Genomic DNA, 57671 nt, shown 5'->3' on the forward strand with positions numbered 1-57671 from the left:
GGCGAGGGCGGGGAATTCGTGGGTGGTCTTGTCCCACGCCACCCGGCGCGAGTCGCCCATCTCCATGACCTGGCGCAACGCGCGCAGGTTGGCGAAGAAATTGACGAAGTTGCTCCACATCATCCGCGGCGCCGACAGCAGTCCTTCGCCGATGCCGTAGTAGCGGGTGACGAACCAGCCGCGCTGGAACAGGCGGTTGATCAGCAGCAGCCCGTTGAGCCACAGCAGCGTGGTGAGCAGCCAGCTGTCGCTGAGGATCGACATGAAACGCCAGGACTCAGGGGCGATCACCGTCACCAGCCACATGGCCAGCAGCACCAGCAGCAACAGGTTGACCAGGAAGCTGAGCAGGTAGGCGAACAGCCCGCGGCGGTCTCGCCAGAGGAAGTAGTTGAGTGCCCCTGTACGGCTCCAGCCGAGGTTGCTGGTGCCCTGGAAGACGATGCCGACGATCCACCGCGATTTCTGCCGAATGGCATGCTGCCAGTCGCGAGGGAAATGCTCGCGCACGCAGATCACCTGGGAGAATTCACGGCTCATGCCCAGGCGCCATTGCTGTTCAAGCGCCAGTGCCGGGTCGCTGATGGAGTACCGGGCGAAGATGCACTTCATGCCTTTTTGTTTCAGGCGAAAGCCGATGTCGTAGTCTTCGGTCAGGCTCTGCACGTCGAAGGCGATGCCGTCGCCGTCCTCGAGCAGGGCGCTGATGGCGCGGCGGCTGAAGCAGGTGCCGACGCCGGCGCTGGGCACTTGGCCGGTCAGTGCCTCGCGGACGATCACGTCCTTGCCATGGTTTTCGGCGAATTCGTCGACATAGTGGCCGGCGGTGAAGCCCTTCCACTCCGGGGCATAGGGGTATACCGGTATCTGGATCATGTCCTTGGCCGGCAACAGGTAATTGAACAACCGCAGCTCCATGGGCGAGATCACGTCTTCCGCGTCATGCAAGATGAAGCCGGCGAACTCGATACGTGCGTCGTCCTGAAAGCGCAGGATGGCGTCGATGATGTTGTTCAGGCAGTCGGCCTTGCTGGTCGGGCCAGGGCGGGCGCAGATCACCTTGTGCACGTTGGGGTAGTGCAGGCAGACCGCATCCACATCAGCTTGGGTCTGAGGATCGTTGGGGTAGGTGCCGACGAAAATCTGGTAGTTCTCGTAGTCGATGGTCGAGGCTGCCAGGCGCGCCATTTCGCCGACTACGCCGACCTCGTTCCAGGCCGGCACCATGATCGCCAAGGGCTTTTCCGGTACGTCGAACAGGCGTTTTTCATCGGCTTTTTCGTATTTATCGTAAATGCGAAAGCGCCGAATCAGCTTGCGACCCCAGTAGCACAGGTCGATGAACAGGTCGTCGAGCCCCAGCAGGAACATCAGTGTGGCGAGGATGATGGCGAGGATCTTGAGGCCGAACAGGACATAGGTGAGAAAGTCGATGAAAGCCAGGCTCATGCGTCGTCTCGTTGGGTGTCGGTTTCTGCGAACCAGCGGCTCAGGCGCTCGGCGATGATCTCACTGGCGTGGCCGTCACCGAACGGCGTGAAGACACGCGCCATGCGGGCATAGGCCTCGGGGTCGTCGAGCAGTTGACTGGTTTCCTTGACGATCCGTTCGGTCAGGGTGCCGACCAGCTTCACCGTGCCACCTTCGAGTACCGACGGACGTTCGGTGACCTTGCGCAGCACCAGCACGGGCTTGCCCAGGGCCGGGGCTTCTTCCTGGATACCACCGGAGTCGGTGAGGATGAGGTGGGCGCGGTTCATCAGCCAGACAAAGTGCTGGTAGTCCTGGGGGGCGATCAGGTGGATGTTGTCGCGCCCGGAAAGCAGGCCGTAAACGGCTTTCTGTACTTGCGGATTGAGGTGTACGGGGTAGACGAACTGCACGTGCGGGTAACGCAGGGCCAACTCGGCCAGGGCCAGGCAGATCCGCTCGAAACCGGCACCGAAGTTTTCTCGGCGGTGGCCGGTGATCAGCACCAGGCGCTGGCCATCAGGCAGTGCATGCAGGGGCGAGTCGGCGGCCGGCTGCCACTGGCTGCGGGTCAGGTGTTCACGCATCCACAGCAACGCATCGATCACGGTATTGCCGGTCACTTCGACCTGTTCCACGGGCACGCCTTCGCGGAGCAGGTTGTCCCGGGATTTGGTCGTAGGCGCGAAATGCAAGTCGGCGATCACCCCGGTCAGGCGCCGGTTGGCCTCCTCGGGCCAAGGTTGCTGAAGATTGCCAGTACGCAGCCCGGCCTCGACGTGGCCAATGGGAATATGCCGGTGAAAGGCGGCCAGGCCGGCGATGAAACTGGTGGTGGTGTCGCCGTGGACCAGCACGATATCGGGCTGGACTTGGTCGTAGGCCTTGTCGATCTTGTCCAGCAGGTCGCGGGCCAGGCCATTGAGGGTCTGGTTCTGGGTCATGACCTTGAGGTCCTGGTCGACGCTAAGGCCAAACGCGGTGAGCACCTGTTCGAGCATCTCGCGGTGCTGCCCTGTGGAGCAGATATGCAGTTCGATATCAGGAAATTCACGCAGAACCCTGGCCAGCGGGGCCATCTTGATTGCCTCTGGGCGGGTTCCGAATACCATCATGACAGTGTTAGCCATCGGCCTCTCCTCGTTCGATCCTCTGGACGAAGTACGACGTGTCGCCGCTTGCAATTAATAGAGACAAGCAGCCACGCCCAGGGTTGTCCAATGCACGGCGGATTTCCGGCTTTTTCTTGTGAACTGCATCTAGTAACGTGATAGCCCTTTTCGACAGGAGCTGAACATGCAAGGCAAGGCACGCAAGGTTGTCCAGGCCATTCTCTACGAGGCCATCGCTGTGGCCTGCGTGGCACCGGCGCTGGAGTTGGCGTTCGGTGCCGGCATGGCCCAGTCCACCGTGCTGTCGGTCCTCATGTCGGGCATCGCCATGAGCTGGAACATGGCCTACAACTGGCTGTTCGAACGGTGGGAAGCCCGCCAGCACAAGCGGGAACGAACCTTGTTGCGGCGGTTGCTGCATGCCCTGGGCTTCGAAGGCGGGCTGGTGCTGATCCTGCTGCCGCTGGTGGCGTACTGGTTGGATGTCAGCCTCTGGGCGGCGTTGCTCACCAACCTGGCGTTGTTCGTGTTTTTCTTCGTCTACGCCTTCGTGTTCCAGTGGGGCTTTGACAAGGTGTTCGACGTGCCGCTTTCGGCGCAGCAAGCCAAGTGTTGACTTGGCGGCGCCTGGCGGGATAAGTTCCTACCCATGAACACATTCCCGCACGTGAACGCCATTATTATTACCGCCATTATCAGCTTGGCGGGCTAGCGCGTACGTGCACCAAACCCGCCCTGGAGGCGGGTTTCTTCTCTCTGACTCCTGGGCAACGTAAAAAAGCCAAGGAGTTGCCTTCGATGACCAGCCTCAACGTCAGTCCCTGTACACCGCTAAGCCCCCAGCAACTGCTGTTGGAGCAGGTGCGCCGCATTCTCGCCGCGCCGGTGTACGACCTGGCCATCGAGACGCCTCTGCAGGCGGCTCCGGCGCTGTCGGCCAGCCTCGGTAACCAAGTGCTGCTCAAGCGGGAGGACCTGCAGCCGACGTTCTCGTTCAAGATCCGCGGTGCCTACACCCGCCTGTCGCGGCTGACCACAGCCCAGCGCGCGCGCGGGGTCATCACGGCGTCGGCCGGCAATCACGCCCAGGGCGTTGCGCTGGCGGCCTCGCACCTGGGTATGAAGGCAACCATCGTCATGCCCACCACCACGCCCTCGCTCAAGGTCGAAGGCGTGCGGTCACGCGGTGGCCATGTGGTGCTGCATGGCGAAAGCTTTCCGCATGCCCTGGCCCATGCACTGACGTTGGCCGACAGTGAGGGCGCCACCTTCGTGCCCCCATTCGATGACCCGGATGTGATCGCAGGGCAGGGCACTGTCGCCATGGAGATCCTGCGCCAGCAACCGGGTGCGCTCGACGCCATCTTCGTGCCGGTCGGTGGCGGCGGGCTGGTAGCAGGCATCGCCGCCTATGTGAAGTACCTGCGCCCGCAGGTCAAGGTGATTGGTGTGGAGCCGGAAGATTCCAACTGCCTGCAAGCCGCGATGGCTGCCGGTGAGCGCGTGGTGCTGCCGCAGGTCGGCACCTTCGCCGACGGTGTGGCAGTGGCTCAGGTCGGCGCCCATTGTTTCGAGCTGTGCCGGCACTTTGTCGACGAAGTGCTGACCGTCAGCAGTGATGAGCTGTGCGCAGCGATCAAGGATATCTACGACGATACCCGTTCGATCACCGAACCCTCCGGCGCCCTGGCCGTGGCCGGGATCAAGAAGTACGTGAAGCGCGAAGGTGTGCAGGGGCAGACCCTGGTGGCCATCGACTCTGGTGCCAACGTCAATTTTGACCGGCTGCGTCACGTGGCTGAGCGCGCCGAGTTGGGGGAGCAGCGCGAGGCAATCATCGCCGTCACCATCCCCGAGCACCCCGGCAGCTTCCGGGCCTTCTGCCAGGCGCTGGGCAAGCGGCAGATCACCGAGTTCAACTACCGCTATTACCCGGGCAAGGAGGCACGGTTGTTCGTCGGTGTGCAGACCCACCCGTTGCATGACCCCCGCCAGCAATTGCTGGCCAACCTGCAGGCGCAGGGTTACAGCGTGCTCGACCTGACCGACAACGAACTGGCCAAGCTGCATGTGCGGCACACTGTGGGCGGGCATGCCGCGCCGGGGGCTGATGAGCGGGTGCTGCGCTTTGAATTCCCGGAGCGGCCAGGGGCGTTGCTGGGCTTCCTGGAACGACTGGGCAAGCGCTGGAACATCAGCCTTTTCCATTACCGTAACCATGGCGCGGCTGAGGCGCGGGTGTTCGCTGCGCTAGAAGTGCCGGGGGATGAACAGGCAGGGTTGCCGCAGGCGCTGGACGAGATGGGCTACCGGTATTGGGATGAAACCGATAATCCGGCGTACACGCTGTTTCTTGGGTGATTGCTACTGTGCTCGGGCGCGGCCCTGGGATAACGCCTGTCGGTTGGCGTTGTCGGGCCGCGGTTGTGCGAACCGGGTGTTCAGCGCTCGCGCATGAAGAAACCTGCCACGAACTTGCGGAAGGTTTCCAAGCTCTTGAAGTCGGCATAACGCTTGAAATTCTCTGCGTCCGGTTCCGGGCCGATCGGTTGCTCAAGCAGCGACACCGACAGCACCCGGTCCTGATCCGAGGTCAGCACCAGCTCATCCATTACCTGGCCGCCGATCACTGGCCTGCGCATCTGTACCTTCACGCCTTTGCTGGCCATCCAGTCGATCAACGAGACCAATGCCTTGAGCGGCTCCCGCTCTTCGTCGCGGTATACCGGGAACAGGTGAGCGCGGGACAGCACCGGCACGCTGGCCACGTGAATCAGTTCGTAGAAATGGCTGCCGGCGGTGGTGGGCGAGTACAAGGCCAAGACCAGCAATGGCCCGTTGGCCCGGTTGCCAGCCCAGTACAGATGGTGACCCTGGAAGTCGAAACCTTCCTCGCTGCGATTGTTGAACACCTTGCGCCCCTTGACCTGCTCGACACAGTCCAGCAGCAGGCCGTGGCGGCGGTGATTGCCGAACACCGTGGCCTCGCGCAGGCGGGCCTTGAGCATCATCATGTGCTTCATGTCCAGCCGCGTTTCCAGGTAGTTGCTGGCGGGCACGCGCTCGAGCAGCGGGTAACGGCTGGCGACACTGCGCAGCTCGGCAAATTGGCTGGTCAGGTCCTTTTTCAGGTGCGTGGCATAGAGGTTCAGGCCGCTGGTCTCGATCCATGTGAGCAGCAGCGACAGCAGGCGCTGCTGGTCGCGGCGCTCGCCACCGTCTCCCGTACCGCCTTGGGTGTCCAGGGCCTTGGGAAAGTCACCGATCAGGCGCAGGGGCGTGTCTGGTGCCAGCCATGCAGCGGGTGCGGCAGGCGGCTCTTCGCGCTCGCCGGCCTCGCGCTCGTCCTTGGTGAATGGGCAACCGGGGGCATGCTCGGCGGTGCCGGGGTTGTTCTTGAGAAACAGTGTGCCGGTGCTGCCATTGAGGGTGACATTGAGCACCGGCAGGGCATCCTTGCGGCAGTCGCACGCCAGCCACTGGTTGGCGCTGCGCACCTTCATCAGCAGCTGGTTGGCCTGCAACAGGCGGGGACCGGCGAGGGTGCCGCTGGCAAAACCGGCCAGCAGTTGCTCCTCGGCCGGGGTCAGGCTACGGACCTGTGCGGCGGTTTTGTCGATGATTCGCATGAAGCAGCTCCAAGCTACGAGCCTCAAGCTTCAGGCAAAGTCGCGCCGCTTTCAACCTGGCGTTCAGCCACCGGCAAACAGTTTTGCGGCGCGGGCGCGGATTTCCTCAACGCTGAGGTCTTCCTTGTGGGTAGCGACGAACCACAGGTTGCCGAACGGGTCCTTCAGGGTGCCACTGCGGTCACCATAGAACTGGTCCTTCACTTCGTGCAACGGGGTAGCGCCGGCGGCCAGCGCCTGGGCGTAGACCTGGTCGCAATCCTCGACATACAGGTGCAGCCCGATGGCCACACCGTTGAGTGACTGGCTGGCGGTCAGCCCACCTTCCATGTCGCAGGGGTCGGCCAGCATCAGCGATGAGTCGCCCATTTTCAGTTCAGCGTGGCCAACGCGGCCGTCTGGGCCGTCGAGGCGGAACATCTCGATGGCGCCAAAGGCTTTCTTGTAGAACTCGATCGCCTTGGCGGCGTCCTTGATACCCAGGTAGGGCGTGATGCTGTGCTGGCCTTCGGGGATAGGTTTGACAGCCATGTTCAAGTCTCCTCTGTGGGATGCAAAGGGGCACTTAGCGGCCCCTGTTGCATAGAGTCGTTCGTGGTGACGGAAAATCGACTGCAGGGCTAGATCGATTGTCTATAACCACGCCGCCATCAGAAGATGTAATCGGTGGTCAGGAAACTGGACTGCCGATTGCGGATGATCTCGCTGATGAGGGTCTTGTTGGCGTCCTGGAACTTGGTGGCCACCAACGTCCGTATCGAGAACACGCGCAGGGCGTCATGCACCGACAGGGTGCCTTCGGCGCTGTTCTTGCGGCCGTTGAACGGGTAGGTGTCGGGGCCGCGCTGGCACTGGGCATTGAGGTTGATACGGCCGACCTGGTTGGCGAAGATGTCGACCAGGTTGCCAATGGTTTGCGGGTCATTGCCGAACAGGCTCAACTGCTGGCCATAGTCGGAGTCGAGCACATAGTCGATCACCGTCTGCAGATCGCGGTAGGGCACAACCGGCACCACGGGGCCGAACTGTTCCTCGTGGTACACGCGCATTTCGCTGTTCACCGGGTAGAGCAGGGCGGGGCAGAAGAACGAGCCACGGCTGTGCCCGCCCCCTGGGTTGAGCACCCGCGCGCCCTTGGCCGTTGCGTCGGCGACCAGGCCGTGGAGGTAATCGACCTTGCCGGGCTCAGGCAGCGGGGTCAGGGCCACGCCCGGTTCCCACGGCATGCCAGGCTTGAGCGCGACCAGTTTGCGCTGGAACTTGTCGAGGAAGGCCTCGACCACGTCCTCGTGCACGAACAGGATCTTCAACGCGGTGCAGCGTTGGCCGTTGAAGGACAGCGCGCCGGTGACGGCTTCGTCCACCGCGTTGTCAAGGTCCACCTGGGGCAGCACGATGCCGGGGTTCTTGGCGTCCAACCCCAGCGCGGCGCGCAGGCGGTGCGGGCGCGGGTGAAGTTTTTTCAGGTCGCTGGCGGCTTTGTGCGTGCCGATGAAGGCGAACACATCGACCTTGCCGCTGGCCATCAGCGCGCTGACCGTTTCGCGGCCGCGGCCATAGATGACGTTGATCACGCCTGGCGGGAAGCTGTCGCGGAACGCTTCGAGCAGCGGCCGAATCAGCAGCACACCGAACTTGGCCGGTTTGAACACCACGGTGTTGCCCATGATCAAGGCGGGGATGAGGGTGGTGAAGGTTTCATTGAGCGGGTAGTTGTAGGGCCCCATGCACAGGGCCACGCCCAGCGGCGCTCGGCGGATCTGGCCAAGGGTGCCTTGCTCGAGCTCGAAGCGGCTGGAGCGGCGGTCCAGATCCTTGAGTGCATTGATGGTGTCGACGATGTAGTCGCAGGTGCGGTCGAATTCCTTTTCTGAATCCTTGAGGTTCTTGCCGATCTCCCACATCAGGAGCTTGACCACCGCTGTGCGCTGTTCGCGCATGCGTGCCAGGAACGCTTCGACATGTTGGATGCGCTCGGCCACGCGCATGTTCGGCCAGGCGCCGCGGCCTTTGTCGTAGGCCTGTACGGCGGCGTCCAGCGCGGTCAAGGCGGTGGCGGCGTCGAGCAGTGGCGCGCTGCCCAGGATGACCTGGCGCTCGCCTTCGCTTTCCTTCAGCCACACCGGGCTACGCACCGTGGCCAGCGGACCGTCCCAGCGCCTGAGCGCACCGTTGACCAGGTAGTCGCGTTGCTCCAGGGGCTCGCCCAGGTGCCAGGCTTCGGGGATGTCCCTGGCGGCAGGGAACAGCGAATCGAGCAGGTGGTCCATGGGTACTGCACCTCACAAGTCTAGGTGGGTGAATCGCTTCAGCTCGAGGATGCACCCGGCGAAAGAAAAATACCAGTCTGGCTCAATATTGCCCGCACTGCGCCGATACAGGAGCAATCGAGCGCATTCGCAGGCCTATGACCCCGACCCCTACTCCCCAACCCGATCAGCAGCCACCGCCCATGGGCACGCTGCGCCAGTCGTTCTACCAGCTGATGCCGGTCGGTTTTGCCGTGGTCGGCATTGGCTTGTCTGTGCTGCTGGGGCACCTGGACGTGCAGCGCCAGCACGACGATGTGCCGGCCAGTGCATTGGGCTCGCCGCTGTTCTGGTTGGCCCTGGCCTGTACCAGCCTGACCAGCCTGTTCCTTGCCCAGATCAACCGCAAGCAGCGCCAGTTGCACCACCGCAACCTCGAGTTGCGCCGCTCCAAGGCACAGCTTGAGCGGCTGGCGCATTACGACACCATTACCGGCCTGCCGAACCGTGTGCTGTTCCAGCAACAACTGGCCGAAGCCATTGTCCAGGCCGATGGCCTGGCGGTGCTGATGCTCGATATCGACGGTTTCAAGCAGGTCAACGACAGCCTTGGGCATGCCATGGGCGACCTGTTGTTGCAGCAGGCCACCGCGCGCTTCTTGCAGGAACTGGATACGCCGGACCGGTTGTGCCGCCTGGGTGGTGATGAATTCGTGTTCATGCTGCGCGGTACTCAAGGGCAGGTAAGCCACCAGGTGGGTCACCTGTTGCGTTGCCTGCAACGACCATTCGACCTGAACGGCAACGCCGCCCTGGTCACCGGCAGTATCGGCCTGGCCAGGTGCCCGCAGCACGGGGCCGATGTAGGCAGCCTGCTGCGCCATGCCGACACGGCCATGTATGCGGCCAAGGAAAGCGGGCGCAACGCCTGGCGGCCGTATCACGCCGACATGACAGCACGCCTGCAGCAGCGCCTGGAGCTTGAGCGCAACCTGCGCCGGGCCCTGCAGGCCAATGAGTTCGAGCTGTGGTACCAACCCAAGGTCGACCTGTTCAGCGGTGCGCTGGAAGGGGTCGAGGCATTGCTGCGTTGGCGCGACCCTGCCCACGGCCTGGTCTCGCCGGCCGAGTTCATCCCGCTGGCCGAGCGCACGGGGTTGATCATCCCGCTGGGTGAGCGCGTGCTGCAGCTGGCGTGCGCCCAAATGGCCGCCTGGCGTGACGCAGACTGTGTGCCCGGGCCAATGGCGATCAACGTCGCGGCGCTGCAAATCGAACGCAGCGACTATGTCACCAGCCTGGCCCTGGCGTTGGAACGCCATAACCTGCCGCCAAGTCTGCTGGAAGTGGAGATCACCGAAAGCCTGCTGATGGAAAGTCAGCAACAGGCCTGTGCGGTATTGGCCCAGTTGCAAGCGATGGGAGTGACCACTGCGGTGGACGACTTCGGGACCGGCTATTCGTCTCTGGCCTACCTGCGAGCGCTGCCGATCGATCATTTGAAGATTGACCGTGCTTTCATCAAGGACCTGCCCAACGACGACGATGCCGTCGCGGTGGCCCGGGCGATCATCGACCTGGGGCATGCGCTGGGGTTCAGGATTACTGCAGAAGGGATCGAAACCCAGGAACAGTACGACTTCTTGCGCAACGCAGGGTGCGACCAAGGGCAGGGCTACCTGCTCGCCCGGCCTATGCCTGCGGCAGATCTGGCGCGCTGGCTGGCCAGCCGCGGTGAGCGCGGCCGCCAGGGCACAACCTGAACCGTTTCAACGTTCTGGAAAAGCACTCGAAGCGCCGCAACCCGTGCGCCTTGAAGTTGGCGCCTGCCAAAAAGAGGTGCGCGAAGCGCCCCGGGCCTCCCTGTGCGGAGCAGACAATAGCCATTGCAATAATCAATCGTTGAATACAAGGCGCATTAAAAATTGACGCCATGAAATGGCGCGAAGTGCTAGCAAAATGCCGCTTGCCAATGCACGAACTGGCATCTTAAATTGTTACTTAATGTTGGCGCTAACTTGGCACATGTTGTCGATTTATCAGTGCGTTAAGTGAATGTCTTGAGCAATAACAAGAAACGCTTCCGATAAATCCAGTTGAATATTCAAAGGACGTCGTAGAAGACATGAAAGCGCACCTGACGGCAGTAGCCCGTAAACTCATTTCGCCCTCTCTGCGGTATGAGATCCGAAACGTTTCAAGCCAGGTACGCGACATGCTTGGGCGTGCCTGTGTCTGGCGTTGGGAGGTGGCCCGGTTCAGGCTCCGCCAAGAAAGCCCCTACGAGATTCTTTACATTGGCAGAAAGCAGCAGCGTGAAATGGCCAAGTTGCTTATCGGTGGCAAAGGCCAACGGGAGGCAGCCGAACGCGCTGAGGAAACGCCAACGGCTGGCGTATCGAAGCATGTGGTGGTGGTCAGCGAAGTGCCTACCAGCGGGGCGTTATCGGTGCCTCATTACCTGAGCGCTGTGGTGCCACTGGGGCGCTCGCTGGACGATATCACCGGTCGCTACGACAGCGAGCTGCGCCGCAGCATCCGCAAGAACCGACCGCTCTACCAGATGCGCCAGACCGTTGCCGATGACGAGATCGCCATGGCTGACAGGGACCTGCTAAGGCCCTACGCCACCGCGCGGCAGGGCATTCATGCGGCGCAGTTTGCGACAGAAGAGGTGTTCAGGCTGGCCAAGGGTGTTGGCCGGCTCGACCTGATCACGCTCAACGATGAGGTGGTGGCCTGCCATTTGGGCTGTGAAATCACCCGGGGTGGCAAGCGTTACTGGAGTACCTTGCGGTTCGGCTACTGCGAAGCGGTGTTTTCCGACGCCAAAAAGTTGCGTGAAGTGAACTCGATCACCACCTTCATGGCGCTGGAGTGGGCACTGCAACACGGTTACGACTATTACGACATCGGGCTGTGCCTGGCGCGCCCTGATGATGGCCTGCTCAAATGGAAGCGGCGCCGGGGCGGTGATGTGGACTCACTGGGTAATCACGCCTATCTGTTCGTGCGCCTACCCAGAAACGGGACCGCGCAATTTTTGTGGGACACGCCGCTATTTGCCATGGAAGGCAATAAATTGACGCTGCACCTGGGTTTGCCGGACGGCACCACCGATGAAGAGGTGGCCAGCCGTTATCACGAAATGGTGTTCGGCGGGCTGCACAAAATCTACTTGTATGGCGCCAAAAGTGCGGGAGATTCGTTCCTTGAAACGTTGCGCGCCCGCTACGCCAACTTCAAGTCGCCGCCGTTGATGGAGCGGGTGGCATCCAGCTGAAGTCAACCGCGGACGCGTCTGGTCCTCGACCCGTTATTACCTATGGGGGCTGCTCCATGCAAAGCGATACCTCGAAAGCGGATACATCACCGGTTCCTGGCGGTTATAACTGGACGCTTGCGGCCTACCGGCACATCGCAAGAAAGCGTCTAACGCGCAAAGACGATATCGATATAAAGAGCCTGGCGCATAGCGCATGGGATATCGCCCCAGGTGAAACCACGGTGTCGCCCCCGGCAATCTATCTTCCCAACCAACTGGAGCGGGTAACCGGTTGGGAGGCCAAGCGCTTCTTCCCGTACGTGCATCCAGCACGCACCATGGAAGGGGGTATAACCTTGCAACAAGGCCCTACTCGGGGTTATCTGCTCAAGCAGGTCTGGCTGATCGATGGCGCGCTGTACAAAGGTAATGCCAGCCACTGGCTGTCGCTCAAGCCCAGTACCTTTCCACGCGTCGTCATCGAGCACGAAATCGCACGAGGCGCTGCCTATTGCACGCAAAACGGCAATACCTGGTTCGGCACCTGGCTGATGGAGGACTGCCCGACCTACGCATTGGCGTGCGATGAGGGTGTGCCTGTGACGACCGCTCCGTCAAAACGGTACCCGCTGTTCACCCAGGGCCCAGCTTATGAGCAGTGGTTGGGGATGCAACCGTTGCGTTTGCGCAGCGCTTTCTTCCACGAGCTCGTGCTGTTCGACGATGTCAGTAACAACCACAGCAGGCATAGGCGCTACCGGGCCATGGGGGACAGGCTGCTGGCGCATGTGGACCCAGCACCGCACCCAGGGGTCTTCATTCTCCGGGGCAGCGACGGTGACCTACGCTTGCTGCGCAATGAACTGGAGATTGCCGAACACCTGCGCAAGCACCGCGGTTTCCGTGTCATAAACCCGATGAAGCTGGACGTACCTGCCATCGTGGCAGCCTGCGCAGGCGCGAGGGTGGTCATCGGCGTGGAAGGCAGTCAACTGGTCCACGGCGTGAACGTCTTGCAACCCGGGTGTGCGCTGCTCACACTGCAGCCCCCCAATCGCTTTGTCAGCTACTACAAGTACCTGACCGATCGAGACCATCAGTATTTTGGTTTTGTCGTGGGTAGCCCGCAGGGGGATGGTTTCACTGTGGATATTGCTGAAGTCGAACGCACCCTTGATCTTTTTCCGTCATAAGCACGTTCGGTAAGCGCAATGATTCGCACTATTTCTCGCTGGTGAAACACTCGGCCCCCGCTGACGGTTGCCATGGCAGCCGTTGCAGTGCGCGCCAAGTGGCAGTACAGCACAAGGCTTTTATCAGTGTTATCAGTGGTTTGACGTTTTTGTGAGCCATGCCAAAACGGCTGCATATTCTGTATGGCGGTATATTGACGAATACAGGGTTGGCCCATTGAGATTTATTATGGTGTCGGATCGTTGACGTAATGTCATTGTGCCCATAAGCTCCAATCAACAGCGAGACAGTCTTCTACACCAAACCAATAACAACTTGTCCTCTTTGCAGGAGGGGATCATGCGCTCGACACTGTTCATCAAATCCATTTTTCTGTTGGTGTTATTGAGTGGTGCAGCGCGGGCGGCTGACTCTTATATGAGTCAAACGAACATTGTTCCTCTGGCAACGGCGGCCTGGTTATTTGCGTTTGCGGTCATCGGTTTTGTCGCGGTGGCCAACCGAAAGAAAATCTGACTGCACCTGAATGTGTTGTTGGAAGTTCCTGAGTTTTAACGTGATGCCGGGAAGTTGACGCGAGTAAATGGGCTTCATGGTTTTTCCGCTGGCGGCAGCTTGTCAATTCTCCAGCCATTGCTATATTCCAGTAGCCATCGGCTTGGACGACATACGCCAGCCATGGCTGGCGGCGCGGCATCACGGTAAATAGCCCCCAGGATGCGGGGGCCAGCGCAGCGGGTTACAGGCTGCGATGTGGAGCGAGAGGTTTAGTGCGGTTCTCAATCAGTGCTCTTAACCCGGGCCGTCTGGCCGGAGGGATCCCTCATGGCGCGTTTGCTGCTTTCCATCCTCTGCGTACTGGTCGTGTGGTCCGGCGCCAGCGTAGCTGACGACAGAAACTCGACCTACCTGCTCAGCCCCGGCGACAAGGTGCTTATTTCCGTCTGGCAGGAAGACACATTACGCCAGGAAACCGTCGTACTCCCCGATGGCAGTATCACATTCCCGTTGGCTGGCCGCATTGATGTGGCAGGCCTCGATGTCACGGCGGTGGCAAAAAAGGTAACCGCCGGGCTGCAACCCTATCTCGCCGAACCTAACGTCAGCGTCGTGGTGACGGGTACGGCCGGCAATCTGGTGTATGTCCAGGGCAAAGTCATAAAGCCGGGCCCGGTGCCAATGGCAGGCCCTACGGCAGTACTTCAGGCGCTGAGCATGTCGGGCGGAATGGACAAATTCGCTGACGAAAGCGCCATCAAGGTGATCCGCGGGAGCGGCCCTTCGCAAAAGGTACTGCCGGTACGCTACAAGGATCTGGTTTCTGGGCGAGACATGTCCACCAACTTCCAACTCCAGGCTGGCGATACGCTGGTCGTCCCATGACTCTTCTAATAATTAAGAATAACTAGTGCCTACTTTTCGACCAAAGCGTGTTGCAACGGCGATCATGATGATGCCGTTGGCGGGGGTGGCTTACGCCGCCAATTGGCAGTCTTCAGTCGTGGTCCCCACGACTGTCGAGTACGACAGCAACCCATTGCTCCTTACGTCCAAGGAGAAAGGTGTGACGCGTACCATCATTGCGCCCGACTACAACCTGATCGGCCAGTTCGACCGCGACCAACTGCGCCTGGGCCTGGGCATGCACCTGTTGCGGTCATCCGACCGGTCGGTGGTCGACGACCGTGAGGACCCTAATCTGAGCCTGGGCTGGCAGCGCGAAACCGAGACGGGCGGCTTTGGCCTGCTGGCGCAGTACAACGAGAGCTCGACACTCTCGGGCGCTGTGCTGGATACCGGTGTGGTCACCACCGATGGCACGCAGAAGATGTCGTCGCTGACCGCCAACTGGAGCAGCGCCGTTACCGAGCGCAGTACCTTGGCCAACGAAGCCCGGTACAACCATGCCCGCTACGACATCAATACGCTGACCGGCTACGACGAATATTCCAACTACCTGTCATGGACTTACGCCTGGAACGAGCGCACCGACATCATCAGCGGTTTCGAGGCCCGGCGTTATGTACCCCAGGATACGACCACCGCGGTTGCCACCAACAGCTATGTCCCCAGCATCGGCATCAGGCACCAGTTCTCGGAACAACTGGAAGGGGCCATGCACGTAGGGGTCAACGAAACCTCTGGCTCTGGCGGTGGGCGGCGCGGTGAAGGCGGGCTGTCGCTGTTCTACCGCGGGGCGCGCAACGAGGCGAGCCTGAGCGCCGAGCGCAGCACCGTAGCCAACGCCGAAGGCGGCTTTGCCCAACTGGACATGGTGCGGGGCACCTGGAGCTACCTGCTCACCGAAACCCGCCGCATAGGTGCCGACGCGTCCTGGCAGGACAGTAAAGGGCAAACGCCCAACACCTTGCAGACCTACAGTGTCTGGGCCAGCCAGGAATTTTCGCGGGCCTGGGACCTGCGTTTCTCGTTGATGTACAAGGAGCGTCAGCAAAATGGCCTGCCAGATGCTGAAGCGACAATTGTTGGACTGACGCTGACGTACAGATACCCCGACATCTGACTCTTGCATGGGTGGCCACTATGAAGTCCGAGTACGAGCTTTCCCTCAAAGATTACATCGCCATCATCAAGGACCGTGCCTTGTTGCTGGGGGTGAGCATCGTAGTCATTCTGGCGGCGACCGTGGGTGTCGCAATCAGTGTGCCGCCCATCTATCAGTCTACCGGCACCATCCTGGTGGAGTCGCAGCAGATATCCCCGGATCTGGTGTCGGCGGGCAACAACAGCTTCGCCGACGAGCGCATCGAGGTCATTCGCCAGCGCGTCATGACCCGCGAGAACCTGCTGCGCATCATCGACAAGTACAGCCTGTTCGCCGACAAGGGCAGGCAGTTCAGCGAGACCGACAAGATCGACCAGATGCGCAATGCGATCGTGGTCGCCACGCTCAGCACCTTCATCAAGGGGCGGGGTGAGGCCACGGTGGCCTTTACCGTGTCGTATGAGGACAAGCGCCCGGAGGTTGCCAAGGAAGTCGCTGACGAACTGGTCACGCTGTTTCTCAATGAAAACATCAAGCAGCGCACCGAGCGGGCTACCGAGACCACCGAATTCCTGAGCCAGGAAGCGAACAAGCTGGGCGCCGAACTGGCCGACCTGGAAAACCAGCTCGCCGATTTCAAGCAGGCTCACGCCAATGCCTTGCCGGAGAACCAGCAGTTGCGCATGAGCATGCTGTCGCGCGCAGAGCTGGAGTTCCGCGAAGTGGACCGCGACTATAAGTCCGCTCAGGAGGAACTGCGTTACCTCGAGCTGGAACTGTCGGCTGCCAATGCCGGCGTGGCCACCCCGGCGGCCGGTAGCCGGTCGGCCGCGGTGGACCAACCGCAGGACCTGGCCAGCCTCAAGGCCGAGTATGCCCGCCTGTTGACCCGGTACAAGGAAGCGCACCCCGATGTGCAGGCAGTCAAGCGCAAGATCGAGCTGCTGCAGGCCTCCGGCGACAAGGGGATCGCCGCTGCCGCAACGTTGAACCTGGATGCCGCCAGGGTGCGCACCAAGATGGCAGCGGCGCAGTCACGCATCGCCTCCCTGGCTGATCAGAAACGTCAGCTGACGGCAAAAATTGAAAGTTACGAGGCGGACATCCTGCAAGCCCCGCAGGTCGAGCGTGGCCTGATCACCCTGATGCGTGACCACGACAACGCGCGCAAGAAGTACGAAGAAATCCGCAACAAGGAAATGGGCGCGAAGATTACCGAAAGCCTGGAACAGGAGAACAAGGCCGAGCGCTTCGTGCTTTTGGAGCCACCGCTGATGCCGGAAAAACCGGTCAAACCCAACCGCAAGAAGATCGTCGCCCTTGGCCTGGTGCTCGCTCCCGCCGTAGGCGGTGGCCTGGTGATGTTGCTGGAGATGCTCAACCAGCGGGTGCGCGGTGTTGGCGCCCTGGAGAACGTGCTGGGCAAGCGTGTGCTGGTCGCTGTGCCGTACATCCCCACCCAGGCGGACCTGGCTAAGCGCAGGAAGTGGCGCCTGCTGCTGATCATCGCCGGGTTGGTGCTGGTTGCAATGCTGATGCTGGTCGTCCATCTGTTCTACATGCCGTTGGACGTCCTGTTGTTTAAAGCTATGGCTCGGTTTGAATAGGGAATGCAGCGATGGACAGAATTACGCCGGCTATTGGAAAGAACATTCATCAGGTATCCCCCACGCCCATTGAAACGCCAAAGGCGCCGCTGGTGGCGGAAAAGCCTGAACCGTTGGGGCAGTTCGATTACGTGCAGACCAAGGTGGTGCCGCTGCGTGCGGAGCACCTGGAGCGTAACCGGATCGTCTCGTACAACAAGAACTCCAACTTGAGCGGGGCCATTGACCTGCTGCGCACCCAGGTGCTGCAGACCATGGAAGAAAATGGCTGGCGCACCCTGGCGATCACCTCGCCGACCCCCGAAGCGGGGAAGACGGTGCTGGCGGTCAACCTGGCCATGAGCATTGCCCACCACACCACCAAGACGGCATTGCTGGTGGACTTCGACTTGCGCCGGCCACGGGTTGGCAGCAGCCTGGGCCTGCCGATGGAAAAGGCGCTCAACGAACTGCTTAGTGGCAAGGCCTGGCTCGAGGAAGTGCTGGTCAACCCAACGCTGCCGCGTTTTGTGGTACTGCCTACGCGTGAGCCGATTCCGATGTCCACTGAAATGCTGTCCTCGCCCAAGGTCGACGACCTGATCACCGAGCTGCGCGACCGTTATGACTCGCGCATCTGCATTTTCGACCTGCCGCCACTGTTGAGCTCCGATGATGCGATCACCGTGCTGCCGAAGTTCGACTGCGTGCTGCTGGTGGTCGCCAACGGAATGAACAGCAAGAAGGATATCGAGGACTGCCTGTACCATCTGGCAACGGCGAACCTGATCGGCGCGGTGTTGAACAAGGCCGACGAGCAGCCGCGCACCTATTATTGAGCCACTGAGGCTTCGTGCAGGGCAGGCTGGCAACGCCTGCCTTTGCCGCGCTCATTGCCAAGGGTACTGGCGTTCCCATTGCCAGGCGTGCAACACGATTTGCTCCAGCGACGCATGCCGAGGCCGCCAGCCCAGCACAGCCTTGGCCCGTTCTGCATCGGCCACCAACCGTGCGGGGTCGCCCTCGCGGCGTGGTGCGTCGACCACATCGATGGGCCGCCCTGTGACTACCCGAGCGGTATCGATGACCTCCTGCACCGAAAAGCCGAGCCCGTTACCGAGGTTGAACGCGGTGCTGACGCCTCCGGCCAGCAGATAATCCACGGCCAGGGCGTGCGCGGACGCAAGGTCCGCCACATGCACATAGTCGCGAATGCAGGTGCCGTCCGGCGTATCGTAATCATGGCCAAATACTGTGATCGCTTCCCGCCGCCCAGACGCCGCCTGCAGGATCAGCGGGATCAGGTGGGTTTCCGGCTCATGGCATTCACCCAGAGCCCCCTCAGGGTCGGCGCCCGCCGCGTTGAAGTAGCGCAAGCTCACCGACCTCAACCCGTAGGCACGGTCGAAGTCCTGCAGCATCTGCTCCACCATCCACTTGCTGCGCCCATAGGGGTTGATGGGCGCCTTGGGGTGCTGTTCATCGATTGGCACGTATTGCGGGTCACCATACACGGCGGCGCTGGAGGAGAAGATCAGGCACTCGATACCTGCGCGCACCATCGCCTCAAGCAGGGTCAGGGTCGCGGCGACATTGTTCTGGTAATACTTGGCGGGGTCGCTGACCGATTCACCGACCTGGATGAACGAAGCGAAATGAAAGACCGCATCGCAGGTGTAGTCGGCGAACAGCGCATCCAGCCCCTGGGCATCGGCAATATCCAGTTCGACCCATTCGATGTTCGGCCCCGTGGCCACGGTGTCGGCCACTACCACGTCATGCCCGGCCGCCATCAGGTGCTTGACCATGTGTGAGCCGATGTAACCTGCACCGCCGACAACCAAGTACTTCATCCAATCCTCCTGGAACAGAAGCAGCGTCGAATGCCTGGAAATCAGTAATGCCGTGGCTCAAGTGGCCTTGGCTGGCGTGGAGCATGGGTGCCTTGGCTTTGACTCTAGATGGCTATTTCAAGAACAGCCAATTGGCCATGTGCTGTGCGTCGAAGGTGATGAGGTAGTGGCCATCCTTGTAGGTCGATGCCAGTTTCTTCGCCTGCCCGTCGGCGCTTCGGGCATACAGGTGCAGGCCAGCGGGTGCCTTGATGCTCAAGCGCCCTTCGAGGGGCTCGACGTGGAAGGGGGTCATGTCATCCGGCCTGGGCACAGCGCGGCTGCCCAGTGAAATCAACAGGCTGCGCGACTGGTTGATCGGCTTGGCCTCGAGGCTTTGCACCACGACGCTGGCGTAGGGGGTTTTAAGCTGTACGTTTATATCGGCAAGGCTCAGCGATTGCCCGCCCAGCCAGCCGGTGGCGGCCTGGGTCAGTGGCGTGTCGATGGTGTACAGGCCTTGCTGCCAGTTGCGCCTGAGCTCACCGGTGTCGCTGGTCGACGACGTGGCATCAGCCGCCAGCAGTGACTGGTCCGGGTCGTGCAGCACCTGGGCATCGCCGGGGAGGGCGGCGGGCTGCAACCAGGGCAACGCCGGTGTTTGCGGCAGGGCAATCTGCAACCGGCCCTTTTCCATTGCCGTGCGCAACAGCACCGAGTTGCCCGGGGTGATGGCGCGGTTGAACAACGTTTCAGGGCCAGGCGCAAACACATAATGGGTTTGCGCCGGGCGCACATCCTCGCGGCGGTAGAGCAAGGCTGCGGCGGGGAGGGTGGCCATCATTGCCGGGTCGTTGTAGGCATTCCAGTTGTCGGCCCTGCGCCAGCCTTCAATGAAGGCCTGCTGGCTATAGGCGTACTGCATGATCGCGTCCCAACCCTGGTGGGCAGCGGTACCGGCCACATACAGCGGCAGCGAGTGGCGGTCGGGCAGGGGGAAGGGTTCGGCGTTCCACTCGGTGACGGTCATCGGCATCCCCAGCACCTGGGCCGCGCCGAGCCAGTTGATCATGCCGTCGCTGGTCAGCGGATTCTTTTCCAGTTGGCCGATGCCGCCATAGCTGTGGGCGTCGATCACGTTGCCTGCGGTCAACGCGGGTAACGCAGCCAGGCCATTGCCGCCCCAGGTGCTGGTGGTCACGATCGGGACTTGAACCCCCAGGGTGCGCAGGTGCTCGATCATGTCGACATTGAAACGGTGTTCCAGCTCGTTGAGCAACAGTTTGCCCGGGCCTGGCTCCCAGGCGCGCCAGGTCTTGTCTGCGGGCAGGCCGGTGCGCGCTGCGAAGGCTTTGGCCTGGTCCATGAACAGCCGGTTGTGCTTGGGCACACCTTTGTCCGGCAGCAGGGCATTGCCAAAGTGCTGGGTGATGTCGTTTTCGTTGGTGAGCAACACGGCGGCGATTGCCGGCTCATCCTTGTATGCAAGCCCCGTGTAGGCGTTCACGTGGGTGAGGTACTGCTCGGCAAAACGCTTCATCGCCTGCTGCAGGGTGGTGTTCACATAGGCATAGCCCTTGATACCGGCATACTGCTCACCTTTGGCCAGCTCGTCGAAGGCATAGATGCCGTCATCGCGGGTGACGATGCGCTCCACATGCAGGTCGAGCCAGACATACACCCCTTCATCCTTGAGGCATTTGATCCACCAGTCGAGCTTGCGCAGCGAGGCTTCACTCAGTTGCTGGGTATTGCGCAGGGTTTTGACGTCGCCAAAGATGTTCGGGCTTACCCAGGGCGAGTCATGGTGATGCAGGCGCACGAGGTTGAAGCCCAGTTCAGAGAGGCGCCTTGCCTGGCGCTTGATCTCGTCGTCGGGGGTGTTGAACAGCGCGTAGGCCGACAGGTTGGTACCCCAGAAACGCACTGGCGTGTTGTCGGCGAACTGCAGCTGCTCGCCTGCAGCCTTGACGAAACCGCGCTTGCCGGCCGGTTTTTCTGGCGCATTGAGAAACGACAGGTCCACCGGTGCAGTGCGCCAGTCGAGCTGGTCGTCTGGCCACTGGGTGGGGGCGGCCAGGCCGAAGCGTTCGGTCGGCGTAGGGCCGGGCGCGATGTCGCCGGTCATGTTCAACACCGCCTTGATCTGCTGTCGACCAGGCGTGATGGGGTTGGTGTAGAAAAAGGCGCGTACCTCGGATGGGTCGCCTCGTTCGAAATACACGTTCGCCAGCGCGGGCTCGAAACGCAGCTCGATGCGCCGTTCAGCCTTGCCCCAGGACCAGCCCTGATTACCTGGCAGCAGTACCGGTTCACCCATGTCACCTGCAAACAGCGCCGGGTCGAAGCGGAACACCATGCCTCCGCCCATCACGCCGCTTTTCAGGCTGTGGGCGTTCAAGGTGAAGTCCCAGGCCAAGGTCTGCGCCTGGGGCTTGCTGATGTCCGCCGCCAGGTCAAAATCCAGTTGCGGGTTCTTGCCGGTAAGGCTGTAGTTGTACGGGCCGTTGACCTTGAACGCCGTGCCAAAGCCTGTCCAGCTCCAGTCGGCGCCCCAGAAGTCGAACCTGGCGACCATGGCAGGACCGCCGCCGCGGGTCAGGGTGGGCAAGCCGCTTTGCTCATCGACCGTGACGGTCCAGTCCGAAGCCCAGCCGGCCAGCGGTAGCAGCAGGCCGATGCAGGCACAGCCCCGAAGCAGCGGGCGCAAAAGGGAAAAGGTCATGGGCATTACCGGGTCAGAAGGCCGGGGGTGGCAAGTGCTGCGTTCTCGCTGGCCCTGAGCCTGCGCACCATCTGCACATAGGCCATGCCTAGCCCGCCTACCGACCAGTACACCACGGGGATCACGGTGATGCTGCTGACCGTGAAGATGATCACCAGGATGCCGATCAACGTCGCCAACAGCGTTCGTCCCAGCCGTCGGTGTTCGTCCTCCTTGTCGGGGAAGGTGCGCAAGGCCTTGAAGATGCTCCACAGCACACTGGCAAAGAAGGCGACGAACAGGGCCAGCCCGACCAGCCCGAAGCGCAGTGCCAGGCTGATGTAGCTGTTTACGATGTCGATGATGCCTTCACCCTGGATCATCGATTGCATTTCCGGGGTGCTGCGGAAATCGAACGAACCGAACAAGGGGTTGCGCTGGATGGTGATCCACGAGTTGTCGAGCAGCCGTTGGCGATAGGTGATGTTCTCTTTTTCCAGGTTGCCGACGAATGGCAGCAGGTCGAGCACTTTTTCGCCGCCGGGCAATACCGCCAGCAGCGGCAACGCCAGCAGGCCGGCGCAGGCGAGCAGGGTCAGGCGCTTGACTGCGCCTTTGCCGGTAGCGATGAACACGGCAACGATCACGCCGGCGCCAATCCAGGGCCCGCGAGACAGCGGTACGACCAGCCCTGCGGCCAGCAGCAAGGCGCCCATGTAGCGTTGCAGGCGGTTGCGCACGTAGCCTTGCACGAACAGGAACATGCCAATGGCCACGCTGATGACATAGGCCAGGGCAATGGCCTGGCCGGTAGTGGCACTGGCGCGCAAGGAGCCGCCACGGCTGAGGTAGCTGGACATGCTCCATTTCACGCCCATGGCGCTGATCAGCCCGTTGTACAGCAGCCAGTGACGGGCGAATTCCGCTACGGCAATGATCGCCAGCAGGAAGGCGGCCAGGACGAAGGCGAGCAGGGCATCCTTGAAATCGTCGAGGGTCTTCAGCCCGCGGCTGGCAACGTAATACGGCAGGAACACATCGATATACAGCGAGACCGCCTGGCGCAGGGTGTCGGTGACCGTGGTGTCGCGCAGGTACAGCAGGGTCATCAGTACCAGGCTCGCGGCCAGCAGTTTGTCGGGCAAGGTGCGGCCAAAGCGTACGGTGTCGCTCTGTTTGCTCAAGGCCAGCGCCGTGGGCAGCAGAATGCACACCGTCAGGATGCGTATATGGTTCAGCTCGATCAGGTAATTGATCACGCCAAAGCCGGGAATCTCCACCGAGGCGGGGGGGATGGCGAACAGCAGCATGAAGAACAGGGCCATGGCGTTGTGCTCGCGGCGCCTGGCCAGGAACAGCGTGATCACGGCTGCCGCCGTGTAGACCCAGAAGCTGAACGAGAAGAACGCCAGCAGGGTAATCAGGAACCACAGGTTGCGGCGCCGCTTGAAGTCTCGGTCAGGGATAAGGTCTGTGGCGGGGCGCCGTGCAAGAAAGAACACGACGGTTGCGACAAACAGGATGACGATCAGTGCACGGAATTGTTCTGGCATGGGCTCAGGCACCTATCCCTCGGTGGACGACGGCTAGCGTCATGGCTAAATGAAACTATAGTGACTTCTAGCCATTCAGTCAGAGATTGAAGTCATGCCGTCGATTGATGTGTCAGCAGCCGGTAGTCTTCGCAGGCGTGCGCTGGGCGCCGGGGCTTGGAACCTGGTGTCGCTGCTGGCCTCACAGGTGATGCGCCTGGGCGGCAACCTGATCATGGCGCGTTTGTTGTTACCCGAAATGTTCGGGGTGATGGTCATTGCCACCACCGTCTCCGTGCTCCTTCACTTGCTGTCCGATGTCGGTTTGCGGCAGAACATCATTCAGAGCCCGAGGGGCGACGACCCGTTGTTTCTCAATACCGCCTGGACCGTACAGATTCTGCGTGGCTTCCTGTTGTTCGCGCTGACACTGCTGCTGGCCCTGGGCGCTTGGTTCAGCCAACTGGCCAATCTGTGGCCGGCTGGTTCCACCTACGCCGCACCGGAGCTGCCGCTGGTACTGGCGGTCACCGGGCTGCAGGCGATCATCTGGGGTTTCCAGTCGACCAAGATAGATGTGGCAGTGCGTACTTTCCAACAGAAACGCGTGGTACTGGTGGAGTTGGCATCGCAGTTCGTCGGATTGGTGGTCATGCTGGTCATCGGCTGGTTTACCCGCTCGATCTGGTCCCTGGTGGCCGCTGGGGTGATTGCCGCACTGGCCGGCACGGTGCTGGGCCACACCGCCCTGCAAGGGCCGGGCAACCGTTTGCAGTGGGACCGCACCGCCCTGACGGAGCTGGTCAATTTCGGCCGATGGATCCTGTTGTCATCGATCGTCGGGGTGCTGGCCATGTATGGCGACCGTATCTGGTTCGGGGCCAGCATGACGGTGGCGGAGCTGGGCGTGTATTCGATTGCCGTGCTGATCCTCGGCTCGATCCAGACCGGGCTGATGAAGCTGTTCGGCGCAGTGGCGTTGCCAGCGTTCAGCGAAGCCACCCGGGACGGCGACCCTGCACGGTTGAAGACGCTGTACGACCGTTTCAAGCTGCTGGTCGACCTGGTCATGCTGTTCGTCTGTGGCGTGTTCCTGACCGCAAGCCCACTGCTGATCAGCTGGATGTACGACGCTCGCTATGCCCAGGCAGGCACGATGCTGGCGATCCTTTCGCTGTCGTTTATCACCTTGCGCTACACCCTGACGCACCAGATCTGGATCGCCTTGGGCTACACCAAGTACCAGGCCATGGACAACATCATTCGGCTGGTTTCGCTGTGGGTGCTGTTGCCGGTGCTGCTGGCCATCGGCGGGCCGCGTTACGCAATCTGGGGGGTGGCCCTGCATGCCTTGCCTACCCTGGTACTGATTGTCTATGTCAATCGCAAGCTAGGCATTCTGAACATCAAGCGCGAGCTTGTCGTACTCCCAATGGTCGTTGTTGGGGCAATCTGCGGCGAACTGGTGACGCGGTTTTTCCACTGGCTTTGAAGCCACCTCCACAAATGCAGTGCCACAGCGGTGGGCAGGGTAGCGCATCGCGGATAAGTGACTAGGATTCTTGAGAAAACAATGGCACAGGTCTTGAGATCATGGGGAAGCTTAAGTTTTGTACTCCGCTTTTGGGCCGTAGGGGCTTTCTCCGTAATTGCGCCTTGCTGGGGGTCGGGGGAGCGGTGTTTGGCGCCCTGCCTGAGGTTGCTCGCAAGCCCGCCGAGCCAGTCGGTCATGTGCTGATCAACGGCTGGGTGCTGCCCTCCCAGTACTTCCGGAACGAGCAGGCATGATCCAGGACTACCAGGCGCAGAAAGTGCTGCGCGAGCGCTATGACTTCTGCATCGTGGGTGCAGGGCCGGCAGGTATCACACTGGCCTTGCGTCTGGCGACGGCCGGCTGGAGCGTCGCGCTGCTCGAAGGCGGCGACCAGGCCTATTCGCCGCGCTCGCAAGCATTGTACAAGTGCACCTCGTCGGGCCTTGAGCTGTATGCCGAGGAAACGCGCTTGCGGTTTCTCGGCGGTACCTCCAACCATTGGGCAGGCCGCTGCCGGCCCTTCACCGCCTCAGACTTCGCCGTCACGCCACCGGGCGACTTGCCGGGCTGGCCCATCCCCTATGCCGAGATCGAACGCTACCTGCCGGCGGCCATGGACATCGTCGACTTGCCCCAGGGCGCGGAGTTTCATGCGCTCAATGCGGCGTTGGAGGGCGGAGACTTCGACGCCGACCGTTTCCTGCTGAGCCCGCCGACGCGCTTTGCGCAAAAGTACGCAACCGCGCTCAACGAGACGCCAGGGCTCGATGTGTTTCTCAACTGCAACTGCGTGGACCTTGAATTCGACAAGGCCTCCGGCAGCCTCACGGCGGTGCAGGTATCCGACTACGACCTGCACCGGCAACCGCTGCAGGCCACCCATTTCATCCTCGCTACCGGGGCGATCGAGAATGCTCGGCAGTTGCTCAACAGCAAATCGTTACTGGCAGCAGGCGTGGTGAGCGCGGACGGCCTGACCGGGCGCTGCTTCATGGAGCACCTGAACATCGACATGGGCAACTTCATCCTGCAGGACGGGCAGGACACCGGTCAGCACCAGTACTACACCACCGATGCGTTCGTCGCCGAGTACCGCGCCGGTAAAGGCAATGTCACCACCGCCGTGCTCAGCGATGTCAGGACCTACGGCAGAACCGCCGAGGTCAAGCACTTCCTGGAAAACCTGGCCTGTGAAATGGGCGTGGCGAGCAAGATCGAGTTCGTGGCCAAGTTCAGTTGCCCCGGCGATGGTGTCATCAGCACCATGATCGAGCAGTTCCCGAACGTGCAGAGCCATATTTCGCTGCTGGGCGAAAAGGACGCGCTGGGGGTGAGCAAGGTCAACGTCAATTGGGCCTTGAGTGCCAACGACCGCCACACCATCAAGTGCATCGGCAGCGAGTTGGCCAAGCAGTTTGCCGATATGGGGCTTGGCTTCGTCAAGTTGAACGACTTCGTTTACGACACCGCCTTGCCCCTGAAAATACAGCCCCATGCCCACCATATGGGGACCACCCGCATGGCGGCTTCGCCGGAGTTTGGCGTGGTCGACACCAACTGCAAGGTGTTCGGCACCACCAACCTGTACGTGGCGGGCAGCAGCATCTTTGCCACCAGCGGTGCGTCCAACCCGACAATGCCGCTGCTGCAGTTCGCGCTGCGGCTGGCCGACCACCTCGACGAGAAAATGAAGACAACCCGTGGTGCGGTCACATGAGCCGCCAAGGAGTGTGCACAGCTTGATCCTGCAGTGATGGCGCCAAAAAACAAGGGTTGAGTGCGATGCGGTCAGCACCAAGAAGAACGAGACCGAGTTCGCCTCAGGGACAGTCCAGGAAGGGTTTACTTACGAGGCAAACAGCATGTTTGGATGGCTACGGAGCGCCTTGCACCACTATGTCAACGCCACCGGGCGAGGCAGCTCGCTGTACAGGAAACTGTGCAACCCCACGCCCCTGCAATGGGGCACCTACCTGGCGCGGTGGGGCAAGTTTCATTCCATCGGGAACAACGTGCACATCAACTGTGGGTGCTGCGTCACCGACCCGACGCTGGTACGCATCGGCAGCAACGTGGGGTTGTCCGACTGCACGCTGATCGGCCATGACGGTGTGGTGGCTCTGATCGAGGTCTGCTACGGCAAGCAGCTGGACTCTGTGGGCTACATTGATATACGTGACAACTGTTTCGTTGGCCACGGCTCGATCGTCATGCCGCGGGTGACCATCGGGCCTGACTCGGTGGTGGCTGCTGGCGCTGTGGTCACCAAGGACGTGCCCCCGGGCATGGTGGTAGGGGGCAACCCGGCCAAGGTCATCTGTACCACCGAAGAGTTGATCAGGCGGGTTGAAGAGCGTTGCAACAGTTACCCCTGGATAGACCTCGTCAAGCAGCGCAAGGGCGCATTCGACCCGGCGCTGGAACCTACCTTGGCGGCGGTGAGGCGGCAGTACTTCTTTGGGGACGGCAACAATGGATAGAAAGCCGGTCGATGTGATGGTGGTCAATTTCAACACCGGGTCACTGCTGCAGCCCATGTTCGATGCGCTGCGTCGGGCTGGCAGCGAGCGGCTGGCGAGCTACCTGGTGGTGGACAATGCCTCTGCCGACAACTCGCTGGAATGCCTGGCCAAAGTGTGCCCCGAAGCACTGCTGTTGAGTAACAAGCAGAACGTCGGTTTTGGCCGCGCCAACAATCAATTGCTGGCCCATCTGCAGGGTAAATACGCCTTGCTACTCAATACCGACGCTTTCGTAGCCAGCGACACCCTGGAGAAAACCATCGCCTACATGGACGCCCACCCTGACTGCGGCGTGCTTGGCGTGCGCCTGGAAGGGCGCGATGGCGACCTGCAGCCCTGCTGTCGATATTTCCCGACGCCGCTGAACATATTCGTTGCGCGGACCGGGCTGGGCCGCCTGTTCCCGGGCTTGCAGATGGTCGACGAAATGGCTTGGGACCACGGTTCAGTACGTGAATGCGACTGGCTGCCGGGGTGTTTCTACCTGGTTCGCCGTGAAGTGCTCGACCAGGTGGGGTTGTTCGACTCGCGTTACTTCCTTTATTACGAGGAGGTCGACCACTGCAAGCGGGTCAAGGAGGCCGGCTGGAAGGTGGTGTTCTATCCCTACACCACCGTTGTGCACATTGGTGGCGAAAGCTCCAAGTCGGTGGCCGAACTGGAGGCTGCCAGCCGCCAGATCTCGGCCTACCAGATCGAAAGCGAGCTGCTCTATTTTCGCAAGCACCATGGCGCCGGAGGGCTTGCGTTGCACATGCTGCTGGTCAGCCTGGGCGACCTGCTGCTGGCGTTCAAGGCGTTGCTCAAAGGCCGTGGCCGGGCAGCCATCAAGGCCTGCTGGCAGCATACCCGAGCCACCTGGTCGTTGCTGTTCAAGACCCGGTTCGCAAGCCAGCCCACACGGTAGGAAAAGCCATGTTCGAGAATATTCGCGCGGACCTGCGTGCACACGGTGGAGATTGGGGCGCCCAGGGCTTCTGGGTGATGCTGGTGTATCGCTTTGGCCGTTGGCGCTATGGCGTGCGCCCGGCGTTGCTGCGCAAGCTGTTCTCGCTGGTCTACAAGGTATTGTTCAAGTTCGTGCAGATCATCACCGGGGTCGAGTTGCCCTGCGAGGTGCAGGTGGGGCGCAATTTCGTCATCGACCATTTTGGCGGCATCGTCATCAGCGGTTATGCCCGCTTCGGTGATGACTGCCGCATCCGCAACGGGGTCGTGGTGGGGTTGAAGAATGTCAGCGAACCCACGGCGCCAGTGATTGGCAACAACGTCGATATCGGGGCCGGGGCCAAGGTGCTGGGCAACATTCGCATCGGCGACAACGTGGTGATCGGCTCCAACGCCGTGGTCCTGATCGATGTGCCGGACAACTCGCTGGCGGTCGGCGTGCCGGCCACCATCAAGGTGCGCAAACACAGCGAAACAGCCGAGTACACATGACCCGGGCAACACGGCCGGGGAGTGGGCATAGGGCGTTCAGGGTGGGTGAGTGAGGCGCATGGTGACAGGTATCGGAGTGGTGATCATCGGGCGGAACGAAGGCTTGCGCCTGGAGCGCTGCCTGGCATCGCTGGCGGGGCAGGCTGATCAGGTGGTGTACGTCGATTCGGGGTCTACCGACGGTTCCGTGCCGCGTGCGCTGAGCCATGGCGTCGACGTGCTGGCGCTGGACATGACGCAACCCTTCACCGCGGCGCGGGCACGCAACGAAGGCTTTACCCGCTTGCAACAGTTGTTGCCCAGCATGCGCCATGTGCAGTTCGTCGATGGCGATTGCGAAGTGGTGGCTGGCTGGCTGGCCAGTGCCCAGGCGTTCCTCGATACCCATCCGGAGGTGGCAGTGGTGTGTGGTCGGCGGCGCGAGCGCTTCCCCGAACGGTCGGTCTACAACTTGCTGTGCGACCTGGAATGGGACACGCCGGTCGGCGAAGCCAAGGCGTGTGGGGGCGATGCGCTGATGCGTGTCGAGGCATTCGTGGCGGTGACTGGCTTTCGCCCGGGGCTGATTGCCGGAGAAGAGCCCGAGCTGTGCGTCCGCTTGCGTGCCCAGGGCTGGAAGATTTGGCGGTTGGACGCCGAGATGACCTTGCACGACGCTGCCATGACTCGTTTCAGCCAATGGTGGCGACGGACAGTACGGGGCGGGTACGCCTTCGCCGAAGGGGCGTACTTGCACGGCGCCCCGCCCGAGCGGCATTGGCAGCGCGAGTCGCGTCGTGCCTGGTTGTGGGGCCTGAGCATTCCCTTGGCCACCCTGCTTGGGTGTGTACTGTTCGGTGCCTGGGGGTTGCTGTTGCTGTTGATCTACCCGCTGCAGGCCGTGAGACTGGCCCGCCGCGCCGGCAGGTCGAGGCGGGTGAATTGCGTGCAAGGCATTTTCCTCGTGCTTGCCAAATTTCCTGAGATGGTTGGCCAGGTCAAGTTTCTGCTGGACAGGTTCACTGCCAGCAAGACGCTATTGATCGAATACAAGTGAGATGTCGATGATCTTCAGGTCGTTAGTGAAAAGTCTGCTCACTTTGCAACCCGGCTACTCGCCGCGAGCGTTGAACAACAAGTTCAAGCTGCTGCTGCTGATGGCCCGGCACCGCTCGGCGCTGGAGGCTTTCCTGCAGCGCATGGAGCGTTCGCTGGGTCGCGACGGTTTTGCCGCACTCGGGGTCGACTGCATTGGCGTGGTGCAATGGCCCTACGTCAGCAAGCAATGGGAGGCACCGCAGCGCCTGAGCGTGGTGGCGTCGCACTACGAGGTGGTGACGCAGCAGTTTCCTTCGTTGTTGCTGCTGGGCCGCGAGCAGTCGCGGGTTCTGGGCGATCTTTCGGCGTATTCCCCGCAGTGCACCCTGGTGCTGGACCGGCCGATCTGGTTCAAGCGCGAAGGGGAGCTGGTGCTGAACCTGTTCCAGGGCGAGCTGCGGGTCGCCTCCTTGGCGTTCAGCCTGTGCCGCAGCGCCGAGGGGCTGAGCCTGTTCATCGGTGCGGTTCAGGGGATACACAAAGGCATCGACAGCGAGACGTCGCTGAACATCTACCGGGACCTGACCAAGGATTTTGAAGGCCTGCGCCCGCGCAGCCTGCTGATCGAGGCCATCAAGTGCCTGGCCAGAACGGTAGGGGCAACGCAGGTGTTGGCGGTCGCCGACCCCTACCGGCACCACCGCCACCCGTACTTTGGCGCCGACAAGGCTCAGGACCTGGCGGCCAACTACGACGTCATCTGGCTGGAAAATGGGGCGCAACCGTCGCAAACGGAGGACTTCTTCCTCATCCCCCTGGCCCCCGCAAGGCGTGCGGCCGAGGATATCGCCCCCAAGAAACGGGCCATGTACCGCCGGCGCCATGCCCTGCTGGATGACCTGTTCGCCCAGGTCGAAGCGGCGGTGCCCGGCAGCGACGCGGCCAAGCTGTTGAAGCTGCACCGCCAGCGCCTGGGCAGTGCCCTGGTGCTGCCGCAGGACTGTGGCCCTTCAAGCAGCAAGGGCTGGCGTGCCAGGGCGAGTGCATTCATCCGCCAGCTCACCCGTGAACCACGGGCGGACCAGCGCTTTATCGCCTACCTGCGCAAGGCCGGGCTCTATCCCACGTTGAAAAAGGCCTGCCGGGAGTTCCTCAGGCAGGGGCCGAGCCTGCTCTGGAAGCCGGCCGACAGCAAGCGCAAAAGCCTGCCCCTGGCCGACCCCAGCGTACCGGCCAGCGAGCTGTTCCCGCGGGAGGTGGTACTGATCAGCGAGGTGGGTGCCGGCCTGACATTGCAGGGCCGGCCGTCCCGCCTGCGGCACATGCTGCGCGGGCAGGGCTACAGGTGCCAGGCGGTGGACTGGCATGACCACAGCGCTTGCCTGAATGCCTTGCAGACCTGCGCGGCGGTCATCTTCCACCGGGTCCCGGCCTTTGATCCGGTGCTGCAGTTGATCGAAGAGGCCAAGCGTCTCAAGGTCACCTCCTACTGGGATTGCGACGAACAGATCTTCGACCCGCAGCAATACTGCCAGCGCAATGATGTGGGCGAATTGAGCGCCGAGGTCATTCACAGCCTGATGGCGGCCGTGGCCCTGTACCAGCGGGCGTTGCTGTCCTGTGACCGCGCCATCGCCTCGACCCCGACCCTGGCCATGGCCATGAGCGATGCGGGTACCCGGCACGTCACCGTCGTGGAAAGCACGCCGGGCGTGGAAAGCCAGGAGCGCGAGCAGCTCAGCCAGATTTTCCCGGCGCTGAGCGCTGACCGCACACGTCGGGTGCTGTCGGCCAATATCTTCTTTGCCCCCAGAAGCTTCGGCGGCGCCACGGTGGTCGCCGAGCAGATGGCGCGCCTGATGGTGGCTGCTTCGCCTTTCCAGCAGTTCATTTTCACCTCGTTGCCGTCCTCCGACGCCGAACCCTACAGCCTGTTCAGGTATGAGGCGCACGCAGCGGCGGTGCTGGGCATGGGCTTGCCGGATACGCGCACGGCCCGGGAAGACTTCGACAACCCAGCCACCAGTGAAGTGTTCGATGCCGTACTGGCATGCGTCGCACCAGACCTTGTCCACCTGCATTCGATCCAAGGTCTGGGGGTGCAGTTGGCAGACCGCTGCCAGCAGGCGGGTATACCGTTCGTGGTGACGCTGCATGATGCCTGGTGGATCTGCGGACGCCAGTTCATGATCAACAACCACGGCCACTACTGCGGGCAAACCACGGTGCATGCCGAGATCTGCGCCCAGTGCGTGGACGACCCGGCCTTGAACGTGTACCGCCAGCAGCTGCTGGCCAGCACGCTGGAGAAAGCCAACCTGCTGCTGGCGCCCAGTGCGTTCTGCCGCAACCTGTACATCGCCAATGGCTTCGATGCCGCCAGGATCCGCGTCAACCGCAATGGCATCCTGCCGCCTGCGGCTGGCTACCAGCGGCACCCAGGCAAGACCATCCGGTTTGGCTTCGTCGGTGGCAACGCGACCATCAAGGGCATCGACGTCATCGCCCGGGCATTCGCTTCGCTGCCGCGTTCGGATTACGAGCTGAAGGTCGTCGACAACCTGCTGCACCTGGGCTTTCGCTCGTTCAACCGGCACAGCATCAAGATTCCCGGCCCGGTCAGCATCGTGCCTGGCTACACCCAGGCGAACATGGATGAGTTTTTCTCCGGCATCGATGTGCTGCTGTTCCCCACCCAGTCCAAGGAAACCTTTGGTCTGGCCGTGCGCGAAGCGTTGGTGCGGGATGTCTGGGTGATCAGCACCCATGCAGGCGGTACGGTGGAGGACATCGTCGACGGCGTGAATGGCACGCTCATCCCCCTGAGCGCCAACGAAAAGTACCTGCGCGCCGCGTTGGCCGAGATCCTCGAGCACCCTGAGCGCTACCGGCAGCATCGCAACACCTTCAAGCACAGCATCACCTTGTGCAGCGACCAGGCCCTGGACCTGCTGGGGGTCTATGACGAGGTACTGAGCCTCAGTTCGCCGGCCGGCACGCCACCGTCAGCCCTCAACAGCCTGACATAGCCACTGGGCACAGGTGGCCCTCACTTTCGCCAGCATTGATTTGGATTTCTATGCACATTGCCTATTTCATCAATCAGTACCCGAAAGTCAGCCACAGCTTCATCCGTCGCGAAATCCTCGCGCTGGAGCGCCAGGGGCTGGTGGTCCAGCGCATCGCCTTGCGCGGCTGGGACGGCGCGTTGCAGGACGGCGAAGACATCGCTGAGCGTGAGAAGACCCACTATGTGTTGCAGGGCGGCGTGGCGGGGCTGCTGAAACCCCTGTGGCAGGTACTAAGGGCTCAGCCACGGCGTTTTTGTGCGGGCCTTGGGCTGGCCTTGCGCCTGGGTTGGCGCGCCGACCGCTCGCTGCCTTACCACATGGTCTACCTGGCCGAGGCCTGCCGCGTTTTGCAATGGCTACAGGCATCCGGCGCCGAACACGTACACGCGCATTTCGGCACCAATTCTACCGAGGTGGTGATGCTCGCCAGTGCGCTCGGCGGGCCGGCCTATAGCTTCACCGTGCACGGGCCGGAAGAGTTCGACAAACCACAGTTCCTGCACCTGGGAGAGAAGGTCCGGCGCGCGGCGTTCGTCGCTGCAGTCAGCTCCTATGGGCGCAGCCAGCTGTATCGCTGGGTGGCGCACGAGCACTGGCCCAAGGTGAAAGTGGTGCATTGCGGGCTTGAACGGGGCTTTCATGAGGGTGCGATCGATAACCCGGCCACGGCGCCGCGCCTGGTTTGCGTCGGGCGCCTGTGCGAACAGAAAGGCCAGTTGCTGTTGATCGAAGCGGCCCGCCGATTGGCCGCCCAGGCGGTAGCGTTCGAACTGGTGCTGGCGGGCGATGGCGAAATGCGCGGCCAGATCGAAGCGCTGATTGCCCAACATGGGCTGCAGGCGCAGGTACGCATCACCGGCTGGATCAGCAGCGCCCAGGTACGCGAAGAACTCCTTGCAGCACGTGCCCTGGTTTTGCCCAGTTTTGCCGAAGGGCTGCCGGTAGTGATCATGGAAGCCATGGCCTTGCGCAGGCCGGTCCTTACCACCTATGTAGCGGGCATTCCCGAGCTGGTGCGCCCCGGGGAAAACGGCTGGCTGTTCCCTGCCGGCGCAGTGGATGAGCTGGCTGCGGCCATGGGCGAGTGCCTGGAACAGCCGGCCGAGGTGCTGCAGCGCATGGGCGAGGCGGCGCGCCAGCGGGTGCTGGAGCGCCATGACATCGATACCGAAGCGGCCAAGCTGGCCCAGTATTTCAAGGTGCCGGCATGATCACCCTGATCGCATGGCTATTGGGCACGCTGGCAGTCCTTATCCTGCTGCCGGTACTGGTGCTGTTCGTTCAGGTACTGCTGGCCTGCCTGCCCGCACGCGCCTGCACGGCGGTCACGGCTGCCAGGCCACGCGTGGCAGTGCTGGTGCCCGCGCATAACGAGGCTGCCGGGATTGTCTCGACGCTGCAAAGCATTGGCGCTCAATTGGCGGACGGCGACCAAGTGCTGGTGGTGGCGGACAACTGCACGGATGACACGGCGGCGCTGGCACGCTCCGCGGGGGCAGCGGTACTTGAGCGCCAGCACGAGCACCTGCGCGGCAAAGGCTATGCCTTGGATTATGGCGTGAGGCACCTGGCCAATGCCCCGCCTGACGTGGTGGTCATCATCGACGCCGATTGCCAGGTGAGCGCCGGCTCCCTGGCGCACCTGGCACAGGCCTGCATGGCCACGGCACGCCCGGCACAAGCGCTGGACCTGATGCGTGCACCGCCCGGCGCCGGGCTCAAGGTACAGGTGGCCGAGTTCGCCTGGCGGGTCAAGAACCTGGTGCGACCCCGGGGCTGGGCGCGTGCAGGCCTGCCTTGTCAACTGATGGGTACCGGCATGGCGTTCCGTTGGCAGGAGCTGGCCACCGCCAACCTGGCCAGCGGTCATTTGGTCGAGGACCTCAAGCTGGGCCTGGATTTCTGCCGTAACGGGAAACCGCCGCTGTTTTGCCCGCTTGCCGAGGTGACCAGCCAGTTCCCGCTGAGCCAGGAGGGCCTGAGCAGCCAGCGAACGCGTTGGGAGCATGGGCACCTGGGTGTGCTACTGAGCGAAGGGCCGAAACTGATCGCAACCTCAGTCAGTCAGGGTAACGGGCTGTTGCTGGCTATGGCCCTGGACCTGCTGGTGCCACCGCTGGCTTTGTTGACGTTGGCCCTGATGGCCATCTTCACGCTGTCGTGGTTGGCCTGGGCAGTGTTCGGCATCCTGTTGCCGGCGCTGATCGCCACCTGTGCGCTGGCCCTGCTCGGGAGCGCAATACTGCTGGCATGGGGGCGGTTCTCAAGGGAGGTTATCCCGTTTTCGGTATTGCTCTACGCGCCGCTGTACGCGGCCAAGAAGATCCCCTTGTATGTGGGGTTCCTGATCAAGCGCCAGGTCGAATGGGTGCGGGCCAAGCGGGACGATGACTGATGGGCGAGCAGCTGTGGCAAACACGCTGGAACACCGTGCTGGACAACGTGCAGGTGGTCAATGACCCGGCCGATGAACAGCGGTTGCTGGCAGCCTTGTCAACGCCAGAGCGTGCAACCGTGCTGGGTTTCGTCAATGCCCATGCCCTCAACCTTGTGGCAGGCGATGGCGAGTTCTGCCGAACGCTGGCGGCTGCCGACGTCCTCTTGCGCGATGGTTCGGGCATGGCAATTTTGTACCGGCGCATCGGTTTGGCACCAGGGCTCAACATGAACGGTACAGACTTTATTCCCAGATTGCTGGCGCGCTACAAGGGTCGGCGCGTCGCATTCTGGGGCACACAGGAACCTGCGTTGTCCGCCGCGGCTGCGCGCAGCGAGGCGCTGTGGGGCGTAAAACCGGTGTCGCTGCACGATGGTTTTGCCGAGGTTGACACTTACCTGGCCCTGGCGCAGGCGCTGCAGCCGGAACTGATCGTGCTGGGCATGGGCATGCCCAAGCAAGAAGCTGTCGCTGCCAGGTTGGCCGCCAGTGGCGTGCCGTGCCTGATTGTCTGTGGCGGGGCAATCCTGGATTTTCTCGGTGGTAAGGTTGCCCGCGCACCGGGTTGGTTGCGCCGTCTGGGGGGCGAGTGGGTATTTCGCCTGGTGAAGGAGCCGAGGCGGCTGTTCATGCGCTATGTGGTCGGTAACCCGATGTTCCTGTTGCGTACAGGGATGTTCAGCCCAAGGCCTGCCCCTGGCGGCGAAGATACACGGCGGGGAAACAGCCAAAACTAAAGGCACAGGTGAATTGGGCCGCGCAGCAGGCAGAGTACTGCTACAGTGATATCAACTGTGTTCACGCAGGTAACGGCAAGCGCCCCGTTCGGTCTATGTAAAGAGTGGGTGTTGTTATTGTTCTGATTACGTGAAATGTACGTGCTGCGCTTACTGTCACGAGGTCTGAGAATGGTGTTCGAACCCAGAAGCAGTCGTTCTTTGCTCCAGCGCAGAAGCAGCGTGAGTAACGCCATTCAGGCGGGCCTTGACGGTATTGCAGTGACCGGGGTGGCGTGGTATTTGATTTACGACCAAATCGGTTATATCACGTCCGATTACGTCATCATGCTGCTGTTGCTGATTGGTGCATTGGCCGTCATTTACGACCATTACGCCATCTACCGAACCAACGTAGGGCTGTCCATCAAAGCGTTCAGGCTGTTCAAGGCCTGGTCGGCAACCTTTTGTTTTCTGGTGGTGCTGGCGTTCCTCACCAAGCAGAGCGAGAGCTATTCGCGGATGGTGGTGGGGCAGTTGTTCGTCATTGGTTATGTCGTTCAATTGTTTCTGCACTATGCCGTGCGCGAGGTGCAAAAACGTTTCACTGCCCATGCCCGCCTGGACAATGCGCTGATTATCGGCGCCGGGGATCTTGCAAACTTTCTTTATCAAAAGATCAGTAATAACCCGTGGTTCGGCGAACGGGTTGTTGGGTGTGTGCTGATTGACGAAGTTGCTGAGCAACATAAAGAGAGTGCTGAAACAAAACAGCGCCTTTCGGTATTGGGGCATATTTCAAAGTTGGATGAAATTATTGCCCAGCATGCGATCAGGACGGTCTATCTGGTTACCCCGCTGGGCGGTTCGGAAGTGATTAATGATGTCTATCTGAAGTTGCTTGACAAGTGTATTGCAGTGAATTGGGTGCCTGATATTTTTTCACTGCGCCTGATCAACCACAGTGTGCGCGAGATTGCCGGGATACCGGTGCTGACGTTGTCGGAAACGCCGCTCACTGGCATGAGCCTGTTCCTCAAGAACCTCGAGGACCGTGTGCTCGCTGCGGTTATCGTGCTGTGTGCATCACCCGTGTTGCTGGCCATTGCCTTGGCCATCAAGCTCGACAGCCCGGGGCCAGTGTTCTTCCGCCAGGAGCGGACCGGCTGGACGGGTGAATCCTTCCGTATCTGGAAGTTCAGGAGCATGCATGTGCATCAGCCGGATGACGGTGTGGTCAAACAGGCACAGAAGAATGACCCTCGGTTGACCCGGGTGGGCGCTTTCATCCGCCGCACCAGCCTGGATGAACTGCCGCAACTGTTCAATGTGCTGACCGGTGAGATGTCCCTGGTGGGGCCGCGCCCCCATGCGCTGCAACATGACACGCTGTACTCGCAGGATATAGTCGACTACTTCGCCCGCCACAACATCAAGCCGGGCATGACCGGCCTTGCACAAGTGCGTGGGTTCAGGGGCGAAACCAAGGACATCGAACAGATGATCCAGCGCGTCGACTCGGACATCGAGTACATCAACAACTGGTCGCTGTGGCTCGATTTCGTGATCCTGGTGCGCACACTCAATGCGTTTACCGGCAAGCAGGCTTATTGATCGCTGGCCCCCAACGCATGCAACCCCCTGAAGCCTCGTGCTTCTTCCACCAACCAGTCGTGCACCGCCCGCGCCCCGGGCTGGCTCAGCCCACCCGGCGGGTAATGCACCATGTACCGTTTGTGGTTGGCGATCGGGTTGCCAAAGGGCACGATCAATGCGCCGCGTTCCAGTTCGTCATTGAGCAGCGTGCGCCGCGCAATGGCCACGCCGATGCCAGCGATCGCCGCCTCGATGGTCAGGTGGTTGCGGTTGAAGGTATGGCCACGGCGCACATCCAGCCCGCCGGCACCGATGCCTTCGAGGTAGAACTCCCACTCGGCGTATTCCGAACTGCCCCGCCAGGCGGTGATGTCGTGCAGCAGCGGATAGTGCACCAGGTCTGCCGGGCCATGTAGCGGTGGGCGGCCGCGCAGCAGCGAAGGAGAGCAGACCGGAAATATCTGTTCGTCCAGCAAGGGCGTCGAAAGCATGCCGGGGTAGCTGCCATCGTTCAGGTCGATGGCCAGGTCAAAGTCGCCCGGGTGCAAGGCTTGTGCGCTGTCCTCGGCCACCAGGCGTAGCTCGATGTCCGGGTAGCGTTGCTGAAAGCGGGGCAGCCGTGGAGTCAGCCACTTGGCCAGGAACGACGGGATCGAACGCAGGCGCAAGGTGCCACGGATTTCACCGGCATCCAGGCGTAGCAGTTCCGCCTCGATGCTGCCATAGGCGTCGCTCACCGTCTGTGCCAGGCGCTGGCCTTCGGCACTGAGCTCCACCCCGCGGGCCCGGCGCAGGAACAACCGATAGCCCAGGCGCTCCTCAAGTTGGCGCATCTGCTGGCTGACAGCGCCCGGGGTGATGTGCAGCTCTTCAGCGCAGCGGGTGAACGACAAATGCCGCGCCGCACAGGAAAAGACATGCAGCCAGAAAAACATCTGGCCGTTGAGTTGTCGTCGCATCGTTTAGTTTCGCTAAAGCCTTGCTTAGGAGGTTTCGTTGGTCAACCTCCGTGGAACGGCGCAGTATCGCGCAAATTCGCACTACCGCTCAATTTCACCAGACAACCGTACAGCGGCGCACGAAGCCGGTGCGGTCAGGCATTAGTATGGCTATCAGTGTTTTCGACCTTTTCAAAATTGGCATCGGCCCGTCCAGTTCCCACACCGTGGGCCCGATGCGCGCGGCGGCGACCTTCGCCCAGGCGTTGCGCGACCGTGGCCTGCTGGCACAGGTAAGCCGCATCGAAGTGCGCCTGTACGGCTCGCTGTCGGCCACCGGGGTAGGGCATGCCACCGACCGCGCCTGTCTGCTGGGCTTGATGGGCCAGTGGCCAGACCGTATCGACCCGGCCACCATCGAGCCGCGCATCCGCCAGGTGTTGGAGGAGCAATGCCTGATGCTCGATGGCAGCCAGCCGCTGGCCTTCGAGTATGGTCGCGACCTGCTGCTGCTGGACGAAAGCCTACCGTATCACCCCAATGCCATGACCCTCGTTGCGTACAACGGGCAGGGCGGGCTGCTGTTCAGCCAGACGTACTATTCGATCGGAGGCGGTTTCATCGTCGAGCAGACCGAGGTCGATGCTCCCCGGCCAGCCGCGGACGAGGTACGCCTGCCTTTCGAATTTTCCAGCGCCGCCGAGCTGCTGGCGTTGTGCAAGGCCCACCGGCTAAGCGTTGCCCAGTTGATGCTGGCCAACGAGTGCGCCTGGCGCCCTGAGGCCGACGTGCGCCAAGGGCTGTTGCGCATCTGGACGGCCATGGGCGAGTGCGTTGACCAGGGCCTGCGTAATGAGGGCACGCTGCCCGGCGGGCTTGGCGTCAAGCGCCGTGCCGCTCGTTTGCACCGCAGCCTACAGGCGCTGGGCAAACCTAACGTGATCGGCTCGACCCTGAGCGCCATGGAGTGGGTGAACCTGTTCGCGCTGGCCGTCAACGAAGAGAACGCAGCCGGCGGGCGCATGGTCACCGCACCGACCAACGGCGCGGCGGGTATTATTCCGGCGGTGTTGCACTACTACATGAAGTTCAACCCCAGCCCCTGTGACGACGATGTGGTGGACTTTCTGCTTGCCGCTGCGGCTGTCGGCATCCTGTGCAAAAAGAACGCGTCCATTTCCGGTGCCGAGGTCGGTTGCCAGGGGGAGGTGGGTTCTGCGTGCGCCATGGCCGCCGCCGGCCTTGCCCAGGTGCTCGGTGCCACACCGCCACAGCTGGAAAATGCCGCCGAGATCGCGCTGGAGCACAACCTGGGACTGACCTGCGACCCGGTGGGTGGCTTGGTTCAGGTGCCCTGCATCGAGCGCAACGCGATCGCTGCGGTCAAGGCGATCAACGCTGTACAGATGGCCTTGCGGGGGGATGGCGAGCACTTCATTTCGCTCGACCGGGTGATCCGCACGATGCGCGATACCGGCGCCGACATGCACGCCAATTACAAGGAAACCTCGCGCGGCGGCCTGGCTGTCGCATTCGTTGAATGCTGACCTGCCAGCCGCCGAACAGGCTCAGCGGTTTTTCTGCTTCAGTGCCACGAAGCTGGCGCGCATGTCCTTGGCCCAGCCGTCGAGTACGGGCTTGACGTCGTTGAGCGTCAGCTTCTGGGTGTCATTCTCCAGCGCTTTGCCGGTGCCCTTGCGCACGACCTGCGCCAGCACTTTCTGGCTGGCGCCATCGAGGAAGGCGGCTTCCACACCCACGTCCACTTCCTGGTCGCGCCCACCCATGGCGGTGTTCACGCCTGCCGAAATCAGCGCGATGGGGATCACCTCGTAAGGTTTCAGCCCTTCATTGCTGGTGGATACAGCGGTGATGGCAGGCCGCACCACGATGGTGCCCGGGCCAGGGGCCTTGGCCAGGGTGAGTACACTGCCCATCTCGCGGCGCAGGGCTTCATTGAAGTAGCGGGTGATCTCCTGCAGGGTCTGCGCCGAAATGACCGGCGTCGGTTGCGGCTTGGGGTAGAACTGGCTGGGTTCGATGAAGATCTGGGTGTATTGGTTGGGGTCGACCTTCGGGTCGATCCAGCGCATCACCGGCGCGCCGGAGGGGCTTTCGGCCGGCTGCAGTCGGCTGTAGTCCTTGAGAAAGCCGGAATAGTCTTTCGGGTCTACCCGGTTGCTGGAACAGGCCGCCACTGCGAGCAATGCAGCGCACAGCAGGGTGATGCGAGGCAGTGATTTCATGTTGGGGGCATCCATCAGGAGGGGGCCAGAACAACGCTAGCAGGTGCGCAGCAGTTGGGGGGCTATGCCGTGAAATTTCTGAAGATGCGTGCCAGTAAGAGGTTGAAGGCAGTGAAAGGCAACTTAATGTTGTTTCGAGGAAAAATATAAATAAATGTTATAAATCAATAATTTACAATGATTATTTAAAGTTGGTAGTAAGACTGCCGCCGCACGGTTGCCCGCCGACGGCTCGCCTAAGGTGAGCCGGCTTAGCCCAGTACCTCCCGCAATCGGTACCACAACATCCCCAACGCCAGCAGGGGCGAACGCAGCGCCTTGCCGCCCGGGAACGTCAGGTGAGGTACTGCACTGAACACATCCAGCCCCTGGCTGTGGCCCAGCGCAATGCTCTCGGCCAGCAGCTTGGCCGTCCAGTGCGTCACGTTCAGGCCATGCCCGGAATAACCCTGGGCGTAGTAGACGTTCGGGTGCTGGCTCAACCGCCCGACCTGAGGGAAGCGGTTGGCGGTGATGCCGATCATACCGCCCCACTGGTAGTCGATACGCACATCGGCCAGCTGCGGGAACACCTTCACTACTTTGGGGCGCATGTAGGCACTGATGTCCTTGGGGTCCCGCCCTGAATAGTGACAAGCACCGCCGAACAGCAAGCGGCGATCGGCGGTAAGGCGGTAGTAATCCAGGCCGACCTTCTGGTCGCACATCGCCATGTTCTGTGGGATCAGTGCCTGGGCGACAGCCTCGGGCAGTGGCTCGGTAGCCACCACGTAGCTGCCTGCGGGCAGCACCTTGCCGCTCAGCCGTGGTTCCAGTTCATCGAGGTGGGCGTTGCAGCCCAGTACCAGGCTTTGCGCGCGTACCTTGCCGCGTGCGGTGTGCAGGGTCACTGTGGCGCCGTGCTCAATGCGCAGCACCGGGCTCTGCTCGAAGATGCGCACGCCAAGACCGTGGGCGGCACGCGCTTCCCCCTGGACCAGGTCGAGTGGGTGCAGGTGGCCAGAGCCCATGTCCACAAGCCCGCCCGCGTACTGGTCGCTGGCAACGATCTGGTGCAACTGCTCCGGGGCCACCAGGCGTGTTTCGTGTGGGTAACCCAGTTCGGCCAACTCGCGCTGTTCATCCTTGAAGGCGGCGAACTGGGCTGGGGTGTTGGCCAGCTCGCAAAACCCCCAGCGCAGGTCGCAGGCAATGCCGTATTGCTCGATGCGCCTGGCCACCAGTGCCACCGAATCGATCCCAGCGTGCTTGAGGTAGCGCACCCCGTCCTGCCCGACATAGCGGGCAAAGCCGCTGACGTCATGGCCGATGCCGCGGATCAGTTGGCCGCCGTTACGTCCGCTGGCGCCCCAGCCGATGCGACGGCCTTCCAGCAGGATCACCGACAGGCCGCGCTCAGCCAGCTCAAGCGCAGTATTGACCCCGGTCAGGCCGCCACCGACCACACAGACATCGGCCGTCAGTTCGCCGTCGAGGCTGGGGTAGGGCGTCGTATGACGCGCGGTGGCAGCGTAATACGATGCGGTGTGTTGGGTATCGAAGGGCATGGCACGGTCTCGGCTCAGCGGTTGGACTTGATCTTGCTCCAGGAGCGGGTCATGACGCGCATGATCGCCGGGCTCGGCGTGCTGGAAATGTACAGCTTGTCCAGCACCTCTTGGGGTGGGTAGATCTCTGGGTTGTCGACCAGTGCTTTATCCATGTACGCCTTGGCGTCTGGGTTGGCGTTGGCGTAACCCACGGTGGTACTGACCTTGGCAATCACCTTGGGGTCCAGCAGATAGTTGATGAAGGCCAGGGCCTGCTCAGGATTGTTGGCGTCCTTCGGGATGGCCAGCAGGTCGAACCACAGGTTGCTGCCTTCCTTGGGAATGCTGTAGGCCACCTTCACGCCGTTCTTGGCCTCCACCGCGCGGTTGGCGGCCTGGAACACGTCGCCGGAATAGCCGAAGGCCACGCAGATGTCGCCGTTGGCCAGGTCCGACACGTACTTGGAGGAATGGAAGTAAGTGATGTAAGGGCGCAACTCCAGCAGGCGTGCTTCGGCCTTGGCGTAATCGGCCGGCTTTTCGCTGCGCGGGTCCAGGCCCAGGTAGTTGAGCATGGCCGGGAACAGCTCGTCGGGCGAATCCATGAACGCCACGCCGCACTGCTTGAGTTTTTTCAGGTTCTCAGGCTCGAACAGGACCGCCCAGGAATCGATGTGGTCAATGCCCAGCACGGCTTTGACCTTGTCGACGTTGTAGCCGATGCCGTTGGTGCCCCACAGGTACGGCACGGCATACGTGTTACCTGGGTCATTCTGCTCGAGCTGCTTGAGCAGTTTAGGGTCCAGGTGCTTCCAGTTGGGCAGCTTGCTGCGGTCCAGCGGTAGAAACGCCCCGGCCTTGGCCTGGCGGGCAAGGAAGTGGTTGGACGGCACTACCACGTCGTAGCCCGTGCGGCCGGCGAGCAGCTTGCCCTCCAGGGTTTCGTTGGAGTCGAACACGTCATAGATGACCTTGATCCCACTGCTGGCCTGGAAGTCGGCCAGTGTCGTGTCACCGATGTAGTCGGTCCAGTTGTAGACGCTGACCGTAGGCTGGGCCTGGGCGGCCGCACCGAACAGCAGGGTGAATGCTGCAGGAATCAGGGCTTGCAGATGACGCATGTCGACACCTCGTTGGTCTTGTTCTTTCGGTTCGGTGCACAGGGGCGCAGGGCGCCCCCTGGCGATCAGACGCTAAGCAACAGGAATTCGCGTTCCCACGAACTGATCACACGCTTGAAGTTTTCATGCTCGGCACGCTTGACTGCCACATACCCCTGAACGAATTGCTTGCCCAGGTAACGCTGCACGGTTTCGCAGTCTTCCATGTGCTGCAGGGCGTCTTCGATGGTGATCGGCAGGCGCAGGTTGCGTCGTTCGTAGGCTCGGCCCTGTACCGGTGCGCTCGGCTCGATCTTTTCGACCATGCCCAGGTAGCCGCACAGCAGGCTCGCGGCGATGGCCAGGTAAGGGTTGGCATCGGCCCCTGGCAGGCGGTTTTCCACGCGCATCGCATCGGGGCTGGAGGTCGGCACGCGCAGGCCGGCGGTGCGGTTTTCTTCACCCCACTCGACGTTTACCGGTGCCGAGGTGTCCGGCAGGAAGCGGCGGAACGAGTTGACGTTGGGGGCGAACATCGGCAGCAGTTTGGGGATGTACTTCTGCAGGCCGCCGATATGGTGCAGGAACAGCTCGCTCATGCTGCCATCATCGTTGGCGAACACGGGCTTGCCGGTGGCAATGTCGACCACACTCTGATGCAGGTGCATGGCACTGCCCGGCTCATCGGTGATGGGCTTGGCCATGAAGGTGGCGGCCACATTGTGCTTGAGCGCCGCCTCGCGCATGGTGCGTTTGAACACGGTGATCTGGTCGGCCAGGTCCAGCGCGTCGCCATGGCGGAAGTTGATCTCCATCTGCGCTGGGCCGTCTTCATGGATCAGCGTGTCCAGGTCCAGGCCCTGGATCTCGCACCAGTCGTAAACGTCCTCGAACAGCGGGTCGAATTCGTTGGCGGCGTCGATCGAGAACGACTGGCGACCGCTTTCGGCGCGGCCAGAGCGGCCCATCGGCACTTGCAGCGGCAAGTCCGGGTCTTCGCAGCGCTGGGTCAGGTAGAACTCCATCTCCGGCGCGACGATTGGCTGCCAGCCTTTGTCGGCGTACAGCTTGAGCACCTTCTTCAGCACGTTGCGTGGCGACAGCTCGATCGGGTTGCCCTGCTTGTCGAAGGTATCGTGGATGACGATGGCGGTCGGTTCGATGGCCCAGGGAATCTGGTACACCGCCGTGGGGTCGGGGCGGCAGACCATGTCGATGTCGGCGGCATCGAGCAGGCTGTAGTAGATGTCATCGTCGACGTAGTCGCCGGTGACAGTCTGCAGCAGCACGCTCTCGGGCAAGCGCATGCCACGCTCGTGGAGGAACTTGGCGGTCGGGGCGATCTTGCCGCGGGCAATGCCGGTCAGGTCGCTGATCACGCATTCGACTTCGGTGATCCGGTGTTCTTTCAGCCAGGCGGAGAGCTGATCGAAAGGGGCGTTCATACAGACCTCTTGGTTGGGTTTCATGTGCGCGTCGGGTGCCGGTGGCTTCCCAGTTGACGCGCTGGAGACTATCTTGGGCGCAGCCCCCTGGGGCGATCTATCCACTTTCTTCGGCAATCAATGCACCAAAAGAGTGCAATAGGATCCAGCGTGACAACGCCCAATGCCTTGCAGGTTCAGGCTTTCCACACCACCGATGTCTCCGAGCAGGTGCGTGCCTCGCCCGGATGGCAGCAACAGTACCGGCAGATGTCGCCGGGCCATTTCAGTGGCCAGTTGCGTTGCCTGGGGCTCGATGGCGTCGAGGTTTACGAAGAGCGCCTGAACACCCGGGTGGAGCAATTTTTCCGCGCGCCGAGCGGCGCATTGACGTTCTGTTTCGATCGCAGCGAGAACAGCCTCTACCTGCTCAACGAACAAAGCCGCAATATCTGGATCACGCCGGAGAATTACCAGGAAGTGGCGGTGGTGTTCGACCAGGCCTTCCTGGCCCGCCATGGCCTCGATACGCAGCGCCTCGAAGGCCTGTTCATGGTGCCGCTGGGAAGTGGGCAGAACGCGCTGTTCGGCAGTTGGCTCAGCGCCACCCTGACGCGCCTGGGGCAGGCCGATTGCCCGCTGGCGGGGCAGGCGTTGGCCGAGCAGTTGCTGGAAGACTGCCTGTTCATTCTCGACAACGCCTGCCAGCGCCTGCAGGGCGGCGCCCTGGGGCGACGCGGGGAGGAGCGGGGCATCATGCAGCGGGTTAGCGAATGGGCGGCAGACTGCCCGGAAGAAACCCTCAACCTGGTGGAACTGGCGGCGGTTGCCGGTGTTTCCCTGCGTCAGTTGCAAGAGGCTTTCAAGGCTTTTACCGGCATGCCGCCGGCGCAATGGTTGCGCTTGCGCCGGCTCAATGGTGCACGGCGTGACCTGTTGCGTGGCGGGGAAGTGACCATCGCCGAAGTGGCCATGCGCTGGTCGTTCTGGCATCTGGGGCGGTTTTCTGAAAGTTACCGGCAACTGTTCCGGGAGTTGCCGAGCGAGACCCTCAAGCGTGGCCGGCCGCTTCGCGGGTACTGACAGCACTGGATCCAGCATTCGCTGCGGAAAATTGCTATCGTGCCCGGCAGTTTCCACCCGAGGTTCCAATGTTCTACCTGCCTTTGCCCAGCGACCAGGCCGACCGCCTGGCGAGCACGGCCACTGATTTTTTCCAGACCGCCAGTGTGCTCGAAGCCGCCGCCGTGTTGTTCGTGCAAAACCTGCCGCGCCAACCGGCCAGCGTGTCGGCTGACGTGCAGGAGCGCCGCTTTGCCGAGATCGTACGCATCGCCAACCAAGTCGACGCTGCCGCGCCAGGCCGTTTCCAAGGCCAGGTGGCGCAGCATTTCGACCGCGAGGCATTCGCCATGGGGCTGGGTATGCTCGGGGAGAACGGCGTGGGCTTGCCATCGGCCGAGGTCGATTACCCGACGGATGAATTTCTGGACGCCGAAGGCCAGTGGAACTTCCAGTTCGCCGACAGCTACCGCCAGCGGGTGACCCCGTTGCACCCGGTCTACCTGCCGTCCCTGGCCAGCGACCTGATGCTCAGCGACCAGCAGAACCGCCTGCTGCGCGAGTTTCTTTGCGGGGGCGACGAATCGGTGGCGGTGCAGGGCTTCGCCGGCACTGGCAAGACATTCCTCATCCACCAGTTCGCGCGGTTGCTCGAGCCCCATCGCACCTTGCTGCTGGCCCTCACCGAAGGCCAGCTCAGGGCGCTGCAGGCGCGGGTCAAGGATGCTGCGGCCTACACCGCAATGACCTTCGGCCAGTTGGCCGACGAAATCCTCAACCGCGACCTCACCAGCAACGGCTGGCGCCTGCGTGACCCGTACCGGACCAAGCTTTCGTGGCGCCCACAGGAAGCGCAGGTGGTGCGATGGCTGGCCATTCCTGACATTGGCCCCTTGGCGGCCCGCGATGTGGTCGCCCTGTGCATCAAGGCCGTGCGCAGTTTCTGTCGCAGCGGCGACAGCCAGGTGCAACTGCATCATTTGCCCTGGGCCGGCCCCGGTACCTCACCGTTGGACCAGGAGGTGCTGCTGGAAAAGGCGCGCTTGTACTGGCAAGAGCTGATTCGCCCTTCATCGCGTGAGGTTCAACTGCCGGTACGCGATTACCACCGGGTCAAACTGTTGTCGCTGACCGCCGAGGCCATCGACAACCGCTACACCCATATCATCGTCGACGAGGCGCACGAGCTCTCCGCACCGATGCTCGCGGTGCTCGACCGCAGCCCGCAATCGGTCATTGCGCTGGGCGACGAGTTGCAGAACCTCGATGGCCTGAGCCCGCACCATGGCAGCTTCATCCGCCAGCGCTACATCGACCATTCGTTGCGCGCCGGGCCAGCCATGGACAGCGTGCTCAACCCACTGATCCAGGCCCACCCCGCAGCCATCCAGGCAGCATTCAGCGGCAGCGCCGAGCACTACACACGGGTCAGCTTCTTCGACACGGTCACCGTGCCCCAGCAACCGACGGCATTGATCGTCGATGACGAGTGGGGCTTGTTTGGCTGGTTCCAGCGCCTGACTCACCAGGGGGTGCCGTTCGTGTTGCTGAAAAGTGCGCGCAAGGACTTCGAGCTGTTCGTCGAGGACTGCATCGAGCTGTATCGCCATGGAACCCGGCCGCGCCACCCTATGCTGTTCCGGTACGCCAGCTGGCAGGCATTGGAGCAGGACAAAGGCGACGACAAGGCATTCGTGGCGGTGGCCAACATGCTGCGCAAGGGCTATACCCCGGAGCACTTCGCCAAGGCCAAGAGCCGCTATCGCTGGGACAAGGCGCCGAAACTGTTCCTGGGCCGGGTGCGCGATGTGAAGAACATGGAGTTCGCCCGGGTGATGGTGTCGCCAGAACTGATGGTTGCGCCTGCAGCGGCGGGCAATCGCAATGAGCGGGCGCGCCTGCTGGCGGGGTTGTATACCGCCTGTTCACGGGCGCGGCACGAGTTGATCGTGCCGGGGGGGATGCTGGACTGGGTCAAGGACCAGGTTCGCGATTGAGCTGAGCGGGGCCGCTGGGCGGCCCATGGCCGGCAAGCGCAGCAGCCCCTTCAGTACATCAGTTACGGTCCAGCCACACGGTCTGGGCGTTGGTGAACTCGCGCACCCCAAAGTGCGACAGCTCGCGGCCGAAACCGCTCTTCTTCACTCCACCAAATGCCACACGGGGGTCGGAAGCGCAGTAGCCGTTGATGAACACGCCACCGGTATCCAGCGCCGCCGTCATGCGCTCGGCCAAGGCATAGTCGGCGGTGTAGATGGTCGACGCCAGGCCAAACTCGCTGTCGTTGGCCAGCTCCACGGCGTGGTCGGCATCCCGGGCGGTGATGATCGCGGCTACCGGCCCGAACAGCTCCTGCTTGAACGCGGTCATCTCCGGAGTCACGTTGGCGAACACGGTAGGTGCGTAGAAGTTACCCACGCCCTCGATCTTGTTGCCGCCGAGCAGCAGGGTGGCACCTTCGGCGAGGGTCGCCTGGACCTGACCATCGAGCTCGTCACGCAGGTCGTAGCGGGCCATAGGGCCGATGTAGGTGTCGTCCTCCAGCGGGTTGCCGATTTTCAGCTGACGCGTGGCTTCGACGAACTTGTGCGTGAACGCCTCGGCGATGCTTTGCTCGACGATCAGGCGCTTGGCGGCGGCGCAGACCTGCCCGGTGTTCTGGTACCGGCCAATCACTGCGGCCTTGACCGCGGCATCCAGGTCGGCGTCAGCCAGTACGATGAACGGGTCGGAACCGCCCAGCTCGAGCACGCATTTTTTCAATGCAGCACCGGCCTGGGCCCCGATGGCCATGCCAGCGCGCACGCTGCCGGTGAGGGTCACCGCGGCGATGCGTGGGTCATTGATGGCGCGGGTAACCCCTTCAGGGGTCACGTTGAGCACCTCGAACACGCCTTCCGGCACGCCGGCATCCTTGAACAATTCACCCAGCAGGTAAGCGCTGCCCATCACGTTCGGGGCGTGCTTGAGCACGTAGGTGTTGCCGGCCAGGATCGCCGGTACCGCGCCGCGCAGCACCTGCCAGATCGGGAAGTTCCAGGGCATCACCGCCAGGATCGGGCCCAACGGGCGGTATTCGATACGGGCTTTTTCCACCTGGGTCGGCTCAGGGGCGAGCATGGCGGGGCCGTGCTCAGCGTACCAGCGGCACAGGCCCACGCACTTGCTCACTTCACCGCGAGCCTGGCTGACCGGCTTGCCGATTTCGTGGCTGATCATCTGGGCAAAGGCTTCGGCCTTGGCTTCCAGGGCGCTGGCCAGGGCGAGCAGGTATTCGCTGCGCTGACCCAGCGACACCTGGCGCCACTGCCGGTAGCCAAGCTTGGCGCGTTGCAATGCCGCTTCCAGTGCAGCATCGGTGTCATAGGGGTAGCTGCCGATCTGTTCGCCGCTGAAGGGGTCAACGGAAATGGCGTGGGTCAGGCTGCTGATCTCGCTCATGGCGGGGCACTCGTTGTTGTTAATCAGTGAGGCCAGACTAGTGGGCTATGGCTTTAATGAAAACTGAATAATAATGAGCGAAACATTCACGTTTGGAGAATGACTGTGGACCTGGTGCAACTGGAAATCTTCAAGGCCGTGGCAGAGCAGGGCAGTATCAGCGCCGCGGCCCAGCACATCCATCGAGTGCCCTCGAACCTGACCACACGCATCAAGCAGTTGGAAGAGGACCTGGGCGTCGAGCTGTTCATCCGAGAGAAGAGCCGGCTGCGCCTGTCCCCGGCGGGCTGGAATTTCCTTGAATATACCCGGCGCATTTTGGACCTGGTCCACGAAGCGCGGCTGACCGTGGCCGGTGAAGATCCCCAAGGCACCTTCGCCCTCGGTTCGCTGGAGAGCACGGCGGCGGTACGCATCCCCGCGTTGCTGGCCGCCTACAACCAGCGCTACCCCAAGGTTGACCTCGACCTGTCCACCGGGCCTTCGGGGACCATGCTCGAAGGCGTGCTGTCCGGGCGCCTGGTGGCGGCCTTCGTCGATGGTCCGGTGCTGCACCCCACCCTCGAAGGCATACCGGTATTCGAAGAGGAAATGGTCATCATCTCGCCGCTCAACCATGCGCCGGTGGGCCGTGCCCAGGACGTCAACGGCGCGAGCATCTATGCCTTCCGCGCCAACTGTTCGTACCGTCATCATTTCGAGAACTGGTTCGTCCAGGACCAGGCCGTGCCGGGCAAGATCCACGAAATGGAGTCGTACCACGGGATGTTGGCGTGCGTCAGCGCCGGTGCCGGCCTGGCGATGTTGCCGCGCAGCATGCTCGACAACATGCCCGGCTGCAGCACCGTCAGCGCCTGGCCGATGTCAGAGGATTTTCGCTACCTCAAGACCTGGCTGGTGTGGCGCCGCGGCACCGTGTCGCGCAGCCTGAGCATGTTCGTGAAATTGCTCGAAGAGCGGCGCGCGGCCTGAACCTGCCCTGTGCCAGGGCATCCAATGTCAGGTAAGCCATCTCCATAAGGAGGAGCTGACCATGCGTAATCATCACTATGCCTTGGGCGCGACGCTGTTGCTCGCGCTGGCATTACCGTGGACCCTCGCCGCCGCGGCCGACCTTAATGCACCCATCGACATGCAGGCCGTGCAACTGCAGCCCCAGGAACAGAACGGCATCCGCTACCTGCAAGGGGGGATTGGCCAGGATGAGGCCAATGCCCTGCGCAAGACTGCGGGCTATGACCTGCACGTCGAACTGTCAACCGGGCCGGAAGGTAAGTTCCAGAGCGGCGCATCGGTGGACATTCAGAGCGCGCACGGCAAATCGGTGCTCAGCCTGCAGGATGTCGGCCCGTTGCTTTACGTGCAATTGCCACCGGGCCAGTACACCGTCATTGGCCAGGCGGACGGTGCCACCGTGCAGCAGCACGTGACGGTGAACGGCAAGGCGCCTGCCACGGTGAACCTCAACTGGCGTTGACGGGCATGCCTGGGGGCCCAGCGTTCAGGCAAACCGAGCGCTGGAGCCTCCCACAGGCCAAACCGCGCCAGCTCACCAGGGGCGATGAAATTAGCCATTAGTGGCAATTCACTTTCAACTTTCTGATTATCTGGACAATAATCAGAAAAGTATTACCCCGTGTGACCGGCTGGATGCGTCGGTCAACGTAAAAACAAGGGGCCCGAGCCCCCGCTTGCCGTGTTGACCATCAGGAGAAGTCATCAATGAAAACCCGTCTCGCCGCTTCGCTGGCCGCTGCTGTATTGGCCTTCGCCGGGGCCAACCTGGCCCAGGCCGCACAAGTTTCCGGGGCTGTGGGCGCTACCAGCCAGGGCGACATGACCTACCGCATCGGCCTGTCCTTTGACTGGGACAAGAAATGGCTGGAAAGCAGCACCGGTTTCGTGAGTGGCTACTGGGATGCTGGCTATACCTACTGGGAAGGTGGCGATTTCAGCGGTGCCCATTCGCTGTCGTTCAGCCCGGTGTTCACCTATGAATTCAGCGGTTTCACCTACACCCCGTACATCGAGGCAGGTATCGGCCTGGCTGCGTTTTCCAAGACCAAGGTGGGCGACCAGCGTCTGGGCTCTTCGGTCAACTTCGAAGACCGCATCGGTTTCGGCTTGAAACTGCCGGGCGAGCAGAAGGTCGGCATTCGTGCCATCCACTACTCCAACGCCGGCATCAAGCAGCCCAACGACGGCATCGAGTCGTACTCGCTGTTCTACAGCAAGGGCTTCTGACACACCGTTGACTACCGGCCCCTTCGCGCCGAAGTGCCGCGAGGGGCCGTGGGCGGCTGGGCGTCACTCAGCTGACGCCTTTGATCGCCAGCACATTGCACAGCGGATGTTCCAGCACATGTGCCGTGGTTCCACCCAGGAAGGTCTGCAGGGCATCATGCCGATGGCTGCCCATCACGATCACATCCACCCGGCTATGGCTGACGAAGTGGGCAATCGCCCGTATCGCCGGGCCTTCGACGAAATGCCTGCGTTCCAGCGCGATCTGATGGTGGTCACCCAGGCGGTTGAACGCCGTGCGCTGGGCCGTGCGCACACTACCGCCAAAACCGGGCATGGTCACCGTGCCGGCACCGAAGTCGGCGATGTGGGTCTTGGCGGCATCGCACACGTGCAACAGATGCAGCTCGGCGTTGCATTGCAGGGCCAAGGCGTGGGCGCTGCAGATCACCTGGTCGTCGAGGTGTTCGCCCGCACCGTGGCAGTTGAGGTCGACCGCCGCCGCGATCTGCCTTGGCAGCGGCAGGCGGATGTCGCTGACCAGGTGCACGGCCACCGGGCTGTCCTTGAGCAGTTGCCAATCCAGCGGCGTGACCAGCAGGCGCTTGAGGACCGGCTCATGTTGCACGTCCTTGACCAGAAGGTCGCAGCCCAGGCGTTCGATGCGCTCGATGACGCTGCCCAACGGGTCGCGGGTCAGCAGCAGTTCGGTGGACACATCCAGGCCGGCATTGCCTAACTGCTCCGCTGCGTCGGCCAGCCATTGACGATTGTCGGCCAGCAGATGCTCACGCTCATGGCCGTCACTCATCAGGCCGAAGGTGTCGACATCGTCGACGAACACGTTGATATCCAGCAGTGCGCCACTGGACTCTGCCAGTGCCGCCGCGCGCTGCAACGCGGGCGTGTAGCGCATTTGCGGGCCGAGCATGACGAACAGACGCTTGAACTGGCTCATCGCACACCTCCACGTGTGGGCAGCCCCCCGGTCAGTGCCAACAGGTCGCTATGTTGAGTCTAGACCCAGTAACGCCCGGGCAGGCTTTTGCCGCAGTGCCACCGTGCGCTGATCATATCCGGCACTGCGTGTGGGCCGGCGCCCACGGTCGAGTGGGTTGTCAGGTATGATGCCGGCCCCATCATTTGCCCGAGGCTTGGCCCATGACCCTGAATGCTGAACAGATTGGTGAATTTCGCGCGTTTGCCGAGCAGTTGGCCGATGCCGCGGCGGCGGCGATCCAGCCGTATTTTCGCGCCAGCCTGGACGTCGAGGACAAGGGCGGGCGCCTGTACGACCCGGTAACCGTGGCCGACAAAGCCGCCGAAGAGGCGATGCGCGCATTGATCCAGGCTCGGTACCCAGAGCACGGCATCCTGGGGGAGGAGCAGGGCGTTGCACTTGGCACTAGCCCGCTGACCTGGGTATTGGACCCGATCGACGGCACTCGCGCCTTTATCACGGGGTTGCCACTGTGGGGTACCTTGATTGCCCTGAACGATGGCTCGCGCCCGGTGCTGGGGGTGATGAACCAGCCCTTCACTGGCGAGCGCTTCGTCGGTACGCCCGAAGGTGCCTGGCGCAGCGGCACCGCGTTGAAAACACGGGCCTGCGCGGACCTGGCTGCGGCCACACTGATGTGCACCACTCCCGACATGTTCGACACCCCGCAGCGCAAGGCAGCCTTCGAAGCCGTTGCCGGCAAGGCGCGGTTGATGCGCTACGGCGGCGACTGCTACGCCTATTGCATGCTGGCGTCAGGGTTTGTCGATGTGATTGTCGAGGCCAGCCTGCAGGCGTATGACGTGCAGGCGCTGATGCCGATCATTGAAGGGGCGGGTGGGGTGATGACCGCCTGGGATGGCAGCTCGGCGCAGAACGGTGGGTGTGTGGTGGCTTGCGGGGACCCGGCGTTGCATGCACAGGTGGTGCAGATGCTGCAACACGCCATGTGACGGTGGGTTGCAGGCACTGGCGCTTGCGCGGCTTACGCCGCCCCATCGCACTTTTTCGCATTTGCGGGCTCTATGCTTGGCCAGGCTGCGCCGATCCCCAGCGCGGCCGCCGACTTCGACCCGGTGCCGATGGTTGCAAGCAAAATTGAAATCCTCCCACGCCTGCTGCTGGCAGGTACGTTGATTTGCCTGGGGGCCTGTACCCAGCAACAGGGCCGCGACATCGTCAGCCAGTTCGGCGACGGCAAGCCCAGCGAGCTGTTCCAGACCAGCGTCGACCGCATGGCGACCCTGGCCATGCGCGACAACCTGCAGAGCTTGTACCTGCTGATGAACAAGCTGTACCTGCGCAACCCTAACCAGTGGAAGATGTCCGGCTACCTCGATGCGGCCACGGCCGAGCGGCAGATCAGGCTGGCCATCGAACAGCGCCAACCGCTCCCTCAGCTAGGCAACCGCCGCGACCTGGCTGCCTTGAGTTATGCCTTGAGCCCGGCGTTTCGGGGGGACCGGGTCGGTGCCTTCATCTATGCCATCGGCAGCATGCTGATCACCGCGCATGGGGGGCGTAGCGAGTTTTACATGACCGATACCCTCGACCCGTTGTTCATCAACAACGCCGCACGCAACATCGAGAAGGCCACCTGGATGTTGAGCCAGCGCCAGGATGCCAATGGCGTGTTGCTGCTGTTCTCCAACGAGATCTCGGAACAGGCCAGCAACCTGAGTTTTGCGGTGGAGTTCGGCAAGATCGTGGCGCGCCTGGACCTGCTGGCGGAGCTGCTGGATGAGCGCTACCGGCGCATCGGGTTGAACTATGCGCAAAGCCTGTTGCTGATGAACTTCTTGCCGGTGCAATAAGAACGCTCAGAGCAACCCTTCAATCGCCTGCCGGTAACGTTGGCCTGCCAGGCTCATGCTGTTGTTATGGGTGGCCCCTGGCACCAACAGCAGGGTCTTGGGCTGCTGAGCGGCCTCGAACAGCTGCTGGCTGAAACGGGCCGGCACGAAACGGTCGTCCAGGCCGTGTACCAGCAGCAGTGGCAGGCCCACGTCCTTGATTTTGTCCAGCGAGTCGAACTTCTGCGACAGCAGCCAGCGCACCGGTAGCGTGGTGTCGGCGACTGCGGCGGCGACATCGCCCAGCGAGGTGAAGGTTGATTCGAGAATCAAGCCCCGGGCCGGTGCGCCATGGCCGTCCTGTTGCGCCTGGCGCGCCAGCTCCGTGGCCAACTCGACTGCCACTGCGCCGCCCAGTGAATGGCCAAAGATCAGGCGCTTGTTGGCGTTCGGCTGCAGTTGGGCGAAGCGCTCCCAGGCAATACGCGCGTCTTCGTAGACTGTGGCCTCGGATGGCAGGTCACCGCGGCTTTGGCCGAAGCCACGGTAATCCACGGCCAGCACCGAATAGCCCATCGCGTGCAGTTGCTGGATGCGGAACAGTTGGCCGGTGAGGTTCCAGCGTACGCCGTGCAGGTAGAGGATGGCGGGGGCGTCGGCGCGTTTGGCCGGCCACCACCAGGCATGCAGGCTCTGGTTTTCGGTGAAAGTGCGTGGGCGCAGGTCAAGTTCCTGCACGTCACTGGGCAGGCCGTGGAACCAGCTCGCCTGGCCAGGTTCGATGCGAAACACCAGCTCGCGCTCCTTGTGCTGCAGCACGGCGCAACCGGCGGGGAGGCCGATGATCAGCAGGGTAGCGCACAGCCAGGTGAGCCAGCGGCGACGAAGGTGAGAGAGCAGAAGGGTTGGCATGCGGCTTTTTTAGCAGATGTGCTGGCCTTGATGTCGGAAATATTACCGAACGGAGCAAGTGCTTGATTGCAAGCTGTTTCCAGGCGGTGTCCGGTAATCGCGCAGCGGGCGAAGGGCGGGCGTCCGTTATCCGCCCACCCAATCCCAACATCTCATTGCCCAACCCCCACCTTTTGCTTAGTGTGTCATCCAGCCACCGGTGGTCAGTTGCCCCCAGAAACCCGACCCCGGGCTCGTAGAATGACCGTGAACGACCGCGACCACGGGCCTTGGCCAGTAGGAAGCGGCGCCCAGAACAATAACGATGCCGAGTGCCTTTGCCTATGGAAAGCCGCCTGCTGAGCGAGCGCAGTAGCGTGTTCCATCACGCCGACCCTTATGCGGTGTCCGACTACGTCAACCGGCACGTGGGCCAACACTGCATCGGCCTTTCGCGCACCACCCATCCACAAGCCAGTCTCAGCCACCGTAAGTTCGCCGAACTCGACCTGTGCCGCATCAGCTACGGCGGTAGCGTGCGGGTCACTTCACCGGCCCTGGAAACCATCTATCACCTGCAGGTGCTGCTCAATGGCAACTGCCTGTGGCGGGGGCACCAGCGCGAGCATCACCTGGTGCCGGGTGAGCTGCTGCTGATCAACCCGGACGATCCGGTTGACCTGACGTATTCAGAGGACTGCGAGAAATTCATTCTCAAGGTGCCGACCAGGCTGCTCGACTCGATCTGCGAGGCGCAGCGCTGGCAGCGGCCGGAGGGAGGTGTGCGGTTTCTGCGCAATCACTACCGGCTGGAAGAACTGGACGGTTTCGTCAACCTGTTGGCGATGGTCTGCCACGAGGCCGAGGTGAGCGATTCGCTGCCGCGGGTACAGGGGCACTACAGCGAGATTGTCGCCAGCAAGCTGTTGACCCTGATGAACACCAACATTCGTCGGGAGAGCCTGGGCAGCCCTGGGGCGAGCCTGGAGCGCATCCTCGACTACATCGACCGCAACCTGAAGCTGGAGTTGGCGGCCGAGACCCTGGCCGAGCAGGCCTGCATGAGTGTGCGCTCCCTGTATGCGCTGTTCGACCGCCACCTGGGCACCACGCCCAAGCAGTACGTGCGCCAGCGCAAGTTGGAACGGGTACACGCCTGCCTGAGTGATACCAGCTGCGCGGTGCGCAGCGTAACCGAGCTGGCGATGGATTACGGCTTCCTGCACCTGGGGCGGTTTTCCGAGATGTACCGCGCGCGCTTTGGCCTGCTGCCTTCGCAAACCTTCAGGCAGCGGCGCTAGCGCTGCAGCCTCACAACGGATAGTGCTTCAACTCCCGCGCAATCAGCATCCGCTGGATCTCGCTCGAGCCTTCGTAGATCTGCGTGATGCGTGCATCCCGGTAATAACGCTCCACCGGGTAATCCTCCAGGTAGCCATAGCCACCGTGCACCTGGATGGCCATCGAACATACCCGTTCAGCCATTTCCGAAGCGAACAGCTTGGCCTGCGACGCCTCCGACAGGCACGGCTTACCGGCACTGCGCAGGCGTGCGGCATGCAGGATCAGCAGGCGCGCGGCATTGACTTGCACCTGCATGTCGGCCAGCAGGTTGGCAATGCTCTGGTGCTCGTTGATCGGCTTGCCGAACTGCACCCGCTCGCGGGAGTAGACCAGCGCCGCCTCGAAGGCTGCTCGGGCGATGCCCAAGGCCTGGGCGGCAATGCCAATGCGCCCGCCCTCGAGGTTGGACAGGGCGATGGCCAGCCCCTTGCCGCGCTCACCCAACAGGTTGGCGGCAGGAATGCGGCAGTTGTCGAAGGTGACTGCACAGGTGTCCGAGGCACGGATACCCATCTTGTGTTCGCTGCGATCGACCTTGAAGCCCGGGTTGTCGGTGGGCACCAGAAACGCCGACAGGCCTTTCTTGCCCAGCGCCAGGTCGGTCACCGCAAAGACGATGGCCAGCCCCGCGCGGCGGGCATTGCTGACGAACTGTTTGGCACCGTTGATCACCCATTGCCCGTCGACTAGCTCGGCGCGGGTACGCAGGTTGTGCGCTTCGGAGCCGGCCTGCGGTTCGGTCAGGCAGAAGCAACCGATCACTTCGCCGCTGGCCAGGCGCGGCAGCCAGGCCTGTTGTTGCTCGGGCGAACCATAGGCCAGCAGTGGCCCGCAGCCCACCGAGTTGTGGATGCTCATCATCGCACCGGTGGCGCCGCAGCCAGCGGCGATTTCCTCGACGGCCAGGGCGTAGGCGACGTAGTCGGTGTAGCTGCCGCCGAATTCCTCCGGCACCACCATGCCCAATAGGCCCAGCTCACCCATCTTGCGCACCACGTCATCCTCGATCCAGCCAGCCTTCTCCCAGGCCTGGGCATGGGGGGCGATTTCGCCACGGGCGAAGTCCCGGGCCATGTCGCGGATCATGATCTGCTCTTCGCTCAGTTCCAGGTCTTGCATCTGTGTACTCCCCGGCTCACAGGCCTTCGAAGAATTGGTCGACCCGCTGGCGTTGCAGGCCGGCCAGGGTCGGCGGGTTCCAGCGCGGCTGCTTGTCCTTGTCGATGATCAGGGCGCGTACGCCTTCG

49 protein-coding genes and 1 pseudogene (1 of these 50 running past the window's edge) are annotated in these 57671 nt (G+C 62.3%); 32 read left to right on the forward strand and 18 right to left on the reverse strand.

Features of this window, described 5'->3' with window-relative positions:
• Together L6D80_RS25190 and wecB are read right to left on the reverse strand one after the other, a co-directional pair.
• A partial coding sequence (locus L6D80_RS25190) for a glycosyl transferase family protein (protein WP_176516507.1) occupies positions 1–1449 on the reverse strand: 1449 nt, incomplete at its 3' end.
• A complete protein-coding gene (gene wecB / locus L6D80_RS25195) occupies positions 1446–2600 on the reverse strand; it encodes a non-hydrolyzing UDP-N-acetylglucosamine 2-epimerase (RefSeq protein WP_176516505.1) in 1155 nt (384 codons plus the stop codon). The genes wecB and L6D80_RS25190, both read right to left, overlap by 4 nt.
• 166 nt (positions 2601–2766) lie before the next feature.
• Here wecB and L6D80_RS25200 point away from each other — a divergent pair, with 166 nt between their 5' ends.
• Entirely contained in the window at positions 2767–3198 is a 432-nt protein-coding gene (locus tag L6D80_RS25200) for a PACE efflux transporter (RefSeq protein WP_054901449.1), read from the forward strand.
• Positions 3199–3380: 182 nt separating this feature from the next.
• Positions 3381–4943, forward strand: a complete 1563-nt coding sequence (gene ilvA / locus L6D80_RS25205) for a threonine ammonia-lyase, biosynthetic (protein WP_176516503.1) — start codon at positions 3381–3383, stop codon at positions 4941–4943.
• 80 nt (positions 4944–5023) lie between these two features.
• Here ilvA and L6D80_RS25210 read toward each other — a convergent pair whose 3' ends face one another.
• The 3 genes from L6D80_RS25210 to L6D80_RS25220 all read right to left on the reverse strand — a co-directional run bounded on the left by L6D80_RS25210 (position 5024) and on the right by L6D80_RS25220 (position 8481).
• Positions 5024–6211: a hypothetical protein gene (locus L6D80_RS25210; protein WP_176516502.1), complete on the reverse strand. Its 1188-nt coding sequence runs from the start codon at positions 6209–6211 to the stop codon at positions 5024–5026.
• Between the two features lie 63 nt (positions 6212–6274).
• A complete protein-coding gene (locus tag L6D80_RS25215; protein WP_054901446.1) occupies positions 6275–6742 on the reverse strand; it encodes a VOC family protein in 468 nt (155 codons plus the stop codon).
• Positions 6743–6861: 119 nt separating this feature from the next.
• Entirely contained in the window at positions 6862–8481 is a 1620-nt protein-coding gene (locus tag L6D80_RS25220) for an NADP-dependent glyceraldehyde-3-phosphate dehydrogenase (protein WP_176516500.1), read from the reverse strand.
• A gap of 182 nt (positions 8482–8663) precedes the next feature.
• Here L6D80_RS25220 and L6D80_RS25225 point away from each other — a divergent pair, with 182 nt between their 5' ends.
• The 8 genes from L6D80_RS25225 (at position 8664) to L6D80_RS25260 (ending at position 17850) form a co-directional block, all read left to right on the forward strand.
• Positions 8664–10223 (forward strand): putative bifunctional diguanylate cyclase/phosphodiesterase, encoded by a 1560-nt coding sequence (locus L6D80_RS25225; RefSeq protein WP_371418646.1) that lies wholly within the window; start codon positions 8664–8666, stop codon positions 10221–10223.
• Positions 10224–10585: 362 nt separating this feature from the next.
• Positions 10586–11743 carry a hypothetical protein gene (locus L6D80_RS25230; RefSeq protein WP_054901444.1) on the forward strand — a complete coding sequence of 386 codons (1158 nt, stop codon included), beginning with the start codon at positions 10586–10588 and terminating at the stop codon, positions 11741–11743.
• 56 nt (positions 11744–11799) lie between these two features.
• Entirely contained in the window at positions 11800–12918 is a 1119-nt protein-coding gene (locus L6D80_RS25235) for a glycosyltransferase 61 family protein (protein WP_176516496.1), read from the forward strand.
• A gap of 340 nt (positions 12919–13258) precedes the next feature.
• Entirely contained in the window at positions 13259–13435 is a 177-nt protein-coding gene (eppA, locus tag L6D80_RS25240) for an EPS-associated small membrane protein EppA (protein WP_176516494.1), read from the forward strand.
• A gap of 309 nt (positions 13436–13744) precedes the next feature.
• Complete coding sequence (locus tag L6D80_RS25245) at positions 13745–14302, forward strand: polysaccharide biosynthesis/export family protein (RefSeq protein ID WP_176516492.1); 558 nt, start codon at positions 13745–13747, stop codon at positions 14300–14302.
• Positions 14303–14366: 64 nt separating this feature from the next.
• The gene (locus L6D80_RS25250) at positions 14367–15443 is read left to right on the forward strand and encodes a hypothetical protein (protein WP_156358083.1); all 1077 of its coding nucleotides are present in this window, start codon (positions 14367–14369) and stop codon (positions 15441–15443) included.
• Between the two features lie 20 nt (positions 15444–15463).
• Complete coding sequence (locus tag L6D80_RS25255; protein ID WP_054901440.1) at positions 15464–17032, forward strand: GumC family protein; 1569 nt, start codon at positions 15464–15466, stop codon at positions 17030–17032.
• 11 nt (positions 17033–17043) lie between these two features.
• A complete protein-coding gene (locus tag L6D80_RS25260; RefSeq protein ID WP_054901439.1) occupies positions 17044–17850 on the forward strand; it encodes a CpsD/CapB family tyrosine-protein kinase in 807 nt (268 codons plus the stop codon).
• 51 nt (positions 17851–17901) lie between these two features.
• Here the strand turns inward: L6D80_RS25260 and galE are convergent, their stop codons facing one another.
• The 3 genes from galE to L6D80_RS25275 all read right to left on the reverse strand — a co-directional run bounded on the left by galE (position 17902) and on the right by L6D80_RS25275 (position 23100).
• Positions 17902–18864 carry a UDP-glucose 4-epimerase GalE gene (gene galE, locus L6D80_RS25265; protein ID WP_176516490.1) on the reverse strand — a complete coding sequence of 321 codons (963 nt, stop codon included), beginning with the start codon at positions 18862–18864 and terminating at the stop codon, positions 17902–17904.
• Positions 18865–18976: 112 nt separating this feature from the next.
• Positions 18977–21568, reverse strand: a complete 2592-nt coding sequence (locus L6D80_RS25270) for a glycoside hydrolase 5 family protein (protein ID WP_176516488.1) — start codon at positions 21566–21568, stop codon at positions 18977–18979.
• 5 nt (positions 21569–21573) lie between these two features.
• Complete coding sequence (locus tag L6D80_RS25275; protein WP_176516487.1) at positions 21574–23100, reverse strand: O-antigen ligase family protein; 1527 nt, start codon at positions 23098–23100, stop codon at positions 21574–21576.
• 94 nt (positions 23101–23194) lie between these two features.
• Between L6D80_RS25275 and L6D80_RS25280 the strand changes: the two genes are divergently transcribed.
• The 13 genes and pseudogenes from L6D80_RS25280 (at position 23195) to L6D80_RS25335 (ending at position 37430) form a co-directional block, all read left to right on the forward strand.
• Positions 23195–24571 (forward strand): oligosaccharide flippase family protein, encoded by a 1377-nt coding sequence (locus tag L6D80_RS25280; protein ID WP_054901435.1) that lies wholly within the window; start codon positions 23195–23197, stop codon positions 24569–24571.
• Positions 24572–24672: 101 nt separating this feature from the next.
• Positions 24673–24867, forward strand: coding sequence for a twin-arginine translocation signal domain-containing protein (locus L6D80_RS25285; protein WP_054901434.1), 195 nt, complete (start codon positions 24673–24675; stop codon positions 24865–24867).
• A complete protein-coding gene (locus L6D80_RS25290; protein WP_054901433.1) occupies positions 24864–26330 on the forward strand; it encodes an FAD-dependent oxidoreductase in 1467 nt (488 codons plus the stop codon). The genes L6D80_RS25285 and L6D80_RS25290 overlap by 4 nt, the downstream gene beginning before the upstream one ends.
• A gap of 145 nt (positions 26331–26475) precedes the next feature.
• Positions 26476–27093, forward strand: coding sequence for an acyltransferase (locus tag L6D80_RS25295; RefSeq protein ID WP_054901432.1), 618 nt, complete (start codon positions 26476–26478; stop codon positions 27091–27093).
• Positions 27086–28042: a glycosyltransferase family 2 protein gene (locus L6D80_RS25300; RefSeq protein WP_176516485.1), complete on the forward strand. Its 957-nt coding sequence runs from the start codon at positions 27086–27088 to the stop codon at positions 28040–28042. The genes L6D80_RS25295 and L6D80_RS25300 overlap by 8 nt, the downstream gene beginning before the upstream one ends.
• An 8-nt stretch (positions 28043–28050) precedes the next feature.
• Positions 28051–28575, forward strand: coding sequence for a serine O-acetyltransferase (locus L6D80_RS25305; protein ID WP_054901430.1), 525 nt, complete (start codon positions 28051–28053; stop codon positions 28573–28575).
• A gap of 58 nt (positions 28576–28633) precedes the next feature.
• Positions 28634–29611: a glycosyltransferase gene (locus L6D80_RS25310; protein ID WP_054901429.1), complete on the forward strand. Its 978-nt coding sequence runs from the start codon at positions 28634–28636 to the stop codon at positions 29609–29611.
• A 7-nt stretch (positions 29612–29618) separates the two neighbouring features.
• Positions 29619–30530, forward strand: a pseudogene (locus L6D80_RS30170) (DUF535 family protein); the annotation flags it as partial.
• A 723-nt stretch (positions 30531–31253) separates the two neighbouring features.
• On the forward strand, positions 31254–32621 hold the full coding sequence (locus L6D80_RS30175; protein WP_309295483.1) for a glycosyltransferase family 4 protein: 1368 nt from the start codon (positions 31254–31256) through the stop codon (positions 32619–32621).
• Between the two features lie 50 nt (positions 32622–32671).
• Positions 32672–33874: a glycosyltransferase gene (locus L6D80_RS25320; protein ID WP_176516482.1), complete on the forward strand. Its 1203-nt coding sequence runs from the start codon at positions 32672–32674 to the stop codon at positions 33872–33874.
• Complete coding sequence (locus tag L6D80_RS25325) at positions 33871–35058, forward strand: glycosyltransferase family 2 protein (protein WP_176516480.1); 1188 nt, start codon at positions 33871–33873, stop codon at positions 35056–35058. The genes L6D80_RS25320 and L6D80_RS25325 overlap by 4 nt, the downstream gene beginning before the upstream one ends.
• Positions 35058–35837, forward strand: a complete 780-nt coding sequence (locus L6D80_RS25330) for a WecB/TagA/CpsF family glycosyltransferase (RefSeq protein WP_176516478.1) — start codon at positions 35058–35060, stop codon at positions 35835–35837. Before L6D80_RS25325 ends, L6D80_RS25330 begins: the two co-directional genes overlap by 1 nt.
• Positions 35838–36008: 171 nt before the next feature.
• Positions 36009–37430, forward strand: coding sequence for an undecaprenyl-phosphate glucose phosphotransferase (locus L6D80_RS25335; RefSeq protein WP_176516476.1), 1422 nt, complete (start codon positions 36009–36011; stop codon positions 37428–37430).
• On the opposite strand, the gene L6D80_RS25340 is transcribed toward L6D80_RS25335, so the two are convergent.
• Positions 37424–38371, reverse strand: a complete 948-nt coding sequence (locus L6D80_RS25340) for a LysR substrate-binding domain-containing protein (RefSeq protein WP_054901424.1) — start codon at positions 38369–38371, stop codon at positions 37424–37426. The genes L6D80_RS25335 and L6D80_RS25340 overlap by 7 nt on opposite strands.
• 146 nt (positions 38372–38517) lie before the next feature.
• Between L6D80_RS25340 and L6D80_RS25345 the strand changes: the two genes are divergently transcribed.
• A complete protein-coding gene (locus L6D80_RS25345; RefSeq protein WP_176516470.1) occupies positions 38518–39897 on the forward strand; it encodes an L-serine ammonia-lyase in 1380 nt (459 codons plus the stop codon).
• A 21-nt stretch (positions 39898–39918) separates the two neighbouring features.
• Here the strand turns inward: L6D80_RS25345 and L6D80_RS25350 are convergent, their stop codons facing one another.
• From L6D80_RS25350 to L6D80_RS25365, 4 genes are all read right to left on the reverse strand, one after another.
• Positions 39919–40596: a DUF3313 domain-containing protein gene (locus L6D80_RS25350; protein WP_054901422.1), complete on the reverse strand. Its 678-nt coding sequence runs from the start codon at positions 40594–40596 to the stop codon at positions 39919–39921.
• A 251-nt stretch (positions 40597–40847) separates the two neighbouring features.
• Complete coding sequence (locus tag L6D80_RS25355; protein ID WP_176516468.1) at positions 40848–42143, reverse strand: NAD(P)/FAD-dependent oxidoreductase; 1296 nt, start codon at positions 42141–42143, stop codon at positions 40848–40850.
• A gap of 14 nt (positions 42144–42157) precedes the next feature.
• Positions 42158–43246: a polyamine ABC transporter substrate-binding protein gene (locus tag L6D80_RS25360; RefSeq protein ID WP_054901420.1), complete on the reverse strand. Its 1089-nt coding sequence runs from the start codon at positions 43244–43246 to the stop codon at positions 42158–42160.
• Positions 43247–43311: 65 nt separating this feature from the next.
• Positions 43312–44670: a glutamine synthetase family protein gene (locus L6D80_RS25365; RefSeq protein ID WP_176516466.1), complete on the reverse strand. Its 1359-nt coding sequence runs from the start codon at positions 44668–44670 to the stop codon at positions 43312–43314.
• 150 nt (positions 44671–44820) lie between these two features.
• Between L6D80_RS25365 and L6D80_RS25370 the strand changes: the two genes are divergently transcribed.
• Positions 44821–45732 (forward strand): helix-turn-helix domain-containing protein, encoded by a 912-nt coding sequence (locus L6D80_RS25370; RefSeq protein ID WP_054901418.1) that lies wholly within the window; start codon positions 44821–44823, stop codon positions 45730–45732.
• A gap of 68 nt (positions 45733–45800) precedes the next feature.
• Complete coding sequence (locus tag L6D80_RS25375) at positions 45801–47708, forward strand: AAA family ATPase (RefSeq protein WP_176516464.1); 1908 nt, start codon at positions 45801–45803, stop codon at positions 47706–47708.
• Positions 47709–47766: 58 nt separating this feature from the next.
• On the opposite strand, the gene L6D80_RS25380 is transcribed toward L6D80_RS25375, so the two are convergent.
• On the reverse strand, positions 47767–49152 hold the full coding sequence (locus L6D80_RS25380; RefSeq protein WP_176516462.1) for an aldehyde dehydrogenase family protein: 1386 nt from the start codon (positions 49150–49152) through the stop codon (positions 47767–47769).
• A gap of 105 nt (positions 49153–49257) precedes the next feature.
• Between L6D80_RS25380 and ptrR the strand changes: the two genes are divergently transcribed.
• From ptrR to L6D80_RS25395, 3 genes are all read left to right on the forward strand, one after another.
• Complete coding sequence (gene ptrR / locus L6D80_RS25385) at positions 49258–50124, forward strand: putrescine utilization regulator PtrR (protein WP_054901472.1); 867 nt, start codon at positions 49258–49260, stop codon at positions 50122–50124.
• Positions 50125–50185: 61 nt separating this feature from the next.
• Positions 50186–50629: a hypothetical protein gene (locus L6D80_RS25390; RefSeq protein ID WP_054901415.1), complete on the forward strand. Its 444-nt coding sequence runs from the start codon at positions 50186–50188 to the stop codon at positions 50627–50629.
• 245 nt (positions 50630–50874) lie between these two features.
• Complete coding sequence (locus L6D80_RS25395) at positions 50875–51396, forward strand: acyloxyacyl hydrolase (protein ID WP_054901414.1); 522 nt, start codon at positions 50875–50877, stop codon at positions 51394–51396.
• A gap of 67 nt (positions 51397–51463) precedes the next feature.
• Here L6D80_RS25395 and L6D80_RS25400 read toward each other — a convergent pair whose 3' ends face one another.
• On the reverse strand, positions 51464–52354 hold the full coding sequence (locus L6D80_RS25400) for a universal stress protein (RefSeq protein WP_054901413.1): 891 nt from the start codon (positions 52352–52354) through the stop codon (positions 51464–51466).
• Between the two features lie 203 nt (positions 52355–52557).
• Between L6D80_RS25400 and hisN the strand changes: the two genes are divergently transcribed.
• On the forward strand, positions 52558–53349 hold the full coding sequence (gene hisN, locus L6D80_RS25405; protein ID WP_054901412.1) for a histidinol-phosphatase: 792 nt from the start codon (positions 52558–52560) through the stop codon (positions 53347–53349).
• A 129-nt stretch (positions 53350–53478) separates the two neighbouring features.
• Positions 53479–54210: a hypothetical protein gene (locus L6D80_RS25410; RefSeq protein WP_054901471.1), complete on the forward strand. Its 732-nt coding sequence runs from the start codon at positions 53479–53481 to the stop codon at positions 54208–54210.
• 6 nt (positions 54211–54216) lie between these two features.
• Here the strand turns inward: L6D80_RS25410 and L6D80_RS25415 are convergent, their stop codons facing one another.
• Entirely contained in the window at positions 54217–55101 is an 885-nt protein-coding gene (locus L6D80_RS25415; protein ID WP_176516460.1) for an alpha/beta hydrolase, read from the reverse strand.
• A 323-nt stretch (positions 55102–55424) separates the two neighbouring features.
• Between L6D80_RS25415 and L6D80_RS25420 the strand changes: the two genes are divergently transcribed.
• A complete protein-coding gene (locus tag L6D80_RS25420; protein WP_054901470.1) occupies positions 55425–56381 on the forward strand; it encodes an AraC family transcriptional regulator in 957 nt (318 codons plus the stop codon).
• Positions 56382–56391: 10 nt separating this feature from the next.
• Here the strand turns inward: L6D80_RS25420 and L6D80_RS25425 are convergent, their stop codons facing one another.
• Both L6D80_RS25425 and L6D80_RS25430 read right to left on the reverse strand, forming a co-directional pair.
• On the reverse strand, positions 56392–57543 hold the full coding sequence (locus tag L6D80_RS25425) for an acyl-CoA dehydrogenase family protein (RefSeq protein WP_176516458.1): 1152 nt from the start codon (positions 57541–57543) through the stop codon (positions 56392–56394).
• A 16-nt stretch (positions 57544–57559) separates the two neighbouring features.
• A protein-coding gene (locus L6D80_RS25430; RefSeq protein ID WP_176516456.1) for an enoyl-CoA hydratase/isomerase family protein crosses the window boundary here: on the reverse strand, positions 57560–57671 show its 3' end. 959 nt of this gene lie beyond the right edge of the window; only the last 112 of its 1071 coding nucleotides appear in the window; the start codon falls outside the window, past its right edge — the gene reads right to left on this strand; it ends in the stop codon at positions 57560–57562.

Origin of the sequence: Pseudomonas ceruminis (genome assembly GCF_021602025.1) — a bacterium.
In the GTDB taxonomy this organism is placed as follows: Bacteria; Pseudomonadota; Gammaproteobacteria; order Pseudomonadales; family Pseudomonadaceae; genus Aquipseudomonas; species Aquipseudomonas ceruminis.

What these genes read in the sequence shown, in the direction of transcription:
- L6D80_RS25200 (WP_054901449.1), top strand. Translation starts at nt 2,767, where the DNA reads ATGCAAGGCAAGGCACGCAAGGTTGTCCAGGCCATTCTCTACGAGGCC.
- L6D80_RS25260 (WP_054901439.1), top strand. Translation starts at nt 17,044, where the DNA reads ATGGACAGAATTACGCCGGCTATTGGAAAGAACATTCATCAGGTATCC.
- L6D80_RS25215 (WP_054901446.1), bottom strand. Translation starts at nt 6,742, where the DNA reads ATGGCTGTCAAACCTATCCCCGAAGGCCAGCACAGCATCACGCCCTAC.
- galE (WP_176516490.1), bottom strand. Translation starts at nt 18,864, where the DNA reads ATGAAGTACTTGGTTGTCGGCGGTGCAGGTTACATCGGCTCACACATG.
- L6D80_RS25245 (WP_176516492.1), top strand. Translation starts at nt 13,745, where the DNA reads ATGGCGCGTTTGCTGCTTTCCATCCTCTGCGTACTGGTCGTGTGGTCC.
- L6D80_RS25275 (WP_176516487.1), bottom strand. Translation starts at nt 23,100, where the DNA reads ATGCCAGAACAATTCCGTGCACTGATCGTCATCCTGTTTGTCGCAACC.
- L6D80_RS25220 (WP_176516500.1), bottom strand. Translation starts at nt 8,481, where the DNA reads ATGGACCACCTGCTCGATTCGCTGTTCCCTGCCGCCAGGGACATCCCC.
- L6D80_RS25300 (WP_176516485.1), top strand. Translation starts at nt 27,086, where the DNA reads ATGGATAGAAAGCCGGTCGATGTGATGGTGGTCAATTTCAACACCGGG.
- wecB (WP_176516505.1), bottom strand. Translation starts at nt 2,600, where the DNA reads ATGGCTAACACTGTCATGATGGTATTCGGAACCCGCCCAGAGGCAATC.
- L6D80_RS25320 (WP_176516482.1), top strand. Translation starts at nt 32,672, where the DNA reads ATGCACATTGCCTATTTCATCAATCAGTACCCGAAAGTCAGCCACAGC.
- L6D80_RS25350 (WP_054901422.1), bottom strand. Translation starts at nt 40,596, where the DNA reads ATGAAATCACTGCCTCGCATCACCCTGCTGTGCGCTGCATTGCTCGCA.
- L6D80_RS25355 (WP_176516468.1), bottom strand. Translation starts at nt 42,143, where the DNA reads ATGCCCTTCGATACCCAACACACCGCATCGTATTACGCTGCCACCGCG.
- L6D80_RS25270 (WP_176516488.1), bottom strand. Translation starts at nt 21,568, where the DNA reads ATGACCTTTTCCCTTTTGCGCCCGCTGCTTCGGGGCTGTGCCTGCATC.
- L6D80_RS25380 (WP_176516462.1), bottom strand. Translation starts at nt 49,152, where the DNA reads ATGAGCGAGATCAGCAGCCTGACCCACGCCATTTCCGTTGACCCCTTC.
- L6D80_RS25295 (WP_054901432.1), top strand. Translation starts at nt 26,476, where the DNA reads ATGTTTGGATGGCTACGGAGCGCCTTGCACCACTATGTCAACGCCACC.
- ilvA (WP_176516503.1), top strand. Translation starts at nt 3,381, where the DNA reads ATGACCAGCCTCAACGTCAGTCCCTGTACACCGCTAAGCCCCCAGCAA.
- L6D80_RS25225 (WP_371418646.1), top strand. Translation starts at nt 8,664, where the DNA reads ATGGGCACGCTGCGCCAGTCGTTCTACCAGCTGATGCCGGTCGGTTTT.
- L6D80_RS30175 (WP_309295483.1), top strand. Translation starts at nt 31,254, where the DNA reads ATGAGCGATGCGGGTACCCGGCACGTCACCGTCGTGGAAAGCACGCCG.
- L6D80_RS25340 (WP_054901424.1), bottom strand. Translation starts at nt 38,371, where the DNA reads ATGCGACGACAACTCAACGGCCAGATGTTTTTCTGGCTGCATGTCTTT.
- L6D80_RS25390 (WP_054901415.1), top strand. Translation starts at nt 50,186, where the DNA reads ATGCGTAATCATCACTATGCCTTGGGCGCGACGCTGTTGCTCGCGCTG.
- L6D80_RS25330 (WP_176516478.1), top strand. Translation starts at nt 35,058, where the DNA reads ATGGGCGAGCAGCTGTGGCAAACACGCTGGAACACCGTGCTGGACAAC.
- L6D80_RS25420 (WP_054901470.1), top strand. Translation starts at nt 55,425, where the DNA reads ATGGAAAGCCGCCTGCTGAGCGAGCGCAGTAGCGTGTTCCATCACGCC.
- L6D80_RS25280 (WP_054901435.1), top strand. Translation starts at nt 23,195, where the DNA reads ATGCCGTCGATTGATGTGTCAGCAGCCGGTAGTCTTCGCAGGCGTGCG.
- L6D80_RS25250 (WP_156358083.1), top strand. Translation starts at nt 14,367, where the DNA reads ATGATGATGCCGTTGGCGGGGGTGGCTTACGCCGCCAATTGGCAGTCT.
- L6D80_RS25345 (WP_176516470.1), top strand. Translation starts at nt 38,518, where the DNA reads ATGGCTATCAGTGTTTTCGACCTTTTCAAAATTGGCATCGGCCCGTCC.
- L6D80_RS25360 (WP_054901420.1), bottom strand. Translation starts at nt 43,246, where the DNA reads ATGCGTCATCTGCAAGCCCTGATTCCTGCAGCATTCACCCTGCTGTTC.
- L6D80_RS25290 (WP_054901433.1), top strand. Translation starts at nt 24,864, where the DNA reads ATGATCCAGGACTACCAGGCGCAGAAAGTGCTGCGCGAGCGCTATGAC.
- L6D80_RS25410 (WP_054901471.1), top strand. Translation starts at nt 53,479, where the DNA reads ATGGTTGCAAGCAAAATTGAAATCCTCCCACGCCTGCTGCTGGCAGGT.
- L6D80_RS25305 (WP_054901430.1), top strand. Translation starts at nt 28,051, where the DNA reads ATGTTCGAGAATATTCGCGCGGACCTGCGTGCACACGGTGGAGATTGG.
- L6D80_RS25415 (WP_176516460.1), bottom strand. Translation starts at nt 55,101, where the DNA reads ATGCCAACCCTTCTGCTCTCTCACCTTCGTCGCCGCTGGCTCACCTGG.
- L6D80_RS25235 (WP_176516496.1), top strand. Translation starts at nt 11,800, where the DNA reads ATGCAAAGCGATACCTCGAAAGCGGATACATCACCGGTTCCTGGCGGT.
- L6D80_RS25375 (WP_176516464.1), top strand. Translation starts at nt 45,801, where the DNA reads ATGTTCTACCTGCCTTTGCCCAGCGACCAGGCCGACCGCCTGGCGAGC.
- L6D80_RS25285 (WP_054901434.1), top strand. Translation starts at nt 24,673, where the DNA reads ATGGGGAAGCTTAAGTTTTGTACTCCGCTTTTGGGCCGTAGGGGCTTT.
- L6D80_RS25325 (WP_176516480.1), top strand. Translation starts at nt 33,871, where the DNA reads ATGATCACCCTGATCGCATGGCTATTGGGCACGCTGGCAGTCCTTATC.
- hisN (WP_054901412.1), top strand. Translation starts at nt 52,558, where the DNA reads ATGACCCTGAATGCTGAACAGATTGGTGAATTTCGCGCGTTTGCCGAG.
- L6D80_RS25425 (WP_176516458.1), bottom strand. Translation starts at nt 57,543, where the DNA reads ATGCAAGACCTGGAACTGAGCGAAGAGCAGATCATGATCCGCGACATG.
- L6D80_RS25365 (WP_176516466.1), bottom strand. Translation starts at nt 44,670, where the DNA reads ATGAACGCCCCTTTCGATCAGCTCTCCGCCTGGCTGAAAGAACACCGG.
- L6D80_RS25395 (WP_054901414.1), top strand. Translation starts at nt 50,875, where the DNA reads ATGAAAACCCGTCTCGCCGCTTCGCTGGCCGCTGCTGTATTGGCCTTC.
- L6D80_RS25400 (WP_054901413.1), bottom strand. Translation starts at nt 52,354, where the DNA reads ATGAGCCAGTTCAAGCGTCTGTTCGTCATGCTCGGCCCGCAAATGCGC.
- L6D80_RS25335 (WP_176516476.1), top strand. Translation starts at nt 36,009, where the DNA reads ATGGTGTTCGAACCCAGAAGCAGTCGTTCTTTGCTCCAGCGCAGAAGC.
- L6D80_RS25230 (WP_054901444.1), top strand. Translation starts at nt 10,586, where the DNA reads ATGAAAGCGCACCTGACGGCAGTAGCCCGTAAACTCATTTCGCCCTCT.
- L6D80_RS25255 (WP_054901440.1), top strand. Translation starts at nt 15,464, where the DNA reads ATGAAGTCCGAGTACGAGCTTTCCCTCAAAGATTACATCGCCATCATC.
- eppA (WP_176516494.1), top strand. Translation starts at nt 13,259, where the DNA reads ATGCGCTCGACACTGTTCATCAAATCCATTTTTCTGTTGGTGTTATTG.
- L6D80_RS25210 (WP_176516502.1), bottom strand. Translation starts at nt 6,211, where the DNA reads ATGCGAATCATCGACAAAACCGCCGCACAGGTCCGTAGCCTGACCCCG.
- L6D80_RS25310 (WP_054901429.1), top strand. Translation starts at nt 28,634, where the DNA reads ATGGTGACAGGTATCGGAGTGGTGATCATCGGGCGGAACGAAGGCTTG.